44 protein-coding genes, 1 tRNA gene and 1 pseudogene (1 of these 46 running past the window's edge) are annotated in these 57,671 nt (G+C 40.6%); 25 read left to right on the forward strand and 21 right to left on the reverse strand.

Features of this window, described 5'->3' with window-relative positions; all coding sequences use genetic code 11:
* The first annotated feature begins 129 nt into the window (after window positions 1-129).
* Window positions 130-741 carry a response regulator transcription factor gene (locus tag FTU34_RS12235; protein ID WP_168379235.1) on the forward strand — a complete coding sequence of 204 codons (612 nt, stop codon included), beginning with the start codon at window positions 130-132 and terminating at the stop codon, window positions 739-741.
* Between the two features lie 84 nt (window positions 742-825).
* On the opposite strand, the gene ppk1 is transcribed toward FTU34_RS12235, so the two are convergent.
* Window positions 826-2,907 carry a polyphosphate kinase 1 gene (gene ppk1 / locus FTU34_RS12240; RefSeq protein ID WP_078189935.1) on the reverse strand — a complete coding sequence of 694 codons (2,082 nt, stop codon included), beginning with the start codon at window positions 2,905-2,907 and terminating at the stop codon, window positions 826-828.
* 146 nt (window positions 2,908-3,053) lie between these two features.
* Complete coding sequence (gene mtgA, locus FTU34_RS12245) at window positions 3,054-3,731, reverse strand: monofunctional biosynthetic peptidoglycan transglycosylase (RefSeq protein WP_078193019.1); 678 nt, start codon at window positions 3,729-3,731, stop codon at window positions 3,054-3,056.
* 78 nt (window positions 3,732-3,809) lie between these two features.
* On the opposite strand from mtgA, the gene FTU34_RS12250 reads away from it, so the two are divergent.
* Window positions 3,810-4,634: a rhomboid family intramembrane serine protease gene (locus FTU34_RS12250; protein ID WP_180035534.1), complete on the forward strand. Its 825-nt coding sequence runs from the start codon at window positions 3,810-3,812 to the stop codon at window positions 4,632-4,634.
* Window positions 4,635-4,763: 129 nt separating this feature from the next.
* On the opposite strand, the gene FTU34_RS12255 is transcribed toward FTU34_RS12250, so the two are convergent.
* Both FTU34_RS12255 and FTU34_RS12260 read right to left on the reverse strand, forming a co-directional pair.
* Window positions 4,764-7,265, reverse strand: a complete 2,502-nt coding sequence (locus FTU34_RS12255) for an ABC transporter permease (RefSeq protein WP_180035533.1) — start codon at window positions 7,263-7,265, stop codon at window positions 4,764-4,766.
* Window positions 7,262-7,993: an ABC transporter ATP-binding protein gene (locus tag FTU34_RS12260; protein ID WP_180035532.1), complete on the reverse strand. Its 732-nt coding sequence runs from the start codon at window positions 7,991-7,993 to the stop codon at window positions 7,262-7,264. The genes FTU34_RS12255 and FTU34_RS12260 overlap by 4 nt, the downstream gene beginning before the upstream one ends.
* Window positions 7,994-8,004: 11 nt before the next feature.
* Here FTU34_RS12260 and FTU34_RS12265 point away from each other — a divergent pair, with 11 nt between their 5' ends.
* Window positions 8,005-8,634: an arylesterase gene (locus FTU34_RS12265; protein ID WP_078193022.1), complete on the forward strand. Its 630-nt coding sequence runs from the start codon at window positions 8,005-8,007 to the stop codon at window positions 8,632-8,634.
* An 83-nt stretch (window positions 8,635-8,717) separates the two neighbouring features.
* Here the strand turns inward: FTU34_RS12265 and FTU34_RS12270 are convergent, their stop codons facing one another.
* The gene (locus FTU34_RS12270; protein WP_078193023.1) at window positions 8,718-9,332 is read right to left on the reverse strand and encodes a carbonic anhydrase; all 615 of its coding nucleotides are present in this window, start codon (window positions 9,330-9,332) and stop codon (window positions 8,718-8,720) included.
* 335 nt (window positions 9,333-9,667) lie between these two features.
* Between FTU34_RS12270 and FTU34_RS12275 the strand changes: the two genes are divergently transcribed.
* Together FTU34_RS12275 and FTU34_RS12280 are read left to right on the forward strand one after the other, a co-directional pair.
* Window positions 9,668-10,708, forward strand: coding sequence for an alpha/beta fold hydrolase (locus tag FTU34_RS12275; protein WP_373686502.1), 1,041 nt, complete (start codon window positions 9,668-9,670; stop codon window positions 10,706-10,708).
* A gap of 46 nt (window positions 10,709-10,754) precedes the next feature.
* Window positions 10,755-11,762, forward strand: coding sequence for a hypothetical protein (locus FTU34_RS12280; RefSeq protein WP_168379238.1), 1,008 nt, complete (start codon window positions 10,755-10,757; stop codon window positions 11,760-11,762).
* A 37-nt stretch (window positions 11,763-11,799) separates the two neighbouring features.
* Here FTU34_RS12280 and FTU34_RS12285 read toward each other — a convergent pair whose 3' ends face one another.
* Window positions 11,800-13,995, reverse strand: coding sequence for a FepA family TonB-dependent siderophore receptor (locus FTU34_RS12285; RefSeq protein ID WP_180035530.1), 2,196 nt, complete (start codon window positions 13,993-13,995; stop codon window positions 11,800-11,802).
* 230 nt (window positions 13,996-14,225) lie between these two features.
* Complete coding sequence (nfuA, locus tag FTU34_RS12290) at window positions 14,226-14,864, reverse strand: Fe-S biogenesis protein NfuA (RefSeq protein WP_078189947.1); 639 nt, start codon at window positions 14,862-14,864, stop codon at window positions 14,226-14,228.
* A 158-nt stretch (window positions 14,865-15,022) separates the two neighbouring features.
* Between nfuA and FTU34_RS12295 the strand changes: the two genes are divergently transcribed.
* From FTU34_RS12295 to FTU34_RS12305, 3 genes are all read left to right on the forward strand, one after another.
* The gene (locus FTU34_RS12295; protein WP_180035529.1) at window positions 15,023-15,640 is read left to right on the forward strand and encodes a rhomboid family intramembrane serine protease; all 618 of its coding nucleotides are present in this window, start codon (window positions 15,023-15,025) and stop codon (window positions 15,638-15,640) included.
* Window positions 15,641-15,885: 245 nt separating this feature from the next.
* Window positions 15,886-16,065 carry a hypothetical protein gene (locus FTU34_RS12300; RefSeq protein ID WP_078193028.1) on the forward strand — a complete coding sequence of 60 codons (180 nt, stop codon included), beginning with the start codon at window positions 15,886-15,888 and terminating at the stop codon, window positions 16,063-16,065.
* A 219-nt stretch (window positions 16,066-16,284) separates the two neighbouring features.
* Window positions 16,285-17,835, forward strand: a complete 1,551-nt coding sequence (locus FTU34_RS12305; protein WP_180035528.1) for a hypothetical protein — start codon at window positions 16,285-16,287, stop codon at window positions 17,833-17,835.
* A gap of 162 nt (window positions 17,836-17,997) precedes the next feature.
* Here FTU34_RS12305 and FTU34_RS12310 read toward each other — a convergent pair whose 3' ends face one another.
* Window positions 17,998-19,617: an inorganic phosphate transporter gene (locus tag FTU34_RS12310; protein ID WP_180035527.1), complete on the reverse strand. Its 1,620-nt coding sequence runs from the start codon at window positions 19,615-19,617 to the stop codon at window positions 17,998-18,000.
* 480 nt (window positions 19,618-20,097) lie between these two features.
* Between FTU34_RS12310 and metH the strand changes: the two genes are divergently transcribed.
* Complete coding sequence (gene metH / locus FTU34_RS12315; protein WP_180035526.1) at window positions 20,098-23,787, forward strand: methionine synthase; 3,690 nt, start codon at window positions 20,098-20,100, stop codon at window positions 23,785-23,787.
* Between the two features lie 219 nt (window positions 23,788-24,006).
* Here the strand turns inward: metH and FTU34_RS12320 are convergent, their stop codons facing one another.
* Window positions 24,007-25,017 carry a hypothetical protein gene (locus tag FTU34_RS12320; RefSeq protein ID WP_160242927.1) on the reverse strand — a complete coding sequence of 337 codons (1,011 nt, stop codon included), beginning with the start codon at window positions 25,015-25,017 and terminating at the stop codon, window positions 24,007-24,009.
* A 289-nt stretch (window positions 25,018-25,306) separates the two neighbouring features.
* Between FTU34_RS12320 and dhaK the strand changes: the two are divergent.
* From dhaK to FTU34_RS12335, 3 genes and pseudogenes are all read left to right on the forward strand, one after another.
* A pseudogene (gene dhaK / locus FTU34_RS12325) lies at window positions 25,307-27,036 on the forward strand (dihydroxyacetone kinase subunit DhaK).
* A gap of 224 nt (window positions 27,037-27,260) precedes the next feature.
* On the forward strand, window positions 27,261-27,938 hold the full coding sequence (locus FTU34_RS12330) for a DUF421 domain-containing protein (protein ID WP_180035525.1): 678 nt from the start codon (window positions 27,261-27,263) through the stop codon (window positions 27,936-27,938).
* 599 nt (window positions 27,939-28,537) lie between these two features.
* A complete protein-coding gene (locus FTU34_RS12335) occupies window positions 28,538-29,725 on the forward strand; it encodes an ammonium transporter (RefSeq protein ID WP_180035524.1) in 1,188 nt (395 codons plus the stop codon).
* 75 nt (window positions 29,726-29,800) lie between these two features.
* On the opposite strand, the gene FTU34_RS12340 is transcribed toward FTU34_RS12335, so the two are convergent.
* Entirely contained in the window at window positions 29,801-30,499 is a 699-nt protein-coding gene (locus tag FTU34_RS12340) for an HAD family hydrolase (protein ID WP_180022306.1), read from the reverse strand.
* Window positions 30,500-30,671: 172 nt separating this feature from the next.
* On the opposite strand from FTU34_RS12340, the gene FTU34_RS12345 reads away from it, so the two are divergent.
* Window positions 30,672-31,379 (forward strand): phosphatase PAP2 family protein, encoded by a 708-nt coding sequence (locus FTU34_RS12345; RefSeq protein WP_180035523.1) that lies wholly within the window; start codon window positions 30,672-30,674, stop codon window positions 31,377-31,379.
* A gap of 43 nt (window positions 31,380-31,422) precedes the next feature.
* Here the strand turns inward: FTU34_RS12345 and FTU34_RS12350 are convergent, their stop codons facing one another.
* From FTU34_RS12350 to FTU34_RS12370, 5 genes are all read right to left on the reverse strand, one after another.
* A complete protein-coding gene (locus FTU34_RS12350) occupies window positions 31,423-32,742 on the reverse strand; it encodes an ATP-binding protein (RefSeq protein ID WP_180035522.1) in 1,320 nt (439 codons plus the stop codon).
* Between the two features lie 19 nt (window positions 32,743-32,761).
* Window positions 32,762-33,430 (reverse strand): response regulator transcription factor, encoded by a 669-nt coding sequence (locus FTU34_RS12355; protein ID WP_078189962.1) that lies wholly within the window; start codon window positions 33,428-33,430, stop codon window positions 32,762-32,764.
* 4 nt (window positions 33,431-33,434) lie between these two features.
* Window positions 33,435-35,105: a phosphoethanolamine transferase gene (locus tag FTU34_RS12360; protein WP_180035521.1), complete on the reverse strand. Its 1,671-nt coding sequence runs from the start codon at window positions 35,103-35,105 to the stop codon at window positions 33,435-33,437.
* A gap of 140 nt (window positions 35,106-35,245) precedes the next feature.
* Window positions 35,246-36,376 (reverse strand): porin, encoded by a 1,131-nt coding sequence (locus tag FTU34_RS12365; RefSeq protein ID WP_180035520.1) that lies wholly within the window; start codon window positions 36,374-36,376, stop codon window positions 35,246-35,248.
* A gap of 127 nt (window positions 36,377-36,503) precedes the next feature.
* Entirely contained in the window at window positions 36,504-37,790 is a 1,287-nt protein-coding gene (locus FTU34_RS12370) for an MFS transporter (RefSeq protein WP_180035519.1), read from the reverse strand.
* 169 nt (window positions 37,791-37,959) lie between these two features.
* On the opposite strand from FTU34_RS12370, the gene FTU34_RS12375 reads away from it, so the two are divergent.
* The 5 genes from FTU34_RS12375 to putP all read left to right on the forward strand — a co-directional run bounded on the left by FTU34_RS12375 (window position 37,960) and on the right by putP (window position 42,732).
* Complete coding sequence (locus FTU34_RS12375; protein WP_180024073.1) at window positions 37,960-38,595, forward strand: 1-acyl-sn-glycerol-3-phosphate acyltransferase; 636 nt, start codon at window positions 37,960-37,962, stop codon at window positions 38,593-38,595.
* A 61-nt stretch (window positions 38,596-38,656) separates the two neighbouring features.
* Window positions 38,657-39,580 (forward strand): patatin-like phospholipase family protein, encoded by a 924-nt coding sequence (locus FTU34_RS12380; RefSeq protein WP_180035518.1) that lies wholly within the window; start codon window positions 38,657-38,659, stop codon window positions 39,578-39,580.
* Window positions 39,581-39,679: 99 nt separating this feature from the next.
* Window positions 39,680-40,159, forward strand: a complete 480-nt coding sequence (locus FTU34_RS12385; protein ID WP_078189968.1) for an NfeD family protein — start codon at window positions 39,680-39,682, stop codon at window positions 40,157-40,159.
* Window positions 40,160-40,175: 16 nt separating this feature from the next.
* A complete protein-coding gene (locus tag FTU34_RS12390) occupies window positions 40,176-41,030 on the forward strand; it encodes an SPFH domain-containing protein (protein WP_078189969.1) in 855 nt (284 codons plus the stop codon).
* Window positions 41,031-41,241: 211 nt separating this feature from the next.
* On the forward strand, window positions 41,242-42,732 hold the full coding sequence (gene putP / locus FTU34_RS12395) for a sodium/proline symporter PutP (RefSeq protein ID WP_111885594.1): 1,491 nt from the start codon (window positions 41,242-41,244) through the stop codon (window positions 42,730-42,732).
* 197 nt (window positions 42,733-42,929) lie between these two features.
* On the opposite strand, the gene FTU34_RS12400 is transcribed toward putP, so the two are convergent.
* The 3 genes from FTU34_RS12400 to prpF all read right to left on the reverse strand — a co-directional run bounded on the left by FTU34_RS12400 (window position 42,930) and on the right by prpF (window position 46,343).
* Window positions 42,930-43,838: a polyprenyl synthetase family protein gene (locus tag FTU34_RS12400; RefSeq protein ID WP_078193048.1), complete on the reverse strand. Its 909-nt coding sequence runs from the start codon at window positions 43,836-43,838 to the stop codon at window positions 42,930-42,932.
* A 130-nt stretch (window positions 43,839-43,968) separates the two neighbouring features.
* Entirely contained in the window at window positions 43,969-44,946 is a 978-nt protein-coding gene (locus FTU34_RS12405) for a GGDEF domain-containing protein (RefSeq protein ID WP_180035517.1), read from the reverse strand.
* A 206-nt stretch (window positions 44,947-45,152) separates the two neighbouring features.
* Complete coding sequence (gene prpF / locus FTU34_RS12410) at window positions 45,153-46,343, reverse strand: 2-methylaconitate cis-trans isomerase PrpF (protein ID WP_180035516.1); 1,191 nt, start codon at window positions 46,341-46,343, stop codon at window positions 45,153-45,155.
* Window positions 46,344-46,673: 330 nt separating this feature from the next.
* Here prpF and FTU34_RS12415 point away from each other — a divergent pair, with 330 nt between their 5' ends.
* From FTU34_RS12415 to FTU34_RS12435, 5 genes are all read left to right on the forward strand, one after another.
* Window positions 46,674-48,062, forward strand: a complete 1,389-nt coding sequence (locus FTU34_RS12415) for an amino acid permease (protein ID WP_111885597.1) — start codon at window positions 46,674-46,676, stop codon at window positions 48,060-48,062.
* A gap of 73 nt (window positions 48,063-48,135) precedes the next feature.
* Window positions 48,136-48,208: transfer RNA gene (locus FTU34_RS12420), tRNA-Arg, on the forward strand.
* Window positions 48,209-48,751: 543 nt separating this feature from the next.
* Entirely contained in the window at window positions 48,752-50,005 is a 1,254-nt protein-coding gene (locus tag FTU34_RS12425) for an OmpP1/FadL family transporter (protein ID WP_180035515.1), read from the forward strand.
* A gap of 304 nt (window positions 50,006-50,309) precedes the next feature.
* Window positions 50,310-51,482 (forward strand): OmpP1/FadL family transporter, encoded by a 1,173-nt coding sequence (locus FTU34_RS12430; protein WP_180035514.1) that lies wholly within the window; start codon window positions 50,310-50,312, stop codon window positions 51,480-51,482.
* Between the two features lie 359 nt (window positions 51,483-51,841).
* Window positions 51,842-53,077, forward strand: coding sequence for an OmpP1/FadL family transporter (locus FTU34_RS12435; RefSeq protein ID WP_180035513.1), 1,236 nt, complete (start codon window positions 51,842-51,844; stop codon window positions 53,075-53,077).
* 72 nt (window positions 53,078-53,149) lie between these two features.
* Here FTU34_RS12435 and thrH read toward each other — a convergent pair whose 3' ends face one another.
* The gene (gene thrH, locus FTU34_RS12440) at window positions 53,150-53,767 is read right to left on the reverse strand and encodes a bifunctional phosphoserine phosphatase/homoserine phosphotransferase ThrH (RefSeq protein WP_180035512.1); all 618 of its coding nucleotides are present in this window, start codon (window positions 53,765-53,767) and stop codon (window positions 53,150-53,152) included.
* 199 nt (window positions 53,768-53,966) lie between these two features.
* Between thrH and FTU34_RS12445 the strand changes: the two genes are divergently transcribed.
* Both FTU34_RS12445 and FTU34_RS12450 read left to right on the forward strand, forming a co-directional pair.
* The gene (locus tag FTU34_RS12445; RefSeq protein WP_168379034.1) at window positions 53,967-54,701 is read left to right on the forward strand and encodes a phosphoadenylyl-sulfate reductase; all 735 of its coding nucleotides are present in this window, start codon (window positions 53,967-53,969) and stop codon (window positions 54,699-54,701) included.
* A gap of 166 nt (window positions 54,702-54,867) precedes the next feature.
* On the forward strand, window positions 54,868-56,247 hold the full coding sequence (locus tag FTU34_RS12450; RefSeq protein ID WP_180035511.1) for a wax ester/triacylglycerol synthase family O-acyltransferase: 1,380 nt from the start codon (window positions 54,868-54,870) through the stop codon (window positions 56,245-56,247).
* A 313-nt stretch (window positions 56,248-56,560) separates the two neighbouring features.
* Here FTU34_RS12450 and FTU34_RS12455 read toward each other — a convergent pair whose 3' ends face one another.
* Window positions 56,561-56,734 carry a PA1571 family protein gene (locus tag FTU34_RS12455; RefSeq protein ID WP_168379036.1) on the reverse strand — a complete coding sequence of 58 codons (174 nt, stop codon included), beginning with the start codon at window positions 56,732-56,734 and terminating at the stop codon, window positions 56,561-56,563.
* A 142-nt stretch (window positions 56,735-56,876) separates the two neighbouring features.
* A protein-coding gene (gene rng / locus FTU34_RS12460) for a ribonuclease G (protein WP_180035510.1) crosses the window boundary here: on the reverse strand, window positions 56,877-57,671 show its 3' portion. The gene runs 660 nt beyond the window's last position; 795 of the gene's 1,455 nt are visible here — the last part of the coding sequence; its start codon lies off the right edge, out of view; the stop codon is at window positions 56,877-56,879.

The raw sequence follows: 57,671 nt of genomic DNA on the forward strand, positions 1-57,671 counted from the left end.
TCCGCCTGTTTTAAAATGGACATGATCTGGCTGTCAGTAAATTTAGATGTTTTCATGCAGAATCTCCTGCTCGTATCTTAAGAGAAAATTCTACTTTTAGATCCTTTTATTTTTAGGGGGGATTACCGTATGATGAGTGAATTTTTATTGCCAGTACCCGTTTTGATCATTGATCATCAATCAATGACTTCAAAAACAGTGCTGTTTAACATCTTAGGAGACCTCGGTTATCCTGAAGACCTCATTACATTTTCAGAAAATTTAGCAGATGCGGAACAACAAATTTTCAATCAATTGCCCAATTTAATCTTTTTAGTGGTCACGCAACAGTCTGATATCTCATTCATACATAAAATTAAGAAAATCTATCCTTCAAGTAATCTCATCATTTTAGTCAATGAACAGTCTGCAGATTTAACTTTACATGCGATTCAGTTAGGTGCAACTGCCTATATGTTGATTCAACAGCCAATTGAAGACACTTATAACCAGCTGAAAACCATTTTAAGAGGTGGCGCTGCCCTTCATCCTAGTTTTGCTAAATTTTTATTGAGTGAAACTTTTAGTCCGCAAAATGCAGCGCCGAAACAGCTCAGTCTAAATCCAGCAGAATATCAAATTTTGGATATGGTCAGCCATAGTGCGACTCAAGAGCAGATGGTCAATGAATTAAAACTTTCAACGTATCAAATTGATGGTTTTGTCAAAAATATCTATAGAAAAATTTGTAGCTACAGCTAAATTTAGCTGAGATAAACGATTCAAAAACAATCTATAAATTTAAAAAAATAAAGGGGCATTGCTCCCTTTATTTTTTCTGTACTTTTATTTAAATGCGTCTAAAAGCACATGCTGTGAATTATGCGCTTCCTCGCCCTCTTGAACATGGGTACGAATCCAACGTCCATCACTTTGGAGCAACCAAGCTTGCTGATTATCTTTTAGATAATTCACTAAACCTAATTGATAAATACGCTTTTTCAAGGCTGGATCTTCAATTGGGAAACAGGCTTCAACACGGTTAAATAAATTACGATCCATCCAGTCTGCACTTGAACAGTAAATCCGTGCATCGCCATTATTACTGAAATAATAAACTCGGGTATGTTCTAAGAAACGGCCAACAATAGAACGTACGCGAATATTTTCAGACAGCCCCGGTAATCCCGGACGCAAACAACAAATAGAACGAATAATTAAATCAATCTGTACACCCGCTTGTGACGCTTCATACAGTTTATTGATCAACTGAACTTCAGTTAATGCATTGACCTTGACAATGATTTGCGCAGGTTTACCTGCTTTAGCATTAGCAATTTCATTATCAATATAATTGATCAGTTGAGCATGTAAGGTAAATGGCGCATGCAGCAATTTTTTCAACTTCGCCATTTTGCCCATACCGGTCAGCTCTTGGAAAATGCGATGTACATCCTCGCAGAGTTCTTTATCGGTGGTTAATAGGCCATAATCGGTATAGATACGCGCATTGCCCGCGTGATAGTTCCCCGTACCTAAATGCACATAACGCACCAATTTATTATTTTCACGGCGTACCACCAAAATCATTTTGGCATGGGTCTTATAGCCCACGATGCCATACACCACCACTGCGCCCGCTTCTTGTAATACATTGGCTACAGCAATATTTGATTCTTCATCAAATCGTGCTCGAAGCTCAATTACTGCGGTAACCTCTTTACCATTACGTGCTGCTTCCGCTAAGACTTGCACAATTTCAGAGTCTGCACCACTTCGATAAAGCGTTTGTTTAATGGCCAAAACTTGTGGATCACGTGCAGCTTCGCGCAGTAGGTTGATTACAGGTGCGAATGATTCAAAGGGATGGTGTAGCAAAATATCTTGCTTTTGCATCGCACTAAAAATGTTTTCAGATTTTTTGAGTACTTTCGGAATAACTGGAATATGCGCATCATAACGTAGATGTGGACGTTTAAAGTTTGACAGTAAACGTGCAAGGTTAACTGGCCCATCTACTTTATAAAGTTGCTCTTCTTCTAAATCGAACTCATCAAGCAAATATTCATAAATATGCTGCGGACAATTTTCTGTCACTTCCAAACGAACGGCGCGACCAAAACGACGAGAATTCAACTCACCTTTCAGAGCTTTAGCTAAATCTTCAACATCTTCATTTAAAGCTAAATCGGCATTACGCGTCACGCGGAATTGGTAGCAACCCGTCGCCGTCATGCCGGGGAACAAATCAGAGACATGTTCATGAATAATTGCCGATAGCATCACATGATGCTCTTTGCCACCGGTTAATTCATCAGGAAGCCGAACGACACGTGGCAGCGAACGCGGTGCAGGTACAACGGCTAAGTCAATCTGACGGCCAAACGCATCCTTCCCTTCTAAAGTCACAATAAAATTCAACGACTTGTTGACCAAGCGAGGGAATGGATGTGCGGGATCTAAGCTAATTGGCGTTAAGACTGGAGCAACTTGCTCTTGAAAATATTTTTTCACCCATGCCGACTGTGCAGGGGTTAACTCACCACGACGTAAGAAGCAAATATCTTCTTCACGCAGTTTGGGTAAAATTTCTTGATTTAAAATACGATACTGGCGCTCAATTGCCGCATGCGCTGTCGCAGAAATTTCATCTAATACTTGTTTTGGTGTTAAGCCATCTGGACTGCGGCTTTCATTACCTAAGTCTAGCTGTTCCATCATTCCCGCAACACGAATTTCAAAAAATTCGTCTAAGTTACGTGAAAAGATCAGCAAGAAATTCATGCGTTCAAGTAATGGATGTATCGGATCAACCGCTTGTTCGAGCACACGCAGATGAAAGTCGAGAATCGATAACTCTCGATTAATATAACGATCATTATAAGTATATTCAGTAGGTACTTGCGCGACTTCAGCTGCGGTATTCATTTCAAACCCATATTAAAAAATGTGTGCTGTACTCAGTTTAGTATGCTTCAAATTTGTGACAATTTCATAAAAAAAGCCCATTAATATGAGCTTTTTGTTGTAATTCAAATCGCTGCCATGCCATTTGACGAGTGTTTAGATCGTTCTTAATCTGGGATATGGCTATAACGCATATATTTTTGGATCATGCGCTTACGATAATTTAGCTTACGATCTTGTCGATTTTCATCATAATATTTTGGATTGGGTAAAATAGCCGCAATAAATGCCGCTTGCTCTCGGCTCAAACTCCGTGAACTTTTACCAAAATAGTGCTGAGTTGCAGCTTCTACGCCATAGATGTTGTCCCCAAACTCAACCGAGTTGAGATATACCTCTAAAATGCGTTGCTTCGTCCACATACGTTCCATCATCCATGTTGCAACGGCTTCCTGTCCTTTTCGGATAAATGAACGCTTATTATATAAAAATAAGTTTTTTGCCAATTGCTGCGAAATGGTAGACCCACCTGCAACCACTTTGCCTTTATCTTTATTGCGTTCTAAAGCATTTTGCATGCCTTCCCAATCAAAACCTTTGTGTTGTAAAAACTTGCCATCTTCCGCGGCAACAACAGCATGTTTGACATAATCACTGATTTGGTCGTAATCACGCCATTCGTGTTTAATCGGTTTGGATGGCTCAGACCAATAATCTAAACGCATCATCATCGTCGATTCCACAGGATGCGTACGCCACCACACCAAACTTCCAAAGATCCAAAGCTGCACCAAAAGCACAAGACTGACAAGAATTAACAATGTACGAACAATAAAGGCTTTCATGTCAGTGTGTTACTCCAGAAATTCTGTTTTTTCATGTTAAGCTTATTTTTAAATATTTTGACACAGTACAAGAATAGCATGTCTGAACTCAGCCCTCCTGCTGTATCAACCCGTAAGCTGCAAATCCAACTGTGGTGGATCACGGCACTCTTAATTACCATCAATGTTGGACTCTTTGGCTGGCAAGTGTTGCATGGAATGAACGTTAGCCAACCCGAAACACTGGATGCTTTGCGTTGGGGTGCTGATTATGCACCTTTAACCTTTTTAGAGGAACCCATCCGCTTATTCAGCAGTATGTTTTTTCATTTTGGCCTGATTCACCTGATGTTGAATATGTGGGCTTTGTATATTTTTGGCAGTGTTGCCGAGCAAATGTTAGGTCGTTTCTACTTCCTCGGCCTGTATGTTTTAGCCGGACTGATGGGAAGTTTATTGAGTGGTTATTTAACCATTCAAGACAGTTATGCATTATTGGCCGAAGGTGCAGCCAATCAGCAACTTTTTCCGAGTATTGGTGCAGGCGCATCGGGTGCAGTGATGGGTCTCGGTGCAGCGCTGACGATTATTTCGCTGCTCCCCATGTTACCTAAACAGCAATTTTATCTGGATAAAAAAACCTTATTGATGGTGATGGGGATTAACCTCGCGATGGGCTTTATGATTAGTGGGATTAACAATGCCGCGCATATTGGCGGCATGTTGATGGGGGCTGCGTTGGCTTTTATTTGGTATTTAGGACAAAAAGTACATCAATCCCTAATCATTCAAATGATCGGTCTAATCGCCGCAACTGTCGGATGCTATCTGTTTTATCTGCATTGCCAACAATTAATCCAACCGATTTTACCGCTTTGGGAACACTTTATCCTGCTGATGAAGCAATCGCTCACAGCACATTAAATAGTGGAATGAACCCAGTGGCTATCAACACAGACATGTTGAAAACACGTCAAATCTTGTCTAAATCCAAACTACGCACTAGGTTCTTGCTCCACTTTTAATTAGCTCAACCGTTAACCTTCTCCACGCTTAACTATTTAGTTCACGCAAACTTTCTAAGGGTGGGATGTCGCAAAGATAACTTAAGCGATAACGTCCGATCAATGTACAGACTAAGGTCATTACCAATGGGAGGATCAACCAAATTTCTGCATGTAGTTGGATGACCAGTTCCATTTTATAACTGACAATCGCACTGATTACTTCGGCAAAAATACACGCCACGACACCTGAAATTAGCCCCATCAAACCAACTTCCAAACTGAGCATCGACTTTAGCTTTTGCTTGGAACTGCCAAAGGAACGCAGTAATGCCACTTCTTTTTTGCGTTCATCCATAAATAAGTTCAAACATGCGATCAAGACCAAAATGCCTGAAATACTGACCAATAGCGCCAAGATAGTAATAATCTGAACCAATACACTGACGATGCGTTTGATCTCATCCAAAATTAGACTAACATCAATAAACACGGTATTCGAAAACTGCTGAATTAAACCAATCAATTGATTTTTATCTTGCGGTGGAACATAGAAACTCCCCAAATAGCTGCCGGCATTTTCATCCATAGTTTGGGGAGAGAAAATAAAGAAGAAGTTTGGACTAAAACTTTCCCACTCCACACTGCGAAGGTTGATCACCTTGGCTTGTAAAATCCCTTCAGGAAGGCTAAAACTCAGTCGATCTCCAATTTGAATACCCAGTTCTTGTGCGGTTTTCACCTCTACCGATACTTCATTGACCTGTTGAAACTGCTGACTACCCGCGATGATTTGATTATCTTTCGGAAAAGTTGCAGCCTGCGTAAGATTTAATTCACGGCGTAATGAATTATTGCTTTTAATTAAGGCATCCGAAAAAGGGAGATCATTTTTGGCAACTAAACGCCCACGAATATTCGGGTACATCGGCGTCCCTTGCCAACCATGCAGCTTGAGTTGTTGATTAAAATCCTGTAACTCAAATGGCGGTAATCCATAGACAAATTGGTTAGGTGTCCCTTGTGGCAATTGTTGTTGCCAACGTTCCAGTAAATCTGTACGTAATACCGCTAGAACCGTGATCAGACTCAGCCCCAATGCTAATGCAGTAATTTGAAATGCCGTTTGATACGGTGTGCGTATATACGCTGAGATTTTCGTCCCCCAACTTTTCAAGGCCTTTAAACTGAGCCAGACCATTATATATAGGCCAACACATAGGAAGATGATGGCGCAAATCAGCCATAAGGTGAGCTGTAAATTTTCAGTTAAAACCACACAAAACACCACCAAACTAAGTGTGCCGAAACTGAGCATCCAAAGCATGGAACGTACAGAACGCTCTTGTTGTCGTATCACGCGTGCCGGCGGTGTCCTTAATAATTGCCAAAGACTTGGAAGAACAAATCCTAATAGCACAATCGCACTGGTGAATATTGCAATTTGAAGCGGGCCAAGCAGCATAGACAGGGCTGAAAACTCTAATTGTAAATTTGGAATCAGCTGTAGCATCAGTTGCAATAAGCCATAACCCAATCCCAGACCAATCAAACTTCCAAACAGGATTGAAAGCCCGAGTACTACCAACAGTAAAGCCAGATAAGCACTTAATATTTGCTGTTTGGTCGATCCAATACAGCGCATCAGTGCAATGGCATTCTGATTTTGTTGGACATAGCGCTGACTGGTTAATGCGATGGCGATACCACAAAGTAGAATGGTTAAAATATTCGCCAGTTGTAAAAACGTTTCTAGGTTTGCAATCGGCTTCATCAAGCGGGTATTGCCTTCACTGGCATTTCTCAATTTCAAACTGCTTTGAGCCGCATCCTGAACCTGCGCATGATCTGAGTTAGCAGCACGGTCTTCACTTTGATAACCAAATTTCTGCTTATACAGTTTTTCAAATCGCTGGGTATTTTGTGCATCTCCTGCCATTAACAGGCGATATTCAATCCGACTCCCGACTTGAATGGCATTGGTTCTCGCCACCTCAGACTGCGCAATCATAACTGTCGGTGAAAAACCACTGAAACCGAGTTCCTGATTGGTGTCATGGATGATTTTAGCACTGACTTGAAAAGCAGCATCAGCAATATTGATCTGATCTCCAACCTTAACACCCAACAAATCCATGGCACGCGGACTTAACCAAACCTCACCTGCTTGTATGGAGCGGTTTAGTTTCGGTTCTGTTTCGATTTCACCTCTTAATGGAAATGCGGCATCAACGGCCTTGACATTGACCATGACAAATTGCTGATCAGTGTGCGCCATGCTGCTAAATAGCGTGACATTGGATTGTTTTAATTGCAGTGCTTTGGCTTGTTGTTGCCACTCTTGTGGAATTGGTTCATTGGCTGTCAGCACCAAGTCTGCTGCCAACATTTCAGCAGCTTGTAGCGCTACAGCATTTTGAATTTGTACATTGCTAAACTTTAAAGCAGTGGTGGCACTGATCGCCAAGGTTAGTGCGATCAATAATAAATACACACCCGTGGTTTTAAAACTCAGCTGTAAGAGTGGTCGAAACAGTGCCAAAAGATTCATGCAGCATCTCCTGTTCGATGCTCAATCAATTGACCATTGACCAATTCAAAATGGCGCTGACATTGACGGGCCAAATCGACATCATGCGTCACCAATACCAAAGTGGTTCCCATTTCACGATTTAACTGAAATAACAGTTGTTCAATTTCCTGTGCTGTTGCACTGTCTAAATTGCCTGTCGGTTCATCTGCAAAGATCAGATCAGGTTCACTCACCAAAGCACGTGCAATCGCAACCCGTTGCTGCTCACCACCCGATAAAACTTTGGGGGCTTGTTGCGCTTGGCGTTCTAGTCCGACCTTTGCTAACAGTTTTAATGCTTTTTCTTCGGCAGCTTTGACCTGAAAATTTGCTTGTAACCGTAGCGGCAGCATGACATTTTCCAGAGCCGTTAAATGTGGCAACAACTGGAAAGACTGAAAGACAAAACCAATATGGGCCAAGCGAACTTGAGCACGCTGTTCTTCATTTAATAGATGAATGTCTTGACCACAGACCCGTAATTGTCCAGAACTAGCCTGATCTAAGGTCGCCAAAATCCCCAACAAGGTGGATTTACCTGAACCAGAACGACCGGTAATCGCAACTTGTTCCCCGGCAAAGATTTCAAGATCGAGTTGTTCAAAGATCGATAATTGTTTTTGTGGAAGTTGTATCTTTTGTGTCAATTGCTGTGCAGAAATAATCGCCTGTGGCATGATGTCAACATCTGTCGTGAGTTGGGTCATATCTTCCCTATATGCAAAATCGCATTCAAAATAATCGTCTATTGAGTTACTTGCTGGCTATTGCACTGATGTTCTGCCCGATGCTGCTCTCTGCCAAAACCATTATGATTTTGGGCGATAGCTTAAGTGCAGGTTACGGTGTTTCAGTGCAGCAAGGTTGGGTCCACTTATTACAAAAACGTCTAGACCAACAGTATCCGAAACAACATAAAGTGGTCAATGCAAGTGTCAGCGGTGAAACCACCAGTGGTGCTTTAGCGCGACTCCCCAAACTGTTGCAAACTCATCGTCCAGACCTTGTGGTGATTGAATTAGGTGGTAATGATGGTTTACGCGGACAGCCCCCTGCACAAATTCAAAAAAACTTAGCGCAGCTGATTCAAAAAAGCCAACAGGCCAAATCGAAAGTGATTTTATTTGGAATGAAAATTCCACCGAATTATGGCAAGGCATATAGCCAAGCTTTTGAAAATAACTATCAAGTGTTGAGCCAACAGTACAAAGTCAAATTATTGCCTTTCTTTATGCAAGGGGTGGCGGGACATAAAAACTTAATGCAACAAGATCAGATTCACCCGAATGCCAAAGCGCAAACAATTTTGCTGAACAATGCTTATCCATTGATCAAAGCAAGTTTATAAATTTAGTGGGTGAAAATGGATTCGTTAAAAAAGGCGCATCATTTGAGCGCCTTTTTTTAAATCTTGTATTTACTGTAATTTGCTTAGAAATCGTAGAAGCTCACTTCACCCGTTTCGAGTGAATACTCAGCGCCCACCACTTTTAATTTGCCTTGCGCAATTAAGTTTTCGAGGACTGCTGAACCATGACGCAGTTGATTTACTGATGCAAAAACGTTTGAACGTACTGCATGCATTGAAAGTTTTTCAAGGTCATCTTTCAATTCAGTTTGCATAAGTATTTCTACAGATGGACGAACGCGATTCACAATCGACATCAAGTTAGCTGATGGTGGTGTCGCAGGGTTAGTTAAAGCTTCAATCGTAGAATGAATCGCGCCACAGTGTGTATGGCCCAATACAATTACAACAGGACAACCGAAGCTTTCTGCTGCAAATTCCACGCTACCGACTTGAGACGGTGCCACAATATTACCTGCAACACGAATCACGAATAAATCGCCTAAGCCTTGGTCAAATACCATTTCAGCAGGAACACGTGAGTCTGAACACCCTAAAATAATCGCAAAAGGTTCTTGGCTTTCGGCCATTTCAGCGCGTTGTTGATGCGTCAAAAGCTTTGGGTGATTCGTTTCACCGTTTACAAAACGTTGATTCCCTTTTTTTAAACGATCTAAAGCTTCTGCTGCTGTTAGCATGTTCTAATTACCCTTATCCGAAGTTGCAATATTTTAATCCCAGTCGAATCGATTGTCACTTGCAAAAACAATTGCTATGAATTTTTTCTAAGACGATGCTACTTGATAGAAAATGCTAGTCTACATTCATCAAAAAAAAATATTTTTTCTGTAATGGTTCACATTATTAAAACGCAAGTTTAACCACGTCAAAAAAGCAATGGATGACAAAGGTCATTTTTAATTTACAATATATTTCATAAATATACGCTTTCGCTATTTCAGCCCATTCTGATAATAGTCATATAAATGATCTAAAAAAATATATCGATTCGATTTAACTGGGGTAAACGTCAATGAAAGGACATCATTCACGCGTTTTTGGCTTTTTTAAGCTAGCAACAATTTGCTGTATGACGTTTACTGCCAACCACACTTTGGCTGCAAATCCATCTCCCATCAGCAAAAATCTGGCCGTACCTGCTATCGTGCAAAATTATTTGAGCCAAGAACGTAAAGCGGCAGGTTTAGTCACACACAGCGTTCAAGTCGGCAATGTGAATTGGAGTTATAGCGAAGGTGGTCAACGCTCTAAACCGACCATCTTGCTCATTCATGGTTTAGGCGGCACACGTGATAATTGGAATCGTGTTGCGCATTATTTAACACCGAACTATCATGTGATCATCCCTGACCTTCCGGCCAATGGCGATACCCATGTCCCTGTCGATTTTGATGTCTCAGTGCCGAATGTCACGGAACAACTACGCCAGTTTGTCCTTAAAATAGATATTGAAGATAAACTGAATGTTGCAGGTCACTCATTGGGTGGTTCCATTGCCACGGTATATGCCTCTCAATATCCTTTTGATACCCAAAGTTTATTTTTACTCAACAGCGCGGGCATTTATAAACAGGCCAATACCAGTTACACCCGCGACCCGTATAAACTTAAAAATTTAATCGTTTCAAAACCGGGTGATTTAGATGATGTCATGCATAAACTCATGCAAAATCCGCCCAATGTTCCGACACAGCTTAAAGAAGCGCAGGAGAATATCTTAATTGCGCGTGCGCCCTTCACCAGTAAAATGATCGATCAAGTCGTCACGCTCAATCGAATCTACACCCCTGAAACTTTTGCTCGTTTAACACGAACAGTAGAAGCTCCAACCCTGATCCTTTGGGGCAAACAAGATAAAATCTTTAATGTGGAAGTGGCTGGCGAACTCAAGTCTTTACTGAAACGTGCAGAAACCCCAGTGATTTTAAATAACGTCGGTCATATGCCAATCTTAGAAGCTGAACAACAAGTTGCAGACCATTACTTGCCTTTCCTTGCGAAAAGTCAAAAGTTTAAAAACCCTTTGGTAGATAAACTGATTCAGTTAAACTGAGCATTCGCCATTTTTAGATCCCCATCACTGGGACTTCAGGGAAAGTATGCAGAAAAACCCGATGATTGAGCAGTTGATTGACGCTCAACTGAACTTTTTAGATCAGAGCTTTTCACACAATGATACCGTAGCCACTGAATTCACCCATTTTTATCAATGGTTTCGTAAACAATCTTTGCAGCAGATTTGGAGTTTTGATCAAATCAATGCCTTGTTGCAGAAACAAATTTTAAATACCCCTGCAAGTCAATTTCTGATTGAGCAAATTGCTGAACATATCAAATTTGCACTGATTCATCCTGCAAATGACAGCACCACGATTGCCGAAATTATTCCTGTGTTGACCATTGATAAAATTGCGCAGTATGTGGCAAGTAAACAGGGACATCGTCAGCGTTTAATTCATACCATGGTCAACAATCCTGCATTTTCAGCCATGATCAGTCAGTTGATTCAACATGCGATACAAGATTATTTAGACAACTCAGTGATTGCAAAATCGGTACCCGGTGTTTCACGATTTATGAAAATGGGGAAATCGGTACTGGAAAATGTCACAGATACCAATTTAGATAATGCTGTCAGCAAATACTTGCAAAAGAATATTTTAAAGCTCAGTCAAATGAGTGAAACCGTATTAAATCAGCACTTTGATGATCATAAGCTGTACCACTTTCAAGCCAATTTGTGGCATAAAATTAAAGCGCTACCAGTTTCGGTATTAAAGAACTATGTTGAAGTTCAGGACTTGCCGCAAACGGTTGCGATGGGTCATGAAATTTGGGACTTTATGCGACAGTCCGAGTATATGAAACAGCAAGTGCATGATGGCGTATACGCTTGGTACGTGCGTAATGCAGAACGCCCTTTTGATTTATTGCTACGTGATTTAAATATTGATGAAGCACTGATTCAGCATGAACTTCAAAACTTACTCAATCCTATCGTTCAACAAATGATTGAGTCGGGTTATATACGTGAGCGTTCACGTCTCTATTTAGAACAGTTTTACTACTCAAGTGAAGCACTGAAAATTTTAAATATCCCAACATAAAAAAAGCCGCGTTAAGCGGCTTTTCTTTTGGAAATACTTAGAACTGGTATTTCAAACTTGCATAATAAGCTCGACCCGGCTCGTTATATGTTTGGTTGACCGTTTTATCACGCAGTTTTTGCTCATCAAATAGGTTATTCACACCGATACGAGCACTTAAAGCCGCATTAAATTTATAACCAAAGTTAATGCCTGCAATGCCATAACTTTTCACGCTATCCATCGCCAAGCCATTTTTGCTTTCAAGACTGGTTTCTGCATATTGACGTGGTTTTTGACGACCATATTGGGTATAGACAAAGTTACTGTCTAATCGATCCGTGATGTTGTAGTTCAAAATAGAGTTTATGGTGTAATTTGGAATCACTGAAAGTGGATTGCCAGTACGTTTATCTTCAGAGTTGATCATATAGGTGACGTTATTGGTCCACGTGATATCACCCCAGCCCAAAGAAATACTTCCTTCAACACCTTCCACCAAGGCTTCTGGCGTATTCATCCAACGCAGTACATTATATGTTGTTCCATTTACTTCTAGTTCTTCTAGACGTGTATCCCCTGCAACGATCTTATTTTTATAATCATTACGGAACCATGCAAAGCTTGCATTTACGATGTCTTTTTCAAACTGTACACCTAATTCTTTATTCACTGAAGTTTCAGGTTTGAGATCGCCATTACCTTGTAATAGACATTGGCTCAGCCCAATCGGACAGCCATTACCGCGAGTGCTTAACAGATAACCTTCCGCATTTTGGTACATATTAGGTGCTTTATACGCCTTAGCCACACCACCTTTTAATGTCCAATAGTCGCCAAGCTTTTGCGTAATATTGAGACTTGGACTCCAGCTATCACCCGATTTACTATGATTATCATAGCGTAGTGCCAAAACGACATCGGTGCTCTCGCCCAAATTCATATTGTTTTCAATGTAGGCCGACGCAATCCGTGAATCCATGTGTGAACGGTCACCTGAAGTCAGCACATCACCAAAACCGCCTGCGCCAGCTTGTGTATTAACCGTATCGGTAAAGTCATCTTCAACCCATTCAGCGCCTAAAGTTAATACCTGTGGAACATACCATTGGAACGGCAGATTGGTTTCTGCATTAAGACGAACGGTTTCTAGATGTGACGTTTGTTTATTTTCAAGATTATTAATCTGTCCCTCTGTACTACCGCCTGTACCTTCAGGTAAGCGCTTATTTTTGGTTTTGTCATATTGCGCTATGATTTTACTGTCACCCCAACCCCACGTACCTTCATGGGTTAATGCAAAACTATCACGATAAATGGTATTGGTTTCTTCACCGATTAAAGCCGATAAGATTGGCGCTTTATTTGGATCCGCTGGATCAAATACACTGTTTTGACTGTCACCTGCAAAACGGTTACCTTGGCGGCCAACACTTGCGTCAAACATCAAGACTTGTTGATCGTTCAACTGCCAAGCCAAGCGCCCTGCGATATCTTTATTTTCAACGCCTTCTCGACCCGCCATACGCGCGCCATTGTCCATTAATGCATTAATATCCGCAGCATCTGAATCGGTTTTGTTATAACTACCGTATAAACGATATGAAAGGACATCTTTGAGAATTGGGCCGCTTAAGTTAAAGCTCTCACGGTGACTTGCGCCCTCTTTAGCATCTTCAGGCTGATTGGTAAAAACCTCGGCAGAACCATGCACGTCGTTGGTCACTTTCTTGGTTTTAATATTGACCACACCACCCATCGCACCTGAACCATAACGCGCTGCTGCTGGACCTCGCAGTACTTCAATCGATTCAATGGCATCTGCAGGTACCCAGTTCGAATCGCCACGTGTATCACGCTCACCGCGCCAGCCATAACGTACTGAGTTTCTCGAATTTACAGGCTTGCCATCAATTAAGATCAACGTGTTTTCAGGCCCCATACCACGGATATCAATCTGACGGTTATTACCACGTTGGCCTGTGGCACTGTTACCAGTCAAATTCACACCCGGCATACGGCGCACATACTCTGAAATATCATTCACAACCGGCATTTTTTCTAAATCTTCTGCCGTAATTTTTGAAGCACCTAATGATTGTTTAACTTGTTCTGCTGCAGTAACAACAATGGTTTCCATCTTCGTTACGGATTCATCTGATGCTTCAGTGTGCACATTTTCTGCATGCGACAAACTCACCAATGCACAGAGTATTGAAAGTGTAAGCGTTGATTTTAATAGTTGTTTGGTCATTGAGTGCTTCCAAATAAACGTATTTATGGAGAAATCTAGAATAATGTGTTGCACATTGTAACCAACACAAATAATATTGCAATTAATTTTAATAATCATTCTCATTTATATTTGTGATATCGCTTATCATTTTTGATGTAAAAACCCTAGAAATATCTGAAAATCTTCGTTTTTTTGATTTAGACAATAAAAAAGCCGCAACGTTGCGGCTTTTTATAAAAATACTGAACTTATTTGAAATAAGCACCTTCAGTATTACTGTGATCCGTTTGGTCAACAACACGCATTAACTCAGGTACATGCTGCTTCAATGTTGTTTCAACACCTTGTTTCAAGGTTAAATCGATTGAAGAACAACCTTGACAACCACCACCGAATTTAAGCACTGCAGTTAAACCATGTTCTGCATCTTCAACCACTTCTACCAGTGCACAGTTACCACCATGACCTGCAAGGCCTGGGTTAATTTCTGACTGTAGAACATAAGTGATACGCTCTTCTACAGAGGCATCTGGACCCACACGTGGCACTTTTGAGTTTGGCGCACGGAATGTTAACTGACCACCAAAACGGTCTTTGTTATAGTCAATCACCGCATCCAAAAGATATGGAATAGACGGTGTGTCAATAAATGCAGGGAAATCTGGATAGTCTTGTTTATAGTCTGTAGGCACAACTTCTTCTGGTGCACTGTAAGCCATACAACATTCAGCACGTGGCGTACCCGGATTTTCCACAAAAACACGTACACCAATGCCCGGTGTATTTTGTTTATCCAAAAGATCTTTCAAATACTCTTGGGCATTTGGAGTGATCAATAGGTTTGGAATTTCTTCAGCAACTGCTGTGCTGTTGTTCTCAGTCGACATTACAATATTTCCTCAAGCTGAAGTCGCTATTTTAACTTAAGATGCGGGGCATTAGAAAAAAATCAACTAAAATTGTCGGAATTATTCTGAAAGTTCACGCTTTAGGCAGATTTAATGGCATTATTGAGCATAAATTTTAACAAGTAGAATAGTCATATATGTTGGGCCTACCCTTTAACCACACCGTGACCATTATCCTGATTACTGTGGTGATTTCACTGATTGCATTTTCAAATCAGAAAGTGATGAATCGTTTGTTATTTTGGCCGCCAGCCCTCAGTCGTGGCGAGTATGACCGATTTATTAGCCATGGCTTTATTCATGCAGATGGCGCGCACCTATTGTTCAACATGATTACCTTATTTTTCTTTGGTAGCGTGATTGAACGTTTTTATCGCCAATATTTCTTCGACATGGGCTTTGTATTGTTTTATTTAGGCGGCTTGATCGCGGCGATTATTCCGAGTTATTTAAAACATAAGCATGATACCCATTGGGCAAGTTTAGGGGCTTCTGGGGCGGTGTCTGCGGTACTCTTTGCGTATATTCTGTTTGAACCGTGGAAACTGATCTTTGTATTCTTTATTCCTGTTCCTGCGATTATTTTTGCCGTGCTGTATGTGGCTTATAGTATCTGGTCAGATAAACGTGGCAACAGCAATATTAACCACAGCGCACACCTTTGGGGCGCAGCGTATGGTGTAATCATGACGATTATTCTTGAACCGAAGCTCATTCCACATTTCTTAAGTCAGTTATTAAACGTTCCTTTCTAACATTAAGTTTAAAAAATCAGCCTGATGTAACCAGTAAAATGACAGCCTAAACCGTTTCAGTTTAGGCTTTTTTATTGTGCAGAGTTTAACCTCATGACCATTGATCTTTTCTTTAGCCAATTTCCCACATCTACAACACCGCACTTTGAATATCGAGCTATACAATTTCACAGCAGATTGAAACGCTATCTATCCTTGCCCTGATTTAAACTGAAATGACACAGAATAAAAAAGGGAAAATTCCAATGAAAATAGTCCTGATGTTCTCAAGTTTGCTGTTGACCTGCGTGTTGAGTGCTTGTGCCGTTCACACCCGTGAAGGCAGTATCGTGGTCGACCCAGATCGTAATCACTATCCTTATAAGTACCCAGATCGACATGGCGACTTTTGCCCGCCCGGACAGGCTAAAAAAGGCCGTTGTTGATTTGCCGTTGCTGATTTCATGCCCTCTTCTTTTAAGCCTTCAAACCGAAGGCTTTTTCAATTCCGGCAATAAAATTTGAAGCTGTATATTCTACGAAAGTTCACAAAAGCACATGACAAATCATATAAATCTGGCACTTTATGCCACCCTATTTTTTAATTTGGCATAGATAATGTATACATCTGTATATTAATGACAAAATTAGCTGAGATATTTTGCATGTCGAGTTCAACTGAAGGTCTTCAATTTCCCATTTCGGCTTCAAACCAAAAGCCGAGTACATCTAAAACTGGTCGTGAAATTATCGCTGAAGCCTTAGCTGCAGTTGACCATCACTCTTCTGTACGTGCAAAACAAGAAAAAAACTGGCGTAAAAAATATCCTGAATATTTTAAAGCCTTGGTTGAACAAGGAATTCAATCATCTGAAGCTGCGATCAACATTGCTGAGCAAGGTTTAAATAAAGCGCATCACGTCTTTGAGTTTTATCGTAATCAAGAAAAGTATACGCTCAAAGATGCAGTAGCTTTGACTGCACATCCGCTGCATACCGTGAAATTAAAAGGTGAAAGTGACGCAGCGCCTGAGTGGTATGTGCCCTATCATGGTCAAAAACTTCAAGGTGAGGCTTTACTGGCTCAGATTCAAAAATGGCAAGATGCTGGCATCATTGAAGCCAGTCATGCCGACGCATTACGTGAAGCCATTGCACACCCAGAATGGTTCGATTTGTCAGATCGGACTATGGTGCTTTTTGGTGCTGCCTCCGAAGCTGGCCCTCTGACGTGGTTAGCAAAATGGAAAGCCAATATTGTGGCAATCGACCTCAATAATGAACGTGTTTGGGATCGAATCTTAAGCACGGTTCAGGCCGGTAATGCCACTTTATATGCACCGAGTCTTGATGCTGTGCATGAAGACACTCCCATTCAAGAACTAAAACACAAATTGGGCGCCAATTTACTGACACACATTCCTGAAATTGCACAGTGGCTTGCACAAAGTGAACATCAACTTGATCTGGCTGCAATTGCCTATTTAGATGGTGAAAAGCATGTTCGTGTTGCAATGGCGATGGACAGCATCATGGCTTATGTCAGTCAACAAAAAGCCGACACCAGCTTGATGTTTATGTGTACTCCGACCGATGTCTATGCGGTTCCAGAAGAGATTGTTACGGCAGCGCAAGCCAAATTCCAAAACCGTGCGTCTGCACAAAAGCTATTGACGCAAAGCATTGCCAAAGTCACAGGTCAGCATTTCTTTAAGCAAAATAATGAGCAAACCACCACAACAGACAATGGAAAATCCTATGGTATCGCTGACTGTTTGGTGGTGGAACAAGGTCCAAACTACGCACTCGCAAAACGTATCCAACAATGGCGCGCAACTGTCGCACGTCAAAATGGTCAGCGGGTTAGTATCAATATTGCGCCATCCACCACGACTCGCTCAGTGACGAAGAATCCATTATTAAAAGCCGCATTTAATGGTGCGAGTTTATTTGATGTGGAATCGTTTCAACCTGAAACCACCAATGCACTCATGGCTGCTTTATGGATTCATGACTTGAGAAACCCTCAATCAGTTGCTAACCCTGAGACAGCACTAGACCATCCTTTAGAACTCATGATGCATGGTGCCAACCATGGTGGCTTATGGCGTGTGGCTTATTTGGCGCGTACCGCCTTACCTTTTGCGGCGCTGTATGGTTTTGCTGAAGAGAAATTGCCCGTAAAAAAAGTATTGGGACTGTTTAAAAAAGCGTAACGGCATTGGTTCAAATAAGTGTTGAACTTTTCAAAGCTTCAACTTGTTAGTTTGACTATTCCATTTCAGCTCAGCCATCCCATTCAAATCGGTGATGTCTGAGATAAAGCCATAAAAAAACGCTGCCGAAGCAGCGTTTTTTATATCTGGAATTTGAGTTGCTTAGAACACTTTCAAGAATAACCAGTACAAGCAACCTGATAGACAGATCGTTGCAGGTAAAGTGAAGACCCAAGCCGATAGAATGGTCTTCACTGTTGCAAAGTTCAAACCTGACTTATTCGCAACCATGGTACCTGCAACCGCAGAGTTAAGTACGTGTGTAGTCGATACTGGCATACCAAAACCATCCGCAGCAGCAATCGTTGACATAGCAACAAGCTCGGCAGACATGCCCTGACCATAGGTCATGTGGTTTTTACCAATACGTTCACCGACAGTCACAACAATACGTTTCCAACCCACCATGGTTCCAAGACCCAGTGCCAATGCAACAGCGACTTTCACCCATGTTGGAATGTACTGTAAGAACGAATCTAAGTGACTACGATATTCCTTCACTGTCTTTTGTTCAGCTTCTGCCATTGCTGGTAGTTGCTCAGCTTTATCTAGACGTTTAAAAGCAGTAGTACTTAAGTACATGTCATTACGAATCGAAGATACTTCTTGTTCAGGAATATCTTTTAAGTCGCCATACTGTGCAACACGCTCACCTAAATGATCGGTCAAACTTGCTAAAGCTGGCACAACTTCTGGGCTGACTTCTTTGGTTTGAATGTATTTGGTGAGTACATCACGCGCTTGTGCATCAGGAATATCCTTATGCTCTGCGTAGATCGCAGTCGCAGTTTGAGCAGATAACTGATGGAAAGATTGAATATGTTGATTATCTAAGTTCTTATTCAATGAATAAGCCAATGGCACACATCCGATCAAAATCAGCATGATCAGCCCCATACCTTTTTGACCATCATTTGAACCGTGCGCAAAACTTACACCTGTACAGGTAAAGATCAAAATTGCACGAATCAGTGGTGGTGGCGGCTTATTGCCTTCTGGTGGCTGAAACAATTCTAGCTGTTTGCGGAAAATACGCTTCACCAACAAGAAAACGAGTGCTGCAAATGCAAAACCAATCAGTGGAGAGAACAATAACGCCTTACCGACTTTAAGCACCTGCTCCATATCTACACCGCTCGCACCACCGCCTGCATTTAACAGGTAGTTCATGATGCCAACGCCAAGAATAGAACCAATCAAAGTATGCGAACTAGACGCTGGGATGCCCAAGAACCAAGTCCCTAAATTCCACAAAATCGCTGCGATCAACATAGCGAAAACCATGGCAAAGCCAGCACCTGAACCGACATTCATAATCAATTCAACAGGTAACAAGGCAATAATGCCGTAAGCGACTGCACCACTGGCAACCATTACGCCTAGGAAGTTACAGAAACCCGCCCACATTACCGCAACCGGTGCTGACAAGGCGTTGGTATAAATCACTGTTGCTACTGCATTTGCAGTGTCATGGAAACCATTTACAAATTCAAAGCCAAGTGCGATGAATAAGGCTGTGCCCAATAAAATCATTGAATAAAGACTTAAAGGCGGAACATGCGCTAAATCGGCAGTCACCTGAAAACCAATATAAATCAACGTTGAAATAATCACCGTCAAAAATACCGGCATAAAGAATTTCGGTGTAGGCACATGAACATTCGTGGACTTTTGAGGAGTCGACGTGTGCGCTGAATCTACGGGAGTTTGTTTAGAATTCATGCAGGCAGGGAATAGAGGATTTTAAAATCCCCATATTGTTCAATTTAATTATGACAATTATATGACAAAGCGGTGTCATATAAAGCAATTTTTCATGCTTTATTTGTTTTTTTTAAGTGTTAAAAACCGACTTCCACACTCTACTTTCATAAAGTAAATCAGTTATTTAAGCTTCATATTTAAACTTTATTTTCTTTGAAACCCAATGTTTCAGCTTATATTTCATCTGTCATGTTTTTTTGTCATATTGCATAGCCCTGCTGGATGTTTTTTAATCTTGCCTGAGCAATATGACAAATTCATGAAGCTTTCCATACATTTATATGAAATTGGAATATGAAATTAGCAAGTTGCAATATTGCTCATTAATTCAACAAGCTAATAATTGCGCGCTGTGAAGATGATTGAATATCAATAAAACTGCAATGAATTCTGTTAATATATTTGCCGATTTTATATTCCATCGGATTGGGGTTATTTATGTCCACGCTTGCCACCCTAAAAGAGCTGCTCGCTCAACGGATTCTGATTATCGACGGTGCAATGGGCACCATGATTCAGCGTCATAAACTCGAAGAGGCTGACTACCGTGGTGAGCGTTTTGCAGATTGGGCATCTGACCTCAAAGGCAATAATGACCTATTGGTGTTGACTCAGCCGCAAATTATTCAAGGCATTCATGAAGCCTACCTCGATGCTGGCGCAGACATCATTGAAACCAACAGCTTTAACGGCACTAAAGTTTCAATGTCTGACTACCACATGGAAGATTTGGTATCAGAGATCAACCGTGAAGCAGCGCGTATTGCCAAAGCCGCTTGTGAAAAATACTCAACGCCTGAAAAACCGCGTTTTGTAGCAGGTGTGCTTGGCCCGACTTCACGTACTTGCTCGATCTCGCCAAATGTAAATGACCCAGCATTTCGTAACATTACTTTTGATGAGTTAAAAGAAAACTATATTGAAGCTGCGCATGCCCTGATTGAAGGCGGTGCAGACATTCTTTTAATTGAAACAGTATTCGATACCTTAAACTGTAAAGCTGCCATTTTTGCAGTGAAAGAAGTCTTCAACCAAATTGGCTACGAATTGCCATTGATGATTTCAGGCACGATTACCGATGCCTCTGGCCGAACTTTAACTGGCCAAACTGCTGAAGCGTTCTGGAACTCTGTGCGTCATGGTGATTTATTGTCGATTGGCTTTAACTGTGCCCTAGGTGCAGATGCCATGCGTCCGCATGTAAAAACCATTGCTGACGTTGCTGATACTTTTGTTTCGGCGCATCCGAACGCTGGCTTACCAAATGCCTTCGGCGGTTATGATGAAACCCCTGAAGAAACAGCTGCCTTTATTAAAGAATTTGCAGAAAGTGGCTTGATTAACATCACTGGCGGCTGCTGCGGTACAACGCCGGATCACATCCGTGCTATTGCCAATGCCGTAAAAGACATTGCGCCGCGCCAAGTGCCAGAAACCAAACCCGCTTGCCGTCTCAGCGGTTTAGAGCCGTTCAACATTACAGAAGATTCGCTGTTTGTGAACGTCGGTGAACGTACCAACGTTACAGGTTCTAAAAAATTCCTACGCTTAATCCGTGAAGAAAACTTTGCCGAAGCTTTAGAAGTTGCACAGCAGCAAGTTGAAGCTGGCGCGCAGATTATCGATATCAACATGGATGAAGGCATGCTGGATTCAGAAGGCGCAATGGTGCACTTCCTGAATCTTGTAGCATCTGAACCTGAAATTTCACGTGTGCCGATCATGATTGACTCATCTAAATGGGAAATCATTGAAGCAGGCTTAAAATGTGTACAAGGTAAAGCGGTTGTTAACTCGATTTCTTTGAAAGAAGGTTATGACGAGTTTGTACACAAAGCACGTTTGTGCCGTCAGTACGGTGCAGCTGTGATTGTGATGGCATTTGATGAACAAGGTCAGGCAGATACTGCTGCACGTAAAAAAGAAATCTGTAAGCGCTCTTATGACGTGTTAGTGAATGAAGTTGGCTTCCCTGCTGAAGACATCATTTTTGACCCGAACGTGTTTGCCGTGGCAACTGGTATTGAAGAACACAATAACTATGCTGTGGACTTCATTGAAGCGACTGGCTGGATTAAGCAAAACTTGCCGCATGCCATGATTTCTGGCGGTGTGTCTAACGTATCGTTCTCTTTCCGCGGTAACGAGCCTGTACGTGAAGCGATTCACTCAGTTTTCTTATACCATGCCATTCAGCAAGGCATGACTATGGGTATCGTCAACGCAGGTCAAATGGCGATTTATGATGATATTGATGCTGAACTGAAAGCTGCGGTTGAAGATGTGATCTTGAACCAAAACCAAGGTGAAAGTCAGCATGACGCGACTGAAAAGCTGCTTGAAGTTGCTGAGAAATACCGTGGTCAAGGCGCTGCACAAAAACAAGTTGAAAACTTGGAATGGCGTGAACTTCCAGTTGAAAAACGTCTTGAACACGCTTTGGTTAAAGGCATCACCACATTCATTGATGAAGATACTGAAGAAGCACGTCTGAAAGCTACACGTCCTTTAGATGTAATTGAAGGCCCACTCATGGACGGCATGAACGTGGTAGGTGATTTGTTCGGTTCAGGCAAAATGTTCCTGCCGCAAGTCGTGAAATCTGCACGTGTCATGAAGCAAGCCGTAGCTTGGCTCAACCCATTCATTGAAGCGGAAAAAACAGCTGGCCAATCTAAGGGTAAAGTCCTGATGGCGACTGTTAAGGGCGATGTGCATGACATCGGTAAAAATATCGTAGGCGTGGTGTTAGGCTGTAACGGCTATGACATCATCGACCTTGGCGTGATGGTGCCTTGCGAGAAGATTTTACAAACTGCGATTGATGAAAAAGTCGATATCATTGGCCTGTCTGGCCTGATTACGCCGTCACTGGATGAAATGGTTTTTGTTGCGAAAGAAATGCAGCGCAAAGGCTTTAATGTTCCATTGATGATTGGCGGTGCAACCACTTCTAAAGCGCATACGGCAGTGAAAATTGATCCACAATATTCAAACGATGCAGTCATTTATGTTGCCGATGCATCTCGTGCGGTGGGTGTAGCAACAACTTTACTTTCTAAGGAAATGAAGCCAAAGTTTGTAGCAGAAACCCGTGCTGAATATGAAAAAGTCCGTGAGCGTATTGCTAACAAACAGCCGAAAGCAGCTAAACTGACTTATGCTGAATCGGTTGAAAATGGTTTAAAAATTGACTTTGCAGCCAATGCGCCTGTGAAGCCAAACTTTATTGGTACGCAAACGCTGACCAATTATCCATTGGAAACATTAGTTGAGTACTTTGACTGGACACCGTTCTTCATTTCTTGGAGTTTGGCAGGTAAATTCCCTGCAATCCTGAAGGATGAAGTGGTGGGTGAAGCAGCCACTGACTTGTATGAACAAGCGCAGACCATGCTGAAAGACATCATTGATAACAAACGTTTTGATGCACGCGCTGTCTTTGGTATTTACCCTGCAAACCGTTCAGCAGCGGATTCGGTTGAAGTGTATAGCGAAGATGGTCAATCGGTTACGCATACCTTCCATCACATTCGTCAACAGTCTGATAAAGTGACAGGTAAACCAAACTTGTCATTAGCGGACTTTATTGCGCCTAAAGGTGTCGCAGAAGACTACTTGGGCGGTTTCACTGTATCGATCTTTGGTGCAGAAGAAATGGCCAATGAGTACAAAACTAAAGGCGATGACTACTCTGCAATTCTTGCGCAATCTTTAGGTGACCGTTTTGCGGAAGCGTTTGCGGAGCATTTGCATGAGCGCATCCGTAAAGAGTTCTGGGGTAACCAAGCGTCTGAAACCTTAAGCAATGAAGAATTGATTAAAGAGAAGTATGTGGGCATCCGTCCTGCACCGGGCTACCCTGCTTGCCCTGAGCATTCAGAAAAAGCGCCATTGTTTGATTGGTTAGGTTCTACCGATAAAATTGGTACGCAATTGACTTCTAGCTTTGCAATGTGGCCGCCTTCATCTGTCAGCGGTTTCTACTATGCAAACCCTGAAAGCCAGTACTTTAACGTGGGTAAAATCGCAGGCGACCAGCTTGAAGATTATGCGCAGCGTAAAGGTTGGACACTGGATGAAGCGAAACGTTGGTTAGCGCCAAATTTGGATGATTCGATTGTTTAATCCCCCTTTCTTACACAAGATTTAAAGCAGTGCTTTAAATCTTGCTCAGGATGAAGAATCCATTCGTATCGAATACAAAAAAAATCCCCTCATTTGAGGGGATTTTTCTTATATATACTAGACCTCTTGCGAAAGTATAGTTTCATCTAATTTTTGAATTGGCTAAAACCTTATAAAATATAGCTTTTCACTGCTTAAAATTTGACTAACGCAAGAAGTCTACTTTTTAAAAATTAACTTCGATAAAGCATATGAAATAATAGTTATTCCGAAAATTAATATAGCATAAGAAATAAGAACGTATGTAAACATAGAATTCAATTTTAATATAAATATTTCCACTAATCCTGGCATACTGGCAAGTGTTGCTGCGACCCCTAATAGTGCTAATAAATAAACTCTAAATTCATCTGTTTTCCTATTTAAATCCCTTATTTTTTCTTGCTCACTAATATTTTCAATTTCAATTATTTCATGAAGAAATTTAATCTGATTAATCAACTCATTATTTCTATTTAATAAATCATATTTTTCAATAATTTTAGACCAATAGGCATTTAACTCAACACTACCATCAGATATAGGTTTTATAAAAAAATATTTTGCGTTAAATAATGCTACATTCTTTACAAGTGCTCTCATTCTATCTTGACTAGTAGTTAAACTAATACCTCTAAGATTTTCAGAAAGATCATTTATCACTTTTATATAAGCTTGACTCAGAGCATACAATAAAATAAACCTTTGAAAATTTTGATCAGCATTATATCCTACCTCATTCACATACATAATATTTTTAGGCTCAATAAATATTTTTGCATTTCTAAAATCTAAGAAATCTTCTCTCCTAATTGAAGATTTACCTCCCTTTAATCTTATTGAATTTTTGATCAAATTTTCTTCTTTTAAACCATCAATATCACAATAAACCAACGTAGCAAAAGGTAACTTTTGACCTAACGATTTTTTTTTATCTTCATACTGTTCTTTAGTAATTAATTTACTAAATTGAGTTTCGAAAAAAGAAATATTATATTTAGTCTCATATTCTTCACCTTTAAAAAAAATCAAACTCCAACTTACTCTGCCTTTGTCTATATTCTGATAAAAATCAAAACACTTTAATTCATTTCTAAAAAATAAAATATCCTTCTCATCAATTTTTAGCTTATCAGAACCCTGAGGAATGTTCTCCATTTCAAATAAACTACATATTCTTATGCTTTCCATAATGCCCTACTGTTATTAAGTTAAAGAATAAAGTTAAAAATTACAACTAAGTTAACACCTTCAATGGGCTTTGTTGCACAAAGATTTCATAACTATATGATTTTAAAAGTTTTGATTATTTTTTGATCCAAAATTAAATTTATTTAAATCAGATGCTTACATATTTATGCAACAAAGCCTCTTCATCTAAAACCGCCCTTTTTTACACTTTTATGTCAGCAAACATTATGTTTTTCGATAATAATAAACTTTTTTACATTCTCCCCTATAAATACAGATTGGTACATCCATGAAAAAACTCATGAACGGTGCAGAAAACATCGTAATTGAAATGTGCAAAGGCTTTGTTCTTGCCCATCCAGAACTCGCATTTAACGAGTCGCACAAAATCATTTCACGCAAAGAAAAGCACAATAACGTGGCACTTATCAGTGGTGGTGGTAGCGGTCACGAACCTGCCCATGCAGGCTTTGTCGGTACAGGCATGTTAGACGCTGCCGTATGTGGTGATGTATTTGCATCTCCATCGCAAATTCAGGTCTATAAAGCCTTACAGCAAGTCGCAACTGACAAAGGCGTGCTGATGATCATCAAAAACTATTCTGGCGATATGATGAATTTCCAGAATGGCGCAGCCCTTGCAACTAAAGACGGCATTAAAGTTGACTATGTAAAAGTGGCAGATGACATTGCGGTTAAAGACAGCCTATATACAGTAGGTCGTCGTGGTGTTGCAGGCACAGTATTTGTACATAAGATTGCAGGCGCAGCAGCATCAAAAGGCTTAGAACTTGCAGACGTAAAAGCGATTGCTCAAAAAGCTGCGGACAACGTCATTAGCCTTGGTTTTGCTTATAGCTCATGTACTGTTCCAGCCAAAGGCACGCCAACGTTTACTTTGGCTGATGACGAAATGGAATATGGCGTCGGCATTCACGGTGAACCCGGCATCCGTCGTGAAAAAATCTTGCCATCTAAAAAAATGGCACAGCGCATCGTGGATGACCTGTTCCTTGACCGCCCAGACATGAAAGAAGTTGCAATCTTGGTCAATGGTTTTGGTAGCACACCGCTGCAAGAGTTGTATGTCTTTAACCATGATGTATGCGAACACCTTGCACGTAAAGGCATCAAAATTTACCGCACATTTGTCGGCAACTATATGACCAGTATCGACATGAATGGTGCATCTGTGTCCTTGCTTGCTGTCGATGATGAATTGAAAACTTACCTCGATGCAGCAGCCAACACCCCTGCATTTAAAATGGATGGTTCAGCAGCACAACCTTTAACTTTCGCAACTAAAGATGCTGCCACCGAAGCTGTGGTAAATACCCAAGTTGAAACACAGCCTGAACATGCGGTGATTAGCAATGACAATTCACCATCGAAAACATGCGTTATGTGGTGGATGTGATGTCTGCCTGTATCATTAGAAATGAAGTGCTATTCTGTGAGCTGGACGCGCATGCAGGTGATGGCGACTTCGGTATGAGCGTGGCGAAAGGCTTTAAGCAATTAAAACGTGAATGGCAAAGTCTGATTCAAGCGCAGCAGATGGATGAATTCATGCTGAACTGCTCAATGATCATTATGGAACATTGTGGTGGCGCGTCTGGCCCAATCTGGGGTTCAGCATTCCGTGCAGCAGCGAAATCAATTCAAGGCAAATCAGTTTTAACTGTCGCTGATTTTGCCGAGATGCTACAAGCAGCGGTCAAAGGCATTCAAACCACAGGTGAACGTTCATTTGGACGTGGTGCAGTGGTGGGTGATAAAACCCTGATTGATGCACTTGTGCCATGCGCAGATTCTTGGTCTGCCCATACAGATAAAACCTTTAAAGAAAACTTTGTACTTGGTGCAAAAGCGGCGGTTCAAGGTGCTGAAAAGACCAAAGAAATCGTGGCGCGTATGGGACGTGCGGGAACTGTAGGCGACCGTAGTCTTGGCTATCCAGATGCTGGCGCACATGGTTTAGGTGTAATCTTTACGGATATTGCAGAACATATTAAATAACTGAACATCTTTAAAAATTGCCAGACCACATCAAAAGCATCGATTCGTCGGTGCTTTTTTTATGGCTATTTTAAAGCACTTTTTTTCATCAAATACCTCATTCATACAATACCTTTAGCATGAAATCCTTTTTCGAATAGTGCTTAAAAATTAACACAATTGAGCTGCTTTATCGCCCAGCGCTTTGCTAAGTTAAAACATATAACGATAAAAAAGGATGAGACATGGATTTCGCTCAAATTTTCATCCATGACACCACATGGACCTTTGCTGCCGAAGTGATTTTGCGTAGCGTCATTATGTTCGTTTTAATCATCGTATTCTTACGCCTAACGGGCAAACGCGGCGTGCGTCAGTTATCCATCTTTGAAGTTGCCATCCTCCTTGCTTTGGGTTCTATTGCAGGCGACCCGATGTTTGAGGAGGAACTCCCTCTCTTGCAAGCGCTCATTGTGATGACGGTGGTGATTGGTTTATACCGCGTAATCACTTGGCTCATGATGAAATACCAACCCTTTGAAGATTTAATTGAAGGCAAAGCCCTCTACATTGTGGAAGATGGTGAATTGGTTTTAGAAAAGATTAAACAAGGTAAAATGTCACATGATGAATTCTTCTCTGAAATGCGTCAGCAAAATGTGGAGCATCTTGGACAAGTTCGAGTTGGTTTATTAGAAAGTGATGGAAAATTTAGTATTTTGTTTTATCCACCTGAACAAGTGCGTTATGGACTGCCACTATTTCCGAAACCCTATAAAGCGGTTCGAGATATCAAAATGCATCAGCTGTATGCCTGTACGCATTGTGGCAAAACCATGTACATTCACGGTGCTCAGGATGTCTGCCCGCGCTGCGGATGTTGTGACTGGGCTGAAGCGATTAATACACAGCGTTTAGCTTAAGCATTCAAGGCTTAAATTTTAAAATTCTGTACCGTTTAAATTTAACACTTCATCAAATACAGTAAGATCCAACGACCATCACCACAGACCCACCCTTGAATGTTTTTCGCCATCTAAAAGTGCAGCAGCAGAGATTTCATTGGTTAATATATGTGCATTATTTCAGTTCAGGCAAGCCATCCAGCTTTCATCTTTTGAAGACTACAAGATGCTCAGACAGACTCCCAAAAATGTATCATTCGTCAATTTTCAGTTCCATTATCGCGCTAACATCTATCAATCAGATAAAAATACAAAATAATGAATTGCCCTGAATTAACTCAGAAATGGCGCAATTTGTTTTTCATTTTTTAAATAGATTCTAAAAACATAGTTTTTCACTTAATAATCATTCATTTAATTTTGTCATTGCAAATCACCATTGCACTATTTTAGTGCATTGTTGTCATACTCATGCAAGTCTTTGCTTTATATCGAGTCTTCTACATTTTTTAGTTTTTTTAATCAAAATTTCCCTCGCTCACTCCTCTTTTCGAAATTATTCCGCTCGATATACTGAACTTCTTTTCGTGAACTAGCGCACTAAACTGGAACACCTTATGCAAAATATAGATCTCCTCTTTCTCCTTCTTGGTGCAGTCTTGGTTCTTGCCATGCATGCTGGCTTTGCATTTTTAGAATTGGGTACAGTACGACATAAAAATCAGGTCAATGCGCTGAGTAAAATTTTGACTGACTTTTCTATTTCCGCAATTGCATACTTTTTTGTGGGTTATTACATCTCTTATGGTCAGCACTTTTTTCATATTGGGGACACTTTAGCAGCCGATCATGGCTACAACTTAATGCGTTGTTTCTTCCTGCTGACTTTTGCCGCAGCCATTCCAGCGATTATTTCTGGTGGTATTGCTGAACGTGCAAAAATGCGGACTCAAGCGATTGCCACATTATTATTGGTCGCTTTGGTCTATCCATTCTTTGAAGGCATGGCATGGAATGGTAATTTTGGATTACAAGCTTGGTTAGAACCTACATTTGGCGCAGCCTTTCATGACTTTGCAGGTTCGGTCGTGGTACATGCGATGGGCGGTTGGATCGCTTTAGCTGCAGTACTTTTACTTGGCGCACGTCATGGGCGCTATAAAAAAGACGGTCGTATCAGCGCTCACCCCCCTTCAAGTATTCCATTCCTTGCCTTAGGTTCTTGGATTTTAATCGTCGGCTGGTTTGGCTTTAACGTGATGAGTGCGCAACGTTTAGATGCCATTTCAGGACTGGTTGCAATTAACTCTCTCATGGCAATGGTGGGCGGCACGCTTGCAGCAAACTTTATGGGTAAAAATGACCCCGGTTTCTTACATAACGGTCCCTTAGCAGGTTTGGTTGCAATCTGTGCAGGCTCAGATGTAGTTCATCCTGTCGGTGCGTTAATTATCGGCGCTATCGCAGGTCTGATCTTTGTCAAACTATTTACATACACTCAAAACAAACTCAAAGTCGATGATGTACTTGGCGTATGGCCACTACACGGTGTTTGTGGTGCTTTCGGTGGTATTGCAGTGGGTGTATTTGGACAAAAATGGTTGGGCGGTTTAGGCGGTATTTCAATGATCTCTCAATGTATCGGTACGCTGCTCGCGATCGTGATTGCATTGGCTGGTGGATTCATCATTTATGGTCTACTCAAAGTAACGATGGGCATTCGCCTAGATCAAGAAGAAGAATTCCGTGGTGCAGACTTAAGTATTCACCGTATTTCGGCAAACTCTGAAGAAAACATGTTCTAAACAACACAATCTAAAGCGGCATTTATGCCGCTTTTTTTACCCTAAACTTCGCTTAAAGCTTGAGTTTAAATCACCTTATTTTAGAAAATCTAAGACCTGATCCAAATGCTGAATTTTATTCGGAATGCTGTGCTGTTGTTCAGCACTTAAAGTATGAAAGCCTTCAAGCAATACAGCAGACATCCCTGCTTGGCTCGCACCGTAAATATCATTGACAGGATGATCACCAATAAATAAACACTCGGTTTCCGTCACGCCCAACTCACGACAACTGTACTGAAATATTTCAACTTTGGGCTTACTGATGCCTGCACTTTCCGAGCTGATGATCTGATCAAAATACGATGCAAAACCTAGTCCATTCAAAATATTCAGGCGTGTGGCATGTCCACCATTCGACACCACCGCCAGTTTATACTGCTGCTGTTTTAGTTGCTGCAGCAAGGTCAATGCTCCCGGCATCGCCACGGCGAACTGACCAAAGTGCTGAAACCAAAATTGTGTGAGCTCATCAAAATCGGGTTGATGTATCCAATCCAGCTCCGTTTGTAGAGCATAAGCGACAGATGCCCCAATACTCGGATGAGTAAGGAGTTCTTTTTTCGGATATCCCCCATTATCTATACGATTAATAATACGTTTAATCTGTACAAGGTCTACCTCCACCAGCGTCGACTGATAAGACTCGGCTAAATACTGCGTATAGGCCTGAACGCTGTGATCTCGATGAGTCAAAGTATTATCTAAATCAAAAAGGACTGCACGTATGCTCATAAATCTTTATTACTGAGTTTTCAAAAACTTTAACACAATGCCCGTTTTGCTTTATGCACCTTCTTCGCTATCGATATCGATACAGTTCACATAGCCGATTAAGTCTGATTTAAGCTTCGTGGTTTCAAATAGCAGCATTCAAACAAAATAATTTCAGCACATCACACGACTTATGCTCTCGAACCGTTCCTTTTTATTACGACAAGCGCTGCTGCTCACACTCAGTTTGGTTGGCCTCCTTTATGTTTTCCCCGTCGGTGGTTCGCTCGACCAAGCTTTTATTCAGCCTTGGGTCGACCTACATGGTGGTTTTCCTCATCGTAATGATTGGGCACTTGCTGTGCTGAACCATCGCTATATCAAGAATATCGTTATAGGCGTTTATGTTCTCTATATCGCAGCGTGGATATGCAGTTTTAAATATCCGCATCTGAAAGCACGTAAGTTTGAATTTGGCTATTTTATCGTGGTGGCTCTACTCAGCACGGCAATCATTGGGTTGCTCAAATCACAATCTGCGCATGCCTGCCCTTGGAATATGACTGTCGCCACAGCCCAAGGCTTTTCTTGGGATTTTTCAGCACGCCAAGGACACTGCTTCCCCGGTGGCCATGCTGCGACTGGTTTTGCCTTAATTACGGGATATTTTGTTTATCGAATACATCGACCTGCCCGTGCCTATTTCTTTTTATGTGCTGGGCTGATTTTAGGCTTTGCTTTTGGCTGGGCGCAAATGATGCGGGGTGCGCATTTTCTGAGTCATAACCTTTGGACCGCATGGATCATTTGGGCATTTAATTGTGTCATGTATCTATTGTTTTCTCGCCATTTCAATGCAATAACTATGCAGCAAAAGAGCAAAGCTGTTACATGGATCTAATTAAGTCCCTGAATTAATCTTGATCTGAAAATGATTGAGTCACTCATGATTCACTAAATGGGATCTGTAAACTCACTTTCAGACCGCCCAATGTTTCACTTTTAGAAAACTCCAATTCCGCACCGATATGTTTTGCGGCTTTATCCACGATCGCTAGCCCTAAACCACTTCCAATTTCTTCATGATTATAAATTCGATAAAAGCGTTTTCGAATTTGCTCATATAAAGCTGGGTCGATGCCAGGCCCACTATCTTCAACCTGTACAACCGCCTGCCCCGCATGTTCAAAGACAGAGACATTTATCACGCCCTGTGCAGGGGTATATTTGATGGCGTTATCAATCAAATTAAAAATGATTGAATGTACCGTAGGCTCAAGACTATATAAGGCTATGCTCTGTTGTTGCTCCATGCCAAGGTCAATATCTTTTTGCATGGCCAAATGTACCAGTTGCTCGACACAATTGGTTGCGACTTGCTTAAGATCAAAATGTTGTTTGCGCTCAAGTTCAAAGACCGAGGCGTCTTGTTTTGCCAAACTCAATAATTGACTGACCAAATGCTGAATACGAATTAAACCTTTACTCAAATTTTGTAGAGCGTCATCTTGTGGAAATTTTTGTAGCAAAATCTGCATTTGCAAATTCAGTGCGGTAATCGGGGTCCGTAACTCATGCGCTGCGTCAGCAATAAACTGGCGCTGTTCCTGCTGCGACAACGAAATTCGTTCAAACAACTGGTTCATTTCAATAATGGTTGGTGCAATTTCCTCTGGATACGGCATTTGAGAGATTGGAGAAAGTTCAAAGGCATCCCTTTTTGCCAGTTCTTTTTTAAATTTTTCCAGTGGGTTTAAGCTGCGTTGAATCAACCATCCCAAAGCGATTAATGCAAAAGGTATAAAAACCAAATAGGGAATAAACATACTACTGGCCAATTCTGCTGCAAGATGCTGTCGTACCGATTCTTGCTGACTGACCTGAATTTGCCGATCTGTGAGTGGCAAAATATAGGTATGCCACTCATCCTGTTGGGTACTGTGGGTATAAAAACCGGCTTTGGGCTGAGGCGCGACCAATAATTTTAATTGATGGGTTTGATGTGCATTGGATTGATAGGTCCACACATCAACAAATAAATCTTCTTCGTGATAATGCTTATGTTGATCAAATTCACTGCGAATGGGCTGCGGATCATGCTCTGCAACACGTTCCGCCAAATTTTGCATTTGCGCATCTAAAATTTCATTAATTTCTTCAAGCGCAATTCGATATGCTGAAAACACCAAAAGACAGCCCAAAAGCATACTGAAAACAGACACATAAATAATTAGTCTCTTTTTCAGAGAATAAGGCTGGTGCATGGTTGATAATTCCTTTGCCTTAACCGAGTCGATAACCTAAACCACGAATGGTGCGAATAAAATCTTTGTCTAATTTTGTTCTGAGATGATGCACATACACTTCAATAGTATTACTGCTGATATCACTATCAAAATCGTAAAGCTTATCTTCTAAATTGGCTTTAGAAAAAATCTTATTCGGATGTGTCACCAATGGAATCAATATGGCCCATTCACGGTTAGATAAATCGACATATTGACCCTTATAGCGTGCAAGATGCTGCTCAATATCTAAAATCAATTCACCATGTTTTAAAATTTTCTGTGGTGCTTCGACTGAACTCAGCCCTGTGCGTCGAAGAAGCGCATGAATCCGTGCAAGTAATTCATCAAACTCATATGGCTTAATCAGATAGTCATCTGCCCCATGGTTTAATCCATCTACACGATTTTGTAATTGATCACGTGCCGAGATGATTAATACCGGCAATTTGGGCTGCATTTGACGAATTTGTTTCAGGACTTGCATACCATCCATCATCGGCAAACCCAGATCTAGCAAGACGATATCAATCCCCCCTTGCATTATGAGCTTTAAGCCATCGATACCATTATTCACCCACTCGACTTCAAACTGTTGATAGTTCAACAAGGTTTTAGTCGATTCGGCAATCATGAAATCATCTTCAATAATAAGTATTTTGTGCATGGGCTTAAGTCCTGCGCTGTACTGAAGTACATTGTTGCAACATATTGTTTTTTTCATCAATCACTTGAGTCTGCACATCGAGCAAACTCAATAGCGATGGAAATAGATTATCCTGACTTAATTTTTGGCTTTTTTGTGCCATTAAACAAGTATATTGCGCTGAATTATTTTTTTGCCACGCCGGTGAAAACCACATCAACATCGGTACATGGGTTTGCTGTGACGGTGCAATTGCGTATGGAGAACCGTGTAAATATAAGCCATGTTCACCTGTCGACTCACCATGATCGGACAAATACCACAGTCCTGTTTGATAGTTGTTAGTCAATTTTAAGGTGTTAATCAATTCACTCAGCACATGGTCAGTATAGACAATACTGTTGTCATAACTATTTATTAATTCTGTCGAGCTACATCCCTGTATGGCATTGCTATTACATGTTGGCTTAAATTTTTGAAACGCTGTGGTACTTCGTTTGAAATAGGCAGGGCCATGACTGCCCATTTGGTGTAACACAATTAAACGGGGAGTTTGATCTGCTTTGGGAATCGAAGCCAAATATGCCTTCAAACCATCCACTAAGATTTCATCATGACATTCGCCATCGGCATCACACCACTTTTTCTTCAGTGCTTCAGGAAATTCATATTTTTCAACACGTGTACATGTGCCCTTACAGCCTGAATTATTATCTAGCCACGTCACCTTATAGCCTGCACGCTGTGCAATATCGAGTAAACCTTCGCGATGACTTGCAAGCTGTTCGTCATATTCGGTTCTCGACATACCCGAGAACATACAAGGAACAGACACAGCGGTTGCGGTGCCACATGAACTGACTTGGCTAAAATTGATAATATTTTGCTGACTGAGTTCAGGATTGGTATTTTTAGCATAGCCATTGAGTGAAAAACTTTCCGCGCGCGCAGTTTCACCAACCACTAAGACCATCAATTTTGGTAAGCTTTTGGCGCTTACGTTTTCAACCATATGTGCATCTTCACCATAGTTCAGCAATGGCAAATTCTGTTTCGGTGCTTTTTTGTGATAATAGGAAAATGTCGAAGCAATACTGTTTTGTGGTGAGAGCATGCCTTTTAAGTCACGATGCTCACGAAAGATCGCAGCATAATCGACAAAATAAACAAACAGCAAAGCACCCAAAAGGATGAGCGATAGCACTATATGTAGACCCTTTTTGGCTACGACCGTGCTTAGGGCTTCTTTATGCAGTGGCAAAAGCCAGATCAATAGCACTGGCAAAATAACCAGTCCAAAGACCCAGATAAAAAATTGTGGCGAGATTAAATCCTGCACTTCCTTTACATCTGTTTGCATCATGTTCTGCACTTGGTCAGATGTAATGGTCACGCCTAAACTATTGACGAAATAAGCACTCAAGCCACCAATGATCAGCAAAACACTCGCCAAAAGTTTTGAATTCCATCGCCATTGCAGGAGTTGCATCAGCACATTATAAAGTGCCACCACCACCAGTACGGTTGCCGCCAAAAATAGTCCGGCCTTCACACCCGTATAAGGTGTGAGCTGCTGGATTTGCTGATAAAACGCGAGGTTCAAAACCACCCCAAGCCATAAGGCAAGCACGAGGTTAAATTGACTTAAACTGAGTCTTGAAATTTTTTGCTGTATTTTAGCTATGACCTGAAGCATATTGGCATCAATTATTGATCTTTGATGCCCTAATCTAAAAATTCAAACTTAAAAATCACTTAAAACTGATCAAAACCAAGCAAGAAAAATAAAAAAAGGCGATGTAAAACATCGCCTTTTGAACAACTTAAATCAAGGTCTTAGAATTTAAATTCTAGACCTGTACCCAATACGGGTTGTTTGCTTTCATCTGGACCTTGTTCAAGTGCTAAGTAACCTGCATAACCATAAGCTTTCACTTGTTTGCTAAATGCATAATCTGCACCTGCAATGAGTTGCTGAGCTTCGTAATCATCACCCACTTTATAGGTCGTAGTATTTTGACTATATTGTGCTTTTACTGTCCAAGCTTTTGCAGAAGGTAGATTGTATTCTGCACCGACTAACCAACCTTGAGCATCATCAATATTTGCTGCATTCTCTGCATTCGTGTTTGTGTCTTCTTTGCTTGAATATGGTGTTTTTTCTACTTCAGACGTTTGATATAAAGCTTTCAGTGCCAAACCACCCTTAAGATTTACACGACCAATCGCACGAACGGTATTTGCGGCAGCAAAAACTTTGGTACCTGTAACTTCAGGAGTTTGAGCATTTAAGATCCCTACACCACCAAAGTTCGATGGAATGGCTTTGTCATAGGCTAAACCTGCGACAACAACGGGGCTGTCATAGACAACAGACGCCGACCAAGCATCGCCAAGACCACGACCTGCAGTTTTTACTACTCCTTTATCACTCTTGATTCCTGAAGACTCACCTGTTGCAAGCAATGCATTAACTTTAATTGCACCTTCAGCAATTTTAAAAGCTGGTGATTCATAGACAACAACGTTATCTACACGGTTTTCACCCGTCATGATGCCTGTAACATCAGCACGGTTACCCACGTAGTTGTTGAATGTATCAACCGGACTAGACAATTGTTTTAATGGTGTATCGTGTGCACCGACTTTCAATGTACCAAGTTTCGCATCTTTCAAACCAACGAAGCGGTTACGCTTAGACCAGTCATCGCCTTCGCCGTCTGAGTTAAATGCCCATTCAATTGCATAAACTGCGCTTAAACGGTCAGTCAGTTTTTCATCGCCCTTTAAACCCAAGAAAGAACTGTTTGAACTGATTTCAACGACATCTTTGTCTGAAACACCCGTTTTATTATCTTCAGGTAAATAATCAACAGATGCATCAATTTCACCGTAGAAGGTTGGTGCTGCAAAGGTTGACCCAGCCAAAAGGCTCAATGCGATAGCCGCTGCTAACTTAGTTTTCATCAAAGATTTTCCTTAAATTATTTTGTAACAGATATTACACACGCGAAACATATTACAAAATTATTAAAATAATATTTGCATTGCTCTTTTAGTGCTTTAGCTGATAAAAAACAACCAAAATCATGATTTAGAAGTGATTTTGGTCATTTTTTGATGCTTTTCCCCAAAATAGAATCGGGACTAAGCTCAATGCAGCCAAACCTGTGATCCAAACTAAATAAGTGCTATACCCCAACTGATCGGCCACTATGCCACTGATGCTATACAGCCCTCCACTCACCGTCGCCATAATGGCAACCTGAAATGTAAAGTCCGTTGCTGCAAATGCTTTACGACTATATTGCATCACCAAAGTCAGCATGATCACGAGCAGCATGGCTGAAATCATATCTTCGGCAGCATTAATCCCATAGATCAGCCATTCATGAACCTGCCGTTTTGCCTCGAACTGCAAAGCCAACCATGCATAGGTCAATAAACTGAATATTTTCAATACTGAATAGAAAACCAAGGCCTGTGCCCGAGAAATATACTTCAAGCTAAGACCTGCAAGCCCTGCCCCAATTAAAGCAGCCACCGCACCCAGCATGGTGACATATAGACCGATTTGACTAAAACTCAATCCTAAATCGACCATCAGTGGCTTAAGTAGTGGACCTGCCAGACCATCTGCAAGCTTAAAACTCAATAAGATCATCAACCACAGTGTGAGGGTTTTAGTTTGGGTAAAATAAGTCAAATACTGGCGTATAGCGTAGAACAAGCCTGAATTATGTTTATGGTTGTTATCATTCTCTGGACTAGATTTTATGTTGAGTGGTGGCTTTGAAGGTTCTCGATAGATAAAAATAGGAATCGTATTGATGAACACCAATGCCGCTAAAAACAGAAAGGTGGCTTGCCAATCCAACCAATCCAAGGCCCAAAGGACAGCGCCACCACCCACGATAAAGCCGAGTCTTGAACCAATCACCTGAAAGGTATTGCCCCAGTGCTGTTGGTCAGTTTTTAAAATATTGACAGCCAAGCCATCGGTTGCGACATCTTGAGTTGCACCGACCAAATTCATACTGAGTAAAGCCACAAAAAACAGCAGCAAATACATTGGTTCATTCAAACTTTGGATCGGCAAAAATGACAGGAAGACCAAGACCACCACGGACAACAACTGCATTGGAATAATCCAACTCCGATAGTGCCCTTTGGACCTTGAACCATGTCGATCAATCCACGGTGCCCAAAAAACTTTGATCGACCATGGCAGCATGAGTAATCCAAAGCCACCTATATGTGCCAAAGACACACCTTGCGCTCTTAAAATCACTGGTAAAGCATGCGTCATAAAACCGACAGGTAACCCTTGCGCCCAATATAAAGAAAACAGTAAAAGATTGAGCTGACGAAGCTGGATCATAAGTTCCTAAATGTTGAGTGCGCTGAAGTTACATTTAGAGTAGTCAAAATACGGCTATTTTGCCAATGATCTAAAAAAATCATCAACCTAAGATAAAGGTCAATGCTGATGCCGTACTTTTAAATGTGCATCACATCAAAAATGGATTTCACCTATATAAGAATATGCAATGAATCAAAAGACTCAATTATTTCCAGTTTTGCCCGATCAAGTTCCATCACGCGGCTCCCCCCTGAGCCGCGCAATATTTAAAACACTTTTTTTGGCACAAGGATGGAAATTTGACGGCGAATTTCCCAACCTTGCCAAAGCTGTAGCGATCATTTCTCCGCATACGTCTAATATAGATGCATGGCATGGTTTTCTTGCCTTGCTTGGAATCGGGATAAAAATAACCATTTTTGGTAAAAACACCCTTTTCGATACTCCTTTAAAACCACTTTTGGATTGGGTCGGCGTGATCCCTGTGCAGCGTGAAAATCCACATGGACTGACGCGTGAAATTGCTGAGATTGTCCAAGCGACAGATCAAATTTGGATTGGAATGGCACCTGAGGGAACACGAAAAAAAGCCGATAAAATCCGCAGTGGTTTTTACTATATTGCCTATGAAGCACAGATACCAATTGTGATGTTTAGCTTTGATTATGCAAAGAAAACCATTCATTGCTTGGGTGTTTTTGAACCCAGTGGAGATTTTGAAACTGATCTCGAAAAAATTTTGAAGATTTATGATGGAAAATTTTCCCCGAAAAATCCCGAATGGTTGGCCTTGCCGTTACAAAAGCACTGGAAAAAGCCCTAGTCAAATGGCTATTTTTTTGATGTGATGTGCACTTTGTATATTTAACAATCAGATTTCACACATGAAACTTTTGCATTACCTGACTCCTAGCCTCTTTGTATTGGCACTCACTGGCTGTGATTCTGCAACCAAAACACCTGCGACCACGACACCTACACCAGCCAAAGCACGTGAACCGGTGATCGCGATTGCGCTCGGTGGTGGCGGTGCCAAAGGTTTTGCTCATATTGGCGTGCTTAAAGTACTCGAGTCACATGGTATTAAACCTAAAATTGTGACTGGGACCAGTGCGGGTAGTTTTGTTGGCAGCTTGTACGCCAGCGGTAAAACGCCTTATCAAATGCAGCAATTGGCCCTGAACTTTAAAGAGTCTGATATTCGTGACTTAACCTTAAATAGCCAAGGCATTATTCAAGGGCAAAAATTGCAAGACTTTGTCAATAAAAACGTCGGCAATAAATCAATTGAACAGTTTCCAAAGCGCTTTGCTGCTGTAGCCACCCGTTTGGATAATGGCAGTAAAACTGAATTTAACCGTGGTAATGCCGGCCAAGCGGTACGTGCATCGTGCAGCATTCCGAATGTATTTGTACCTGCAACCATTGCAGGGGTGAAATATGTCGATGGTGGCTTAGTCAGCCCAATTCCAGTGAAAACCGCACGTGATATGGGTGCAGATATCGTGATTGCAGTTGATATCTCTGCGCGTCCTGATGGTAGCAAAGCCGTAAGCATGTTTGGTTTACTCGATCAAACCATTAACATCATGGGACAACAAAGTATTAATGAAGAACTGAAAAATGCCAATTTCGTGATTCAACCTAAAGTGGGACATATCGGCACACTCGATTTGAAGTCGAGCAATGCGACGATTTTAGAAGGTGAAAAAGCCGCACAGCTCAAAGTGAATAGCATTATTAAGGCGATCGATAACTTTAAACAGTCCCCTGCGGCCTTTAAACCAGCACCAAAAGCGAAAATATAATTCAACGATTTTTTTTATATTCATTGAGTTATACATCTGCTACATTGATATAGATACTGGTTCATCTATATCAATTCACCCTTATATAAGAGTAGATGTATGGAATTTATTTTAGAACCTTGGCACTGGTTTGTATTGGGCGTCGCTTTGATGCTTTTTGAACTGATTTTGCCGTCTTTTGCTGCGCTATGGTTTGGCGTTTCTGCAATTTTGGTTGGGATCTTATATTGGATCTTTCCATCCATGGACTTTAATGTCCAAATTGTGGTTTGGATTATTTTTGCCGTGCTTTGCACATTTTTGTGGTTCAAATTTATTAAGCCTTTATCCATTGATAAAACCAAAGCAGGTCTGTCGCGTGAAGCGACGATTGGCCAAGTGGGTATGGTGATTCAAACCCAGCTCAATCATGGCAGCGTTAAAGTTCGCTTCCCGATGCCTGTTTTAGGTTCAGACGAATGGCATTGCCGTACCCAAGATGCACTTCAAGTCGGTGATCGTGTTCGCGTGACCGATATTTTAGGCAATGATTTAGTCGTCCAACTGCACAGCAGCAACCACCCCACTGACAATCCATAAATAAGTGAGAAATGACATGTCTGGTGTTTCTATTGTTTTTTTAGCGCTCTTAGTTTTTGTAGCCGTCACCATTTTTAAAGGTGTCCGTATTGTTCCCCAAGGTTATAAATGGATTGTTCAGCGTTTAGGTAAATACCATACCACGCTCAATCCGGGACTGAACTTTGTGATTCCGTATGTCGATGAAGTGGCTTATAAAGTCACAACCAAAGATATCGTGTTAGATATTCCCTCTCAGGAAGTGATCACACGTGACAATGCGGTACTGCTGATGAATGCTGTGGCTTATATCAACTTAACCACGCCTGAAAAAGCAGTTTATGGTATTGAAAACTACACATGGGCGATTCAAAACTTAGTTCAAACCTCTTTGCGGTCTATTGTTGGTGAAATGGACCTCGATGATGCACTATCATCGCGTGATCATATTAAGGCTAAACTTAAAGCTGCTATTTCTGATGATATCTCTGACTGGGGTATTACGCTTAAAACTGTAGAAATTCAAGATATTAAACCTTCTCATACCATGCAAGCTGCGATGGAAGAGCAAGCGGCCGCTGAACGTCAACGTCGTGCGACAGTGACCAAGGCAGACGGTGAAAAACAAGCGGCTATTTTAGAAGCGGATGGTCGTTTGGAAGCCTCTCGTCGGGATGCAGAAGCTCAAGTGGTACTGGCAGAATCTTCTCAGCGTGCAATTGAAATGGTGAGTTCAGCCGTCGGCGATAAAGAAATTCCAGTTGCGTACTTACTGGGTGAACAATACGTTAAAGCCATGCAAGATATGGCTAAATCTAATAATGCCAAAACTGTGGTATTACCTGCGGATGTACTGAATACGATTCGTGGTGTGATGGGACGTAATAACTAAATCTTCACATTAATAAAAATGGGTCGTGACATACGGCCCATTTTTATGCCCAAAACAAAAAAGAAGGCAAAGTTTGTGAATTTATGTTTAAATTTCACGTTATTTTTTTGACGTTTTAGGACCTATCGTTCGATTTCACCTACTTGGCTTAGGCAAATCCCATCGAGTCCCCTAATTAAACGCAATTGTCCAACGCCAAAGCGGATACCGTATGAGCTCCCTGAATCCCACCCTAATTACCTTTCTCTTTTATATTGTCGCCATGGTCGTGATCGGTTTACTTGCATACCGTGCGACCAGTAACTTTTCTGACTACATTTTAGGTGGCCGCCGATTAGGGAGCTTTGTCACTGCCCTTTCTGCAGGTGCATCAGATATGAGTGGTTGGTTGCTCATGGGTCTTCCGGGGGCGATTTACCTTTCAGGTTTATCTGAAATGTGGATTGCAATTGGTCTGATCATTGGTGCTTGGCTCAACTGGTTACTTGTGGCAGGTCGTCTTCGTGTACATACCGAAGTTCAAAATAATGCCTTGACCCTACCTGACTATTTCTCAAATCGTTTTAACGATCAAAAGAAAATCTTACGTATCGTGTCTGCGGTGATTATTTTGATTTTCTTCGCAATTTACTGTGCTTCAGGCATGGTTGCAGGCGCTCGATTATTTGAAAGTATGTTTGGTATGTCGTATAGCACTGCGCTTTGGATCAGTGCCATTGCAACGGTGAGCTATGTGTTTATTGGTGGCTTCCTTGCTGTCAGTTGGACCGATACCATTCAAGCGGGCTTTATGATTTTTGCCTTGCTACTTACCCCTATCGTGGTCATGTTGTCATTCTCTGATTTAAGCCAGTTCACTCTGGCACTAGAAGCGGCACGCCCTCAAGCGATGAATGTATTTGCTGACTTAAGTTTTGTCGCAATCATGTCTTTATTGGCATGGGGCTTAGGCTATTTTGGTCAACCGCATATCTTAGTCCGCTTCATGGCAGCTGATTCTGTTAAATCGATTCCCAATGCACGCCGTATTGGTATGACATGGATGACGCTCTGCCTCGGTGGCGCAGTTGCAGCAGGCTTCTTCGGTATTGCTTATTTCCAACAGCATCCAGAACTGTCAAGTGTCGTTACAGCAAACCCTGAAACGGTCTTTATGGAATTGACTAAAATTCTATTTAACCCATGGGTGGCAGGTATCGTATTGGCTGCGATTTTAGCTGCAATCATGAGTACCCTCAGCTGTCAGCTTTTAGTCTGCTCAAGTACATTAACTGAAGACTTTTATAAATCATTCTTACGCAAAAATGCTTCACAAAAAGAATTGGTTTGGGTCGGCCGTATCATGGTGTTAATGATTGCGTTGCTAGCGATCTATATGGCGGCTAATCCTGACTCTAAAGTCCTTGGTCTCGTCGCATATGCATGGGCAGGCTTCGGTGCTGCATTTGGCCCACTGATTATCATGTCATTGTTCTGGAAACGCATGACACTCAATGGTGCTTTAGCAGGTATGGTGGTTGGTGCTGTTATGGTTATTCTATGGAAAAACCTCTGGGGTGATACAGGCGTTTATGAAATTATTCCGGGCTTCATCTGCTCACTCATTGCAATCATCATTGTGAGCTTAATGGGCAAAGCACCATCTGCTGAAGTCACTGAAAAATTTGAAGAAGCAGATCGTATCTATAAAGAAAGTATTTAAGACCAATAGCACTTAAATTTAATTTCTAAGTTTTAATATCTGCAAAAAAGGACGCCTAGCGTCCTTTTTTGTTTTTTATCATGTCATCCATTTAGCTATTCCGTAGATGGTTTATTGACTTCTGTTCCAAATGTACTTGATATAAAAAAAGCCCACAACATGTTAAATGTGTGGGCTAATGTCTTTACTACGTCATATTAACTTTGACGTTTTAATAAAAACTGCGTGATCTTGTGTAATTCTGCCGCATCTTCTGCAAAATAATCCAAAGCTTGAAGCGCTTGAGCATGTAATTCTTCTGCATAAGCTTGCGCTTGCTCGAGACCCATTAACGCAGGATATGTCGATTTATCCACTTGTTGATCTTTACCTGCTGTTTTACCCAATGCTTCAGTGTCAGCAATAATATCTAAAATATCATCTTGCACCTGAAAGGCTAAACCAATCGCTAGACCAAATTCGCGGAGTTTAGGAATAGCTTGGTCTGTACCATTAAATATCGTCACTGCCGCCATCATGATTGCAGCAGAAATTAAAGCACCAGTTTTATTTCGATGAATGTTTTCAAGTTCATCTTGACTGACATGCTTGCCTTCCGCTTGTAAGTCTAGGACTTGTCCATTGACCATTTTTGAAGTTGCTGTCGCTAAAATTTGCATTTGCTTCAAGATGATCGGCGCTTCAACGGCTGGGCCTTGATCAAAAAGACGGCTGCCTAAAACTTCAAAAGCCATCGATTGTAAAATATCGCCAGCAAGTAAAGCCGTATCTTCACCAAAAGCCACATGACAGGTTGGTTGACCACGACGGAGTAAATCGTTGTCCATACACGGCAAATCATCGTGTGCCAATGAATAACAATGAATAAATTCAATCGCCACAGCAGCACGGCGTACGGCTGCAAAATTTGTATTGGGTTTTAACGCTGCTGTTGCATAACAAAGTGCCGGTCGAACGCGTTTTCCACCCAACATCACAGCATGATACACCGCCCCTTTTAAGGGTTCTGGAATTGAAAATGCATCAAGCGCTGTCAGTAAATCCTGCTGAATACGCTGCTGCGCTTCTGTCAGGGCATGTGTGGAAACGTCTGTTAAAGAAGACACATTCACCTCAAATACTTTAAATATTTAACTGCTTCGTTCATTAGCAAATCGACTGCCAATGTTTTCTGTCAATTTTGACCTGTTGCATCATACTGCTTTCTCAAATCTTTCTCTATGTTACGGCCTAAATCTATGTGTTTTTCCCACAGTCTGATGGTTTTTTAAATGTCGTTTCCTCAAATAGAGCCACATTTTGTCCATCATTAAAACAGGTACAATTTTTCGAGCCTTTCTTGGCTTGATACAAAGCCCGATCGGCACGTGCCAATGTTTCAAAAAATGACTCTGTACCATCCCACAAGGCCACTCCGCATGAGATACTCAGTTGTAGAGCTTTATCTGCATAATTCATCGAAGAAGCATAGATTTGCTCACAACATTGTTGTGCAATCGAACATGCAGTCGATATAGCTGTGCGTGGCAAAATCATTGCAAACTCTTCCCCACCCATGCGATATATTTGTGCATCTGCATGTTGACTAATTTGCATCCTTAAAAGCTGCGCACTTTTTCTTAAAACTTCATCGCCAAATGCATGACCGTAGATATCATTGATTTGCTTAAAATTGTCTAAGTCGAGCATCATCAAACAAATTTCATTGGCTTGTTCAACCGCGAAGCTTTTTTGCCACTGAGAAAGGTCTAAATCAAATCCACGTCGATTTTTTATCCCTGTCAGATAATCAAAATAAACTTGTTGTTCGAGTTGTTGGTTATGTTTCAACAGCGATAATTCGAATTGCTTTAAATTTGTAATGTCCGCACAGCACAACAACACATGTTCCAAATCGCCACTTTGTTGAAACTTTGGTTTGAGCGTAAACCAATAATGCCGTTCATTTTCACTATACATAAAGGGTTCAATGCTATCGTTCTCTAAACAGCGTAAATCAAACTCAGAACTTGTGGCTTTGGTTTTTTGCTGCATCACGGACACATGATTTAATACGATCTCTTGTAAGTCTGACTGAAATCGATGTTTAAATATTTGATTGGCGCATATCAGCTCAGCTGTCGCGGAAAATAACGCAGCAGGCATTGGCAACGCTTCTAATACAGCCAATTGTTCAGTAGGTAGGTCCGATTTTATTAAGTCTTTTTTAAGCATGGTTTCGCTACTTTTTTCAGGGTAAAGCTACGCAAAATGCTAACAAAATTAATCTGACATAAATCACAGAAAATTTCTAATATTAAATGCAGTTCATATTATATAAAAATATATACCAATTCATGATTTGCTTATTCATATAAAAGATAAAGGCAAAAAAAAGCCCCTGCAAAGCAGAGGCTGATTTCAAATGAGATGTTAAATACTTAATCTAAACTATCCGCAGGAATACGCACCCAGCCTTCCATTAAGACACGCGCACTTCGGCTCATCACGGCTTTTTTAACGACCCACTGACCATTTTCATAAATTGCTTGCGCACCTACACGTAGCGTCCCAGATGGATGTCCAAAACGCACAGCTTCTCGCTCCCCACCACCCGCGGCTAAGTTCACAAGCGTCCCCGGTATCGCCGCAGCTGTACCAATGGCAACTGCCGCTGTGCCCATCATGGCATGATGCAGTTTCCCCATTGATAAGGCACGAACCAATAAGTCCGTATCTTGTTCTGAAATATGTTTAGAACTCGAAGATGTATAGGCTTTCGGCTTTGAAACAAATGCAATCTTTGGAGTATGTTGACGCTGTTCTGCTTCAGCAATATCTGAAATCAAACCCATTTGCTGCGCACCATAAGCACGGATTTTTTCAAAACGGGCCAATGCCTTGGCATCACCATTGATCGCATCTTGCAGTTCAGTGCCGACATAACCAATATCTTCTGCATTTAAGAAAATGGTTGGAATGCCTGCATTAATAAATGTTGCAGGGAAACTGCCTTCATCGGGTACGGTTAAGGTATCGACCAAATTCCCTGTAGGGAACATAGCGCCGCCATCTTCACCATCATCTGCGGGGTCTAAAAATTCAATTTGAACTTCGGCTGCTGGGAAGGTCACACCATCTAGTTCAAAATCACCAGTTTCTTGTACTGCACCATCAGTAATAGGTACATGCGCAATAATGGTTTTTTGAATATTGGCTTGCCAAATACGAACCGTACATAAACCATTTTCAGGAATACGTGATGCCTCAACCAAACCATTTGAAATGGCGAATGCACCAACTGCTGCTGTTAGGTTTCCGCAGTTACCACTCCAGTCGACAAATGCTTTATCAATCGACACTTGTCCAAATAGATAGTCTACATCATGCTCAGGCTGTGAACTTTTTGCCAAAATCACGGTTTTACTGGTACTTGATGTCGCTCCACCCATCCCATCAATTTGTTTACCATAAGGATCTGGACTGCCAATCACACGTAATAAAAGTTGGTCGCGAACTTTTCCAGCTTGTTGTGCTGCAAGCGGCAAATCATCTAGCTTGAAAAATACACCTTTACTAGTACCACCACGCATATAAGTTGCTGGAATCTTAATTTGGGGAGCAAAACTCATTTTTATTGAATCCTTAATCTTTATCATTGTGTTTTGGCAGAGCGTTCTTTTCTGCGCTTTTGCATCATACAATGTTTAATTGAAGTTTTAACAATCACATGACTTAAGTATAAAAAAACAACATTCGATACCTTTTCCATATAAAGCCAAGTATAAGAATTTCAATTAAAATAAAATTAATCTATTGATTCATAAATTTTTAATTCAGCATTTAAAACGAAAAATAGGTTATTAAATATATAAATATTTTTCATAAATTTTGAGCTACTAGGCTATTCATTCTCTATACATTACAATTACCAAAATTAAACCATTCTCGGGAAGAGTAACTTGACTACCAATTCCTCCGAACTCAAGCGTGGCTTAAAGAATCGTCATATTCAATTGATTGCCATGGGTGGTGCAATTGGTACAGGCTTATTCTTGGGCTCAGCGCATGTGATTCAATCTGCTGGACCATCCATTATTCTCGGCTACGCCATTGGCGGTCTGATCGCCTTTCTAATTATGCGTCAGTTGGGTGAAATGATCGTCCATGAACCTGTAGCGGGTTCATTTAGCCATTTTGCATATAAATATTGGGGGAAATTTCCAGGTTTCTTAACAGGTTGGAACTACTGGATTCTCTATATTTTAGTGGCAATGACAGAACTCACCGCTGTTGCGAAATACATCAACTACTGGTGGCCTCATATTCCAGCGTGGGCATCTGTACTGTTCTTCTTCGTGATCATTACTTTAGTAAACTTAGGTAATGTGAAGTTTTATGGTGAATCTGAGTTTTGGCTGTCGATTATTAAAGTCACTGCAGTTATTTCTATGATCGTATTTGGTTTGTATTTGCTACTTACTGCAGATGCTAATTCAACAGCATCATTTACCAACTTATGGAGTCAGGGCGGCTTCTTCCCAAATGGTTTTGAAGGTTTGTTCTTCATGCTGGCTTTCTTGATGTTCGCCTTCGGCGGTATTGAACTGATTGGTATGGCGGCAGCGGAAGCTGAAAATCCAAAAGAAACTATTCCAAAAGCAATTAACCAAGTTGTATTTCGTATTTTGATTTTCTACGTGGGTTCTTTGACTATTCTATTGTCACTTGTGCCATGGAATCAGCTTGAACTAGGTGGTCTAGACAAAAGCCCATTTGTGATGATCTTTAGCCAACTGGGTATTGATTGGGCTGCACATTTACTGAACTTCATTATCCTAACTGCAGCACTGTCTGTTTATAATAGCGGTATGTATGCCAATAGCCGTATGCTTTACAGCTTGGCAAAACAAGGTAATGCCCCAAAAGTTTTCGCAAAAACTAACAAAAGTGGCGTGCCAATTCCAGCAGTATTACTTTCTGCAGTATTGATTTTCGGCTGTGTACTCTTAAACTACTTCGTACCTGAAGATGCACTTGGTCACTTAATGTATGTTGTTGTTGGTGCGCTTGTCCTGAACTGGGCGATGATTACCATGACTCACTTACAGTTCCGTCGTGCAAAACGTATTTTGAATTTTAAAACCTCATATCCTGCACTTTGGGCACCAGTCAGCAACTACATCGTTCTGATCTTTATTGCTTTAGTTCTATTTATTATGTGGACTCAGGGCTTTATGGAATCTGTTCTGATGATCCCTGTTTGGATTACAGTCATGTTATTAATGTTTAACTATCTTAATCCTAAAGATTTGAGCGACATTGACCCCAATGAAGTTCATAAAGACTAAGTAATTTAAAAAGTTATTGTTTCGGCAATAACTTTTTTTTTAGCTAAAATAGGAGTACATTAGCCTCCGTCTTGCGCTCTTAGCTTAACTGGATAGAGCAGTTGCCTCCTAAGCGACCGACGTGGGTTCGAGTCCCGCAGAGCGCACAATTTTTTGGACACCTCACCTCTCTGATTTTTTCAACTCACATTTATCAATAAAACTAAATTCAGAATTCTTAAATCTAAATTCAAAATTCATATCTAATTTTTTTTAACTTAATCTTTGTTTTTACTGATATTACTCTTGAGATTTTGTTTTTAAGAAGAATTGAATAGCACCTTTAGATTCCCTAACCATCTATTTGTCAATGCAAAAAACGACACATGGCGTGGTCTATAAGGCCAAAAAATCAATTTATGACTGCCCATATGAAAATATTTTTCAATTATTTTTAGGTTTAGAAAATAATGCAGTAACTAAAAATATTAAATAATAATCAAAATGTTATATGTATTAATTAGTACATTTACTCTAAATAGTTCGTTTTTCAATCATATTTTTTAATCTAGAGCATTTACTCTTATTTTAATTGTGCTATTTTTGTCACATGGAGTAACAATTAAGCCCAAGAGTATTAAAAAGTTTTCCATAACGAATATTTGCAGTAACCATAAAAATCAAATTCGTATCTCAAGGAATGACGAAGAATGAAATTAAAAACTTTAACTACAGCCATGATTCTTGCTTCAGTTCCAATGACAGGGGCTTTTGCAGCTGCACTAGATCGTTCAGGACAATCTATGTCTGCATTTTTACAACCAGGGAACTATTTTGAAGCAGGTATTTCGGTTTTAGATCCAACAGTAGAAGGTAAAGCTAAAGCTGCATATGGTGGTGGGAATCTATCCGATATGGCGGGTGATTATTATTTCCCAACAGCAGCAATTAAAGTTCAACCTACAAAAAACTTCTCATTCGGTTTGCTTTATGACCAACCTTTTGGAGCTGACGCAGCATATTCAGCAAATGACCCATTAGTAGCTGCTGGAACGGGCTTATTTCATTTAAATGGTGAAAATACTGAAGTTGAAGTAACTACTCAAAACCTTTCTTTCGTTGTTGGCTATCAGCCTGTTGAAAGTATCAATATTTATGGTGGTGCAGTTTATCAAACTGTGAAAGGTGATGTGCAACTTCGTGGTGCAGCTTATGGTTCAGCAAATGGTTTGGGTAAATATAATGCAACAATGAAGGAAGATTCAGCTGTAGGTTGGTTAGCTGGTTTTGCTTATCAAATTCCTGAAATTGCTTTAAAAGCATCGGTTACATACCGTTCTGAAATTGAACATGAAGCATCAACTCGTGAATTTGGCCAAAGTAACATAATGGCGTTAGTTACAAGCAATCCAGCAAACGCCATTTTCGATGAAAATACAACAACAAACATTACTACACCTCAATCCGTAAACCTTGATTTCCAAACAGGTATCATGGCGGATACAGTTGCATTTGCAAATGTGCGTTGGGTAAATTGGAAAGATTTTAGCATCCGCCCAGAAAAATTTGATCAAATTGGCCGCACTTTAGGCGCAGTAGGTCAAACACCAGATAACCCGAATGGTTTTGATTTAGTGTCTTATACTGATGATCAAATTTCAGCAACTGTAGGTGTTGGTCGTAAGTTAAGTGAAAAATGGGCTGGTAATGTCTCTGTAGGTTACGACACAGGTGCAGGCAACCCAGTTTCTACCCTTGGCCCAACTGAAGGTTATTGGAACGTCGGTTTAGGTTTACAATTTAGCCCTGCACCGAACTACTTCATTGCTGGTGGTGTGAAATACTTAATGCTAGGTGATGCTGATGCACAACCTGCGTCAATGTTTGGCACTAACAACTCAATTGCATCATTTGAAGATAACGATGCATGGGCTTACGGTCTAAAAATCGGTTACCGCTTCTAATTCTCGGTATTAGTAGATTGGAAATATATCCAATCTACTATTGTAAAAATAATTTAATTCAAATGTTCATAGATTGAGCATTTGAATTTCTTAAGTTCAAAGATAAACATTAAGTTAAATACTCTATTTTTTTATTTATAAATCATAAACATAAATAACACCCTCTAGAATAATTACTCTAGAATTGCTTATTTTTTAACTTATACAGTTCATTTTTAGAGTAGCAACTCTTATTTACTGTTTTTCTATTTATGTTACTTTCCACACATTGAAATAACATCAAAAGTTACAAACAGGGAAAAGTATGCGCTTAAATCACCTTAGCTACGCAATTTTACTTACCGCTTTACCAACAGCATCATTATTTGCAGCGGGTCTAGATCGTTCAGGTCAGTCTATTTCAGCATTCTTACAACCTGGTAACTACGCAGAAGCTGGCATTTCTATTTTAGACCCAAAAGTAGAAGGTCAAGATTTACTGAAAAATAAAGTTGATGACATGGGTGAAGACTACTACTTCCCTTCAGCAGCAATTAAAGTACAAGCGACAGATAAAATTTCTTTAGGTTTGATCTATGATCAACCGTATGGTGCAGATGCAGCTTACGACAGCAATTCACTTTTCTTCGGTTCAAACGGCACGGGTACAAGTGTTGAAGTTGATACACAAAACCTAACAGCGTTAATTGGTTACCAACCAACAGAGAACTGGAACTTCTATGCAGGTCCAGTATGGCAAACTGTTGAAGCAGATATCAAACTCCGTGGTTTAGCTTACCAAGGCCTTTCTGGTTATAACATCAAGATTGCTGAAGAAGAAGCATATGGTTGGTTAGCAGGTTTCGCCTACTCTATTCCAGAAATTGCTTTAAAAGCTTCTGTAACGTATCGTTCAGAAATCAAGCACAAAGCAACTGGTGAAGAAACTTATACGCTTTCATCTCCTATGACTGTTGCTCCTGATGTTACTCTACCTACAGGTACTACGATCGGTTTAGCTGACGCTCGTGTTGATGCAATTACACCCCAATCTGTAAACGTAGATTTACAAACTGGTATTGCTGCAAACACTTTAGCTTTTGCTAACCTTCGTTGGGTTCATTGGGATCAATTTGTAGTGACACCGCAAGCATTATTCCAACGTTCAGGCGGCAACAATTTAATTGATTATTCTGACGATCAGTACTCAATCACTACAGGTATTTCTCGTAAGTTCAATGATAAATGGGCGGGTACTGCAGCTGTCGGTTATGACTCTGGTGCAGGTAACCCTGTAACAACACTTGGCCCAACTGAAGGCTACTGGAGTGTTGGTTTAGGCGGTCAATACAGCCCTGCTGAGAACTATTTCATTCAAGCTGGTGTGAAATACTTCTGGTTAGGAGATGCGAAAGCGCAAACTGGCGGTACAGTTGTTGGCGAATTCAAAGACAATACTGCGCTTGGTTATGGCATGAAAATTGGCTATCGCTTCTAAGAATTAAAAAACTAAAAGCTCCTATATGGGGCTTTTTTTATTTTTGCATGTGACCCATTTCACACAATACATTTAGAATTTTATACAAGTTGCTTATTTTTCAAACAATTGATTTTATATCAATAATTTAATGGATATTTATTTTATATATTTAATAACAATAGTTTATCTAAAAATTATTAAAGTATTTATTCTAATTATTTAAAATCAACAGCTTTTTTTTACCCTAAGTTCAAATTTAGAGTCTTTACTCTTTTTTTATTATGCTATTTTTTGGTGCAAGATATGATTAAAAAAATTACATATCTTTAAATTTTATTAACGCATTGACGCGTTTTTTATACTAGGAAAGTAGAAAAATGAACTTAAAAGCATTAACAAGTGCCATTTTATTTGCCAGCTTACCAATGACAGGGGCTTTTGCAGCAGCAATGGATCGCTCTGGGCAGTCAATTTCTGCATTTTTACAACCGGGTAATTATTTAGAAGCAGGGATTTCAGTTTTAGATGCAGACGTTTCAGGGAAAATGACTGATAACTATTCGAATGCAGCTTCACGCGGTAAAGAACTGGGTGATATGGCAGAATCTTATTACTTCCCTAGCGCTGCTATTAAATTGCAACCACATGAAAAAATTTCTGTTGGTTTAATTTACGACCAACCATTTGGTGCCGAAGCAAAGTATAAACTTGAACATGGCGCATTTAACGCCAATATTAACCAAGTAAATACTCCTACAGAAGTCGAAGTCAAAACTCAAAATCTCAACTTTTTAGTTGGTTATCAACCAACTGAAAATTGGAATTTTTATGGCGGTGCTGTGTACCAAACTGTTAAGGGTGATATTCAATTAGCTGGTACAGCATACTCATTATTTTCTGGCTATAAAGCATCCATTGAAGAAGATTCAAGTGTTGGTTGGTTAGCTGGTGCTGCATTCCAAATTCCAGAAATTGCTTTAAAGGCATCTGTGACTTATCGCTCTGAAATCGATCATGATGTAAGAGCAGAAGAATCTTTTACTGGACTAATGAATCTAAGCATTTATCCGCAACGCTTGCGTACAGAAGGTGATACGACGATTACAACACCTCAATCTGTAAATTTAGATTTACAGTCAGGCATCATGGCCAATACCGTTGCCTTTGCACAGCTTCGTTGGGTAGATTGGTCTAATTTTGCAATTCGTCCTCATCAATTTGGCGAAGCAACCCAACGCCCATTAGTTGCAGGCCAAACAGGAAAGCCTCAAGGATTTGATTTAGTTGCATACGAAAAAGATCAAATATCAGCAAACGTTGGTATAGGTCGTAAGTTTAATGATCAATGGGCAGGTACAGTCATGGTCGGTTGGGACTCTGGGGCTGGCAACCCAGTTTCAACCCTAGGTCCAACTGAAGGTTATTGGAGTGTTGGTTTAGGTGGTCAGTTCTCTCCGACACCTCAAACATTCCTTCAAGCGGGAGTCAAATACTTCATGCTTGGTGATGCAAAATCTCAAGTAGCTTCTGACTTTGGTGGTGATAAATACGTAGCTAATTTTGAAGATAATGACGCGATCGGTTATAGCTTAAAATTAGGCTATCGTTTCTAAGTTGCCTTAAAAACTTTGGATTAAACAGAAAGGGTGCTATAAGCGCCCTTTTCTATAACTTGCTATTCAGAATTATGCTGGAATATCCCGAACTGAAGCATTACGAATCGCTTCTTTTAGTGCATCATAGCCATGAATTGGTGGGAACTGTGGAAATTCAGCAATCACATTATCAGGCGCATCAAATAAGAAACCCGCATCAGCTTCACCAAGCATCGTCGTATCGTTATATGAATCACCTGCTGCAATCACACGGAAGTTTAACCCATGCAATGCTTGAACGGCTTTACGCTTTTGATCAGGTTGACGAAGCTTATAAGCTGAGATCATACCATTTTCATCAGTTTCTAATTTGTGGCAGAAAATCGTTGGCCAACCAAGTTGCTTCATTAATGGATGTGCAAACTCATAGAAAGTATCTGAAAGAATAATCAATTGAAAATGAGTACGTACCCACTCTACAAACTCTTTTGCACCTTCAAATGGCCCCATATCTGCAATTACGTCTTGAATATCGTTTAAACCCAAACCGTGTTGTTTTAGGATATTTAAACGTTGAGTCATCAACACATCGTAATCTGGAATGTCACGAGTCGTTGCTTCAAGTTCTTTAATGCCTGTTTTTTTCGCAAAATTAATCCAAATTTCAGGTACTAAAACCCCTTCTAGATCTAAACAAACGACTTCCATGCACTCTACCCTCTGTTAAGTGAAAAAAATTTTCAATATCATAGCGGAAGAATAAAAAAATGCATTGTTCTTTTTTAAATCTATTTTTTTCATAAGTATCTATTTTTTAGTGATAAGTGTGTTTTAGCATTTCCATTAAAATAGTTCTGAAATAAATTAATATAGGTTTTAACGTTCCAAGCCTATAGCCAGGACATTCATGACTACCATCCCTACTATTGACCTTGTCGATGCACTTGCATCCGAATATGCAGATAAATCACCTTCTGAGATTATGAAACTTGCGCTAAGCCAGCAAGGTGAAGTTGCGATTTCCTTTTCTGGTGCAGAAGATGTTGTACTGATAGATCTTGCATCGAACTTAGGGATTCCATTTCGTGTATTTAGTTTAGATACCGGTCGCTTACACCCTGAAACTTACCAATTTTTAGATACTGTCCGTAAACATTATAAAATTGATATCGAAATCTGTTTCCCAGAAAGTGATGCGGTACAAAAACTGGTGACAGAAAAGGGCTTTTTTAGCTTTTATCAAGATGAACATAAAGAATGCTGTGGTATCCGCAAAGTACAACCTTTGCGTAAAAAACTAGCCACTTTAGATGGGTGGATCACTGGTCAACGTAAGGACCAAAGCCCTGGTACACGTAATGAAATTCCAGTGGTACAAGCTGACCCAGGTTTTTCAGGTCCGGGCAAGCAATTAATTAAATACAATCCTTTGGCAAACTGGTCTAGCGCTGATGTATGGAACTATATCCGTCTAATGGAAATTCCATATAATCCACTACACGAACGTGGCTTTATCTCGATTGGCTGTGAACCATGCACTCGACCTGTTTTACCGAATCAACACGAACGTGAAGGTCGCTGGTGGTGGGAAGATGCAACCCATAAAGAATGCGGCTTACACGCAGGCAACATGAAAAAATAAAGAGCACAAAACCACTGCACAGCAGTGGTTTTTTCAACGCATCGATACACATAATTCCGTATCATTTCAACGTAAAAACGCTATACTGCAAATGACAATTTAATAATTCTAACAATGCTACTCATACATGAGCAGCTGTAGAAATTGCAGTGAGGCAATCAACGCTATGCGTCCATTACATCCTATTGATTTCATATTCTTAAATTTAGAGAAACGGCAACAACCGATGCACGTAGGTGGCCTATTTTTATTTCAGATCCCTGACAATGCACCTGATACTTTTATTCAAGATTTAGTCGCAGATATTCGTAATTCAAAATCCATTCCTATTCCTCCTTTTAACAATAAACTCAATGGCTTCTTTTGGGATGAAGACGAAGAGTTTGATTTAGATCATCACTTCCGCCATATCGCACTGCCGCATCCCGGTCGTATTCGTGAACTTTTGACTTATATTTCTCAAGAACACAGTGCGCTGATTGACCGTGCAAAACCGCTTTGGACTTGCCATATTATTGAAGGCATTGAAGGCAATCGTTTTGCCATGTACTTCAAGATCCACCACGCGATGGTTGATGGCATTGCAGGTATGCGTTTAGTTGAAAAATCACTTTCGCATGACCCAGATGCTAAAAGTATTGTACCGCCATGGTGTGTGGAAGGCCCTCGTGCAAAACGCCTCAAACAGCCTAAAGTCAGTCGTATGAAAAGTTTGTTATCGACCATTAAGGGACAACTTGACTCAACTCCACGAGTTTTGTATGAACTATCACAAACTGTAATGAAAGATATGGGGCGTAACCCAGATTATGTATCTAGCTTCCAAGCGCCGAGTTCAATATTAAACCAACGGGTCAGTTCTTCACGTCGTTTCGCTGCTCAGTCTTTTGAATTTTCACGTTTGTCACATATTGCCAAGTCACTTGGTGTAACAATTAACGATATAGTGCTCGCAATTTGTTCAGGCGCATTACGTGAATATTTAATTACACAAAATGCTTTACCTAAAAAGCCATTGATTGCCATGGTGCCTGCATCAGTTCGTACCGATGATTCAGATATGTCTAACCGTATTACCATGATTTTGGCAAACCTAGGAACCCATAAAGAAGATCCGCTAGAACGGTTGAAGATTGTGCGTCGTAGTGTGCTCAATGCCAAAGAACGCTTTAAGCGGATGAACTCGAATCAAATTTTAAACTACAGTGCCTTTGTCTACAGTGCAGCAGGTTTAAATATTGCATCAGGGTTTATGCCAAAACGTCAGGCCTTTAACTTGGTCATCTCAAATGTTCCCGGCCCACAAGAGCCGTTATATTGGAATGGCGCACGCTTAGAAGCGCTCTACCCTGCGTCCATAGTGTTAGATGGTCAAGCGCTTAATATCACTATGACTAGCTATTTAGATAAGCTTGAAGTGGGTCTAACTGCATGTCGTAATGCACTGCCAAAAATGCAAAATTTACTGACGCATTTGGAAGAAGAAATCCAACGATTTGAAGCTATTGTGAATCAAGATTCCCCAAAGTTACAGGCGGTTAGCTAACCGCCTGCTTCACAACTTAGTATCAGTTCATCAGCAGATTGAACCATCAAAAATTAAAAAACCGTCTAAATTAAACAATCTAGACGGATTTTTTAGTATTTGAACTTTGATTAATTTTTTGGAGTAATTTATGTGTATAAGCTAAAATTTAGGTGAACAAATCCGTTGTTATTGTTTAATTACGACTTGTAAATACACACTGATAATTAAATTTATTTTCCATTCTTTATAAAATTTTAGCGCATTAAAAAATTTAGAATCGCGCGTTAGCACTTTAACCCTCTGGATTACATTATTATTTATATTTCAATATTTAAGCTTTAATTGCTCGGCACTGTTTAAGTAACTGATGACAAGCAGAACGAATCATAGACGCTGTAATTTGAACTTCATTACCACGCTCATCCACGATATAACCTGAATGGATCGCTTTTGCTTCAACGACAGTTTTAAGACCACTTTTCATTACTGTTTTACTAACACCCATAATACACCTCTTTTTGCTAAGCCATTTTCAAGTCCAATGCAGGAAAATAGCTTTGGCTATTTGATGTGTCTAGTATTCAAAATAACAGTTCAAAAGTAAAATCTCAGTTGTAACAAGTGTTTAACGATATTCTGTTACAATTTCAACTCAGAATGATATCGTATTGCTCTTGCGTATATAAATTTTCCACTTGGAACTTGATCACACGACTAATAAAGTGCTCTAAATCAGCCACTGCAGGTGCTTCAGCAGTTAACAATCGGTCAATCACCGACGGATGTGCCACCACAGTGAAACCACTTTGTGATTCATAAGCACGTGCATATCTCAAGATTTCACGGAAAATTTCATAGCAAACTGTTTCAGCCGTTTTCACATAACCACGCCCCTGACAGGTCGGACAAGAATCACAAAGCAGATGCTCCAGAGATTCACGGGTGCGTTTACGCGTCATTTCCACCAAACCCAGCTCAGACACTTGAGTGATCTTGGTTTTGGCATGATCGCGCTCGAGCATTTTCTCAAACTGGCTCATCACTTCTTCTCGATGATGTGCTTCTTGCATATCAATGAAGTCAATAATGATAATCCCGCCCAAGTTACGTAGTCGAAGCTGACGTGCAATGACCTGTGTGGCTTCCATATTGGTTTTAAACACAGTGTCTTCAAGTGAACGACCACCGACGTAGGAGCCAGTATTGACATCAATCGTGGTCATCGCTTCAGTTTGATCGATCATCAGATAACCGCCAGATTTAAGTGCTACACGTGTCTGTAAGGCTTTCTGAATATCTTCTTCGACATTGTACAAGTCAAAAATTGGACGCTCACCCGGATAATGCAGTAAGCGATTTTGCATACTCGGTACAAATTCTTGGACAAATTCTTGCAATTTGCCATGCACTTCGCGTGAGTCGACCTGAATTTTAGACGTCTC

Origin of the sequence: Acinetobacter sp. YH12094 (assembly GCF_013419295.1) — a bacterium.
GTDB classification, from domain to species: Bacteria; Pseudomonadota; Gammaproteobacteria; order Pseudomonadales; family Moraxellaceae; genus Acinetobacter; species Acinetobacter amyesii.

Excerpts from the sequence above, each read along its gene's own strand:
- FTU34_RS12455 (WP_168379036.1), bottom strand. The coding sequence starts at position 56,734 with ATGGGTGTTAGTAAAACAGTAATGAAAAGTGGTCTTAAAACTGTCGTT.
- FTU34_RS12280 (WP_168379238.1), top strand. The coding sequence starts at position 10,755 with ATGCAGAAAAACCCGATGATTGAGCAGTTGATTGACGCTCAACTGAAC.
- FTU34_RS12385 (WP_078189968.1), top strand. The coding sequence starts at position 39,680 with ATGGAATTTATTTTAGAACCTTGGCACTGGTTTGTATTGGGCGTCGCT.
- FTU34_RS12430 (WP_180035514.1), top strand. The coding sequence starts at position 50,310 with ATGCGCTTAAATCACCTTAGCTACGCAATTTTACTTACCGCTTTACCA.
- FTU34_RS12435 (WP_180035513.1), top strand. The coding sequence starts at position 51,842 with ATGAACTTAAAAGCATTAACAAGTGCCATTTTATTTGCCAGCTTACCA.
- FTU34_RS12250 (WP_180035534.1), top strand. The coding sequence starts at position 3,810 with ATGTCTGAACTCAGCCCTCCTGCTGTATCAACCCGTAAGCTGCAAATC.
- thrH (WP_180035512.1), bottom strand. The coding sequence starts at position 53,767 with ATGGAAGTCGTTTGTTTAGATCTAGAAGGGGTTTTAGTACCTGAAATT.
- FTU34_RS12235 (WP_168379235.1), top strand. The coding sequence starts at position 130 with ATGATGAGTGAATTTTTATTGCCAGTACCCGTTTTGATCATTGATCAT.
- FTU34_RS12300 (WP_078193028.1), top strand. The coding sequence starts at position 15,886 with ATGAAAATAGTCCTGATGTTCTCAAGTTTGCTGTTGACCTGCGTGTTG.
- FTU34_RS12330 (WP_180035525.1), top strand. The coding sequence starts at position 27,261 with ATGGATTTCGCTCAAATTTTCATCCATGACACCACATGGACCTTTGCT.
- metH (WP_180035526.1), top strand. The coding sequence starts at position 20,098 with ATGTCCACGCTTGCCACCCTAAAAGAGCTGCTCGCTCAACGGATTCTG.
- FTU34_RS12305 (WP_180035528.1), top strand. The coding sequence starts at position 16,285 with ATGTCGAGTTCAACTGAAGGTCTTCAATTTCCCATTTCGGCTTCAAAC.
- FTU34_RS12375 (WP_180024073.1), top strand. The coding sequence starts at position 37,960 with ATGAATCAAAAGACTCAATTATTTCCAGTTTTGCCCGATCAAGTTCCA.
- FTU34_RS12320 (WP_160242927.1), bottom strand. The coding sequence starts at position 25,017 with ATGGAAAGCATAAGAATATGTAGTTTATTTGAAATGGAGAACATTCCT.
- FTU34_RS12365 (WP_180035520.1), bottom strand. The coding sequence starts at position 36,376 with ATGAAAACTAAGTTAGCAGCGGCTATCGCATTGAGCCTTTTGGCTGGG.
- FTU34_RS12345 (WP_180035523.1), top strand. The coding sequence starts at position 30,672 with ATGCTCTCGAACCGTTCCTTTTTATTACGACAAGCGCTGCTGCTCACA.
- FTU34_RS12405 (WP_180035517.1), bottom strand. The coding sequence starts at position 44,946 with ATGCTTAAAAAAGACTTAATAAAATCGGACCTACCTACTGAACAATTG.
- nfuA (WP_078189947.1), bottom strand. The coding sequence starts at position 14,864 with ATGTCGACTGAGAACAACAGCACAGCAGTTGCTGAAGAAATTCCAAAC.
- FTU34_RS12380 (WP_180035518.1), top strand. The coding sequence starts at position 38,657 with ATGAAACTTTTGCATTACCTGACTCCTAGCCTCTTTGTATTGGCACTC.
- FTU34_RS12335 (WP_180035524.1), top strand. The coding sequence starts at position 28,538 with ATGCAAAATATAGATCTCCTCTTTCTCCTTCTTGGTGCAGTCTTGGTT.
- mtgA (WP_078193019.1), bottom strand. The coding sequence starts at position 3,731 with ATGAAAGCCTTTATTGTTCGTACATTGTTAATTCTTGTCAGTCTTGTG.
- ppk1 (WP_078189935.1), bottom strand. The coding sequence starts at position 2,907 with ATGAATACCGCAGCTGAAGTCGCGCAAGTACCTACTGAATATACTTAT.
- FTU34_RS12270 (WP_078193023.1), bottom strand. The coding sequence starts at position 9,332 with ATGCTAACAGCAGCAGAAGCTTTAGATCGTTTAAAAAAAGGGAATCAA.
- prpF (WP_180035516.1), bottom strand. The coding sequence starts at position 46,343 with ATGAGTTTTGCTCCCCAAATTAAGATTCCAGCAACTTATATGCGTGGT.
- FTU34_RS12260 (WP_180035532.1), bottom strand. The coding sequence starts at position 7,993 with ATGACCCAACTCACGACAGATGTTGACATCATGCCACAGGCGATTATT.
- FTU34_RS12340 (WP_180022306.1), bottom strand. The coding sequence starts at position 30,499 with ATGAGCATACGTGCAGTCCTTTTTGATTTAGATAATACTTTGACTCAT.
- FTU34_RS12450 (WP_180035511.1), top strand. The coding sequence starts at position 54,868 with ATGCGTCCATTACATCCTATTGATTTCATATTCTTAAATTTAGAGAAA.
- FTU34_RS12275 (WP_373686502.1), top strand. The coding sequence starts at position 9,668 with ATGAAAGGACATCATTCACGCGTTTTTGGCTTTTTTAAGCTAGCAACA.
- FTU34_RS12390 (WP_078189969.1), top strand. The coding sequence starts at position 40,176 with ATGTCTGGTGTTTCTATTGTTTTTTTAGCGCTCTTAGTTTTTGTAGCC.
- FTU34_RS12425 (WP_180035515.1), top strand. The coding sequence starts at position 48,752 with ATGAAATTAAAAACTTTAACTACAGCCATGATTCTTGCTTCAGTTCCA.
- FTU34_RS12295 (WP_180035529.1), top strand. The coding sequence starts at position 15,023 with ATGTTGGGCCTACCCTTTAACCACACCGTGACCATTATCCTGATTACT.
- FTU34_RS12285 (WP_180035530.1), bottom strand. The coding sequence starts at position 13,995 with ATGACCAAACAACTATTAAAATCAACGCTTACACTTTCAATACTCTGT.
- FTU34_RS12370 (WP_180035519.1), bottom strand. The coding sequence starts at position 37,790 with ATGATCCAGCTTCGTCAGCTCAATCTTTTACTGTTTTCTTTATATTGG.
- FTU34_RS12265 (WP_078193022.1), top strand. The coding sequence starts at position 8,005 with ATGCAAAATCGCATTCAAAATAATCGTCTATTGAGTTACTTGCTGGCT.
- FTU34_RS12360 (WP_180035521.1), bottom strand. The coding sequence starts at position 35,105 with ATGCTTCAGGTCATAGCTAAAATACAGCAAAAAATTTCAAGACTCAGT.
- FTU34_RS12350 (WP_180035522.1), bottom strand. The coding sequence starts at position 32,742 with ATGCACCAGCCTTATTCTCTGAAAAAGAGACTAATTATTTATGTGTCT.
- FTU34_RS12310 (WP_180035527.1), bottom strand. The coding sequence starts at position 19,617 with ATGAATTCTAAACAAACTCCCGTAGATTCAGCGCACACGTCGACTCCT.
- FTU34_RS12255 (WP_180035533.1), bottom strand. The coding sequence starts at position 7,265 with ATGAATCTTTTGGCACTGTTTCGACCACTCTTACAGCTGAGTTTTAAA.
- FTU34_RS12445 (WP_168379034.1), top strand. The coding sequence starts at position 53,967 with ATGACTACCATCCCTACTATTGACCTTGTCGATGCACTTGCATCCGAA.
- putP (WP_111885594.1), top strand. The coding sequence starts at position 41,242 with ATGAGCTCCCTGAATCCCACCCTAATTACCTTTCTCTTTTATATTGTC.
- FTU34_RS12355 (WP_078189962.1), bottom strand. The coding sequence starts at position 33,430 with ATGCACAAAATACTTATTATTGAAGATGATTTCATGATTGCCGAATCG.